The organism is Ciceribacter azotifigens, assembly GCF_048159625.1.
Classification (GTDB): Bacteria; Pseudomonadota; Alphaproteobacteria; order Rhizobiales; family Rhizobiaceae; genus Allorhizobium; species Allorhizobium azotifigens.
Map to the genome: position 1 here is coordinate 112,079 of NZ_JBLQTA010000009.1, position 56,595 is coordinate 168,673.

The 56,595-nt window shown below is 63.4% G+C and carries 51 protein-coding genes (1 of these 51 running past the window's edge); 30 read left to right on the forward strand and 21 right to left on the reverse strand.

Annotation, left to right across the window (positions count from 1 at the left end; translation table 11 throughout):
* Positions 1-89 precede the first annotated feature (89 nt).
* Entirely contained in the window at positions 90-770 is a 681-nt protein-coding gene (locus tag ACM6UT_RS14435) for a phosphoribosyltransferase (protein ID WP_416798038.1), read from the forward strand.
* 12 nt (positions 771-782) lie between these two features.
* Here ACM6UT_RS14435 and ACM6UT_RS14440 read toward each other — a convergent pair whose 3' ends face one another.
* On the reverse strand, positions 783-2,273 hold the full coding sequence (locus ACM6UT_RS14440; protein ID WP_416798039.1) for a ribose-phosphate diphosphokinase: 1,491 nt from the start codon (positions 2,271-2,273) through the stop codon (positions 783-785).
* 186 nt (positions 2,274-2,459) lie between these two features.
* Here ACM6UT_RS14440 and ACM6UT_RS14445 point away from each other — a divergent pair, with 186 nt between their 5' ends.
* From ACM6UT_RS14445 to ACM6UT_RS14460, 4 genes are read left to right on the forward strand one after another with little or no spacing between them, the layout of a single operon-like run.
* On the forward strand, positions 2,460-3,494 hold the full coding sequence (locus ACM6UT_RS14445; RefSeq protein WP_416798040.1) for a hypothetical protein: 1,035 nt from the start codon (positions 2,460-2,462) through the stop codon (positions 3,492-3,494).
* A 45-nt stretch (positions 3,495-3,539) separates the two neighbouring features.
* Positions 3,540-4,196 carry an ABC transporter ATP-binding protein gene (locus ACM6UT_RS14450; RefSeq protein WP_416798041.1) on the forward strand — a complete coding sequence of 219 codons (657 nt, stop codon included), beginning with the start codon at positions 3,540-3,542 and terminating at the stop codon, positions 4,194-4,196.
* Entirely contained in the window at positions 4,196-6,604 is a 2,409-nt protein-coding gene (locus ACM6UT_RS14455) for an ABC transporter permease (protein WP_416798087.1), read from the forward strand. Before ACM6UT_RS14450 ends, ACM6UT_RS14455 begins: the two co-directional genes overlap by 1 nt.
* Complete coding sequence (locus ACM6UT_RS14460) at positions 6,594-7,682, forward strand: lipocalin-like domain-containing protein (RefSeq protein ID WP_416798042.1); 1,089 nt, start codon at positions 6,594-6,596, stop codon at positions 7,680-7,682. The genes ACM6UT_RS14455 and ACM6UT_RS14460 overlap by 11 nt, the downstream gene beginning before the upstream one ends.
* 13 nt (positions 7,683-7,695) lie before the next feature.
* Here the strand turns inward: ACM6UT_RS14460 and ACM6UT_RS14465 are convergent, their stop codons facing one another.
* The 3 genes from ACM6UT_RS14465 to ACM6UT_RS14475 all read right to left on the reverse strand — a co-directional run bounded on the left by ACM6UT_RS14465 (position 7,696) and on the right by ACM6UT_RS14475 (position 10,848).
* Entirely contained in the window at positions 7,696-8,331 is a 636-nt protein-coding gene (locus tag ACM6UT_RS14465; RefSeq protein ID WP_416798043.1) for a response regulator transcription factor, read from the reverse strand.
* Entirely contained in the window at positions 8,328-10,307 is a 1,980-nt protein-coding gene (locus tag ACM6UT_RS14470) for a two-component system sensor histidine kinase NtrB (RefSeq protein WP_416798044.1), read from the reverse strand. The genes ACM6UT_RS14465 and ACM6UT_RS14470 overlap by 4 nt, the downstream gene beginning before the upstream one ends.
* A 178-nt stretch (positions 10,308-10,485) precedes the next feature.
* Positions 10,486-10,848 carry an SHOCT domain-containing protein gene (locus ACM6UT_RS14475; protein WP_416798045.1) on the reverse strand — a complete coding sequence of 121 codons (363 nt, stop codon included), beginning with the start codon at positions 10,846-10,848 and terminating at the stop codon, positions 10,486-10,488.
* Between the two features lie 329 nt (positions 10,849-11,177).
* On the opposite strand from ACM6UT_RS14475, the gene ACM6UT_RS14480 reads away from it, so the two are divergent.
* The 3 genes from ACM6UT_RS14480 to ACM6UT_RS14490 all read left to right on the forward strand — a co-directional run bounded on the left by ACM6UT_RS14480 (position 11,178) and on the right by ACM6UT_RS14490 (position 14,395).
* Positions 11,178-12,200, forward strand: a complete 1,023-nt coding sequence (locus tag ACM6UT_RS14480; RefSeq protein ID WP_416798046.1) for a TRAP transporter substrate-binding protein — start codon at positions 11,178-11,180, stop codon at positions 12,198-12,200.
* Positions 12,201-12,427: 227 nt separating this feature from the next.
* Positions 12,428-13,069, forward strand: a complete 642-nt coding sequence (locus ACM6UT_RS14485; RefSeq protein WP_416798047.1) for a TRAP transporter small permease — start codon at positions 12,428-12,430, stop codon at positions 13,067-13,069.
* 3 nt (positions 13,070-13,072) lie between these two features.
* A complete protein-coding gene (locus ACM6UT_RS14490) occupies positions 13,073-14,395 on the forward strand; it encodes a TRAP transporter large permease (protein ID WP_416798048.1) in 1,323 nt (440 codons plus the stop codon).
* A gap of 69 nt (positions 14,396-14,464) precedes the next feature.
* Here the strand turns inward: ACM6UT_RS14490 and ACM6UT_RS14495 are convergent, their stop codons facing one another.
* Genes ACM6UT_RS14495 through ubiT form a run of 4 tightly spaced genes read right to left on the reverse strand, consistent with a single transcriptional unit; the run spans position 14,465 to position 17,304 of the window.
* Positions 14,465-14,881: a hypothetical protein gene (locus ACM6UT_RS14495; protein ID WP_416798049.1), complete on the reverse strand. Its 417-nt coding sequence runs from the start codon at positions 14,879-14,881 to the stop codon at positions 14,465-14,467.
* A complete protein-coding gene (gene ubiV, locus ACM6UT_RS14500; protein WP_416798088.1) occupies positions 14,878-15,813 on the reverse strand; it encodes a ubiquinone anaerobic biosynthesis protein UbiV in 936 nt (311 codons plus the stop codon). Before ubiV ends, ACM6UT_RS14495 begins: the two co-directional genes overlap by 4 nt.
* A 13-nt stretch (positions 15,814-15,826) precedes the next feature.
* Positions 15,827-16,804, reverse strand: coding sequence for a ubiquinone anaerobic biosynthesis protein UbiU (ubiU, locus tag ACM6UT_RS14505; RefSeq protein WP_416798050.1), 978 nt, complete (start codon positions 16,802-16,804; stop codon positions 15,827-15,829).
* Positions 16,795-17,304 (reverse strand): ubiquinone anaerobic biosynthesis accessory factor UbiT, encoded by a 510-nt coding sequence (gene ubiT, locus ACM6UT_RS14510; protein ID WP_416798089.1) that lies wholly within the window; start codon positions 17,302-17,304, stop codon positions 16,795-16,797. The genes ubiU and ubiT overlap by 10 nt, the downstream gene beginning before the upstream one ends.
* A 105-nt stretch (positions 17,305-17,409) precedes the next feature.
* On the opposite strand from ubiT, the gene ACM6UT_RS14515 reads away from it, so the two are divergent.
* Complete coding sequence (locus ACM6UT_RS14515; RefSeq protein ID WP_416798051.1) at positions 17,410-18,918, forward strand: UbiD family decarboxylase; 1,509 nt, start codon at positions 17,410-17,412, stop codon at positions 18,916-18,918.
* Complete coding sequence (locus ACM6UT_RS14520) at positions 18,915-19,487, forward strand: UbiX family flavin prenyltransferase (RefSeq protein WP_416798052.1); 573 nt, start codon at positions 18,915-18,917, stop codon at positions 19,485-19,487. The genes ACM6UT_RS14515 and ACM6UT_RS14520 overlap by 4 nt, the downstream gene beginning before the upstream one ends.
* A gap of 3 nt (positions 19,488-19,490) precedes the next feature.
* Here ACM6UT_RS14520 and ACM6UT_RS14525 read toward each other — a convergent pair whose 3' ends face one another.
* The 3 genes from ACM6UT_RS14525 to ACM6UT_RS14535 are packed head-to-tail and all read right to left on the reverse strand — an operon-like array spanning position 19,491 to position 20,800.
* Positions 19,491-20,177 carry an NnrU family protein gene (locus tag ACM6UT_RS14525; protein ID WP_416798053.1) on the reverse strand — a complete coding sequence of 229 codons (687 nt, stop codon included), beginning with the start codon at positions 20,175-20,177 and terminating at the stop codon, positions 19,491-19,493.
* A 10-nt stretch (positions 20,178-20,187) separates the two neighbouring features.
* Positions 20,188-20,634, reverse strand: coding sequence for a hemerythrin domain-containing protein (locus ACM6UT_RS14530; protein WP_416798054.1), 447 nt, complete (start codon positions 20,632-20,634; stop codon positions 20,188-20,190).
* A 10-nt stretch (positions 20,635-20,644) separates the two neighbouring features.
* Positions 20,645-20,800, reverse strand: a complete 156-nt coding sequence (locus tag ACM6UT_RS14535; RefSeq protein ID WP_112689107.1) for a hypothetical protein — start codon at positions 20,798-20,800, stop codon at positions 20,645-20,647.
* Positions 20,801-20,925: 125 nt separating this feature from the next.
* On the opposite strand from ACM6UT_RS14535, the gene ACM6UT_RS14540 reads away from it, so the two are divergent.
* The 6 genes from ACM6UT_RS14540 to ACM6UT_RS14565 all read left to right on the forward strand — a co-directional run bounded on the left by ACM6UT_RS14540 (position 20,926) and on the right by ACM6UT_RS14565 (position 26,555).
* The gene (locus ACM6UT_RS14540; RefSeq protein ID WP_416798055.1) at positions 20,926-21,477 is read left to right on the forward strand and encodes a cytochrome c oxidase subunit 3; all 552 of its coding nucleotides are present in this window, start codon (positions 20,926-20,928) and stop codon (positions 21,475-21,477) included.
* Positions 21,478-21,481: 4 nt separating this feature from the next.
* Positions 21,482-21,760 (forward strand): cytochrome C oxidase subunit IV family protein, encoded by a 279-nt coding sequence (locus ACM6UT_RS14545; RefSeq protein ID WP_416798056.1) that lies wholly within the window; start codon positions 21,482-21,484, stop codon positions 21,758-21,760.
* 168 nt (positions 21,761-21,928) lie between these two features.
* A complete protein-coding gene (locus ACM6UT_RS14550) occupies positions 21,929-22,381 on the forward strand; it encodes a c-type cytochrome (RefSeq protein ID WP_416798057.1) in 453 nt (150 codons plus the stop codon).
* A gap of 25 nt (positions 22,382-22,406) precedes the next feature.
* The gene (locus ACM6UT_RS14555) at positions 22,407-23,753 is read left to right on the forward strand and encodes a cbb3-type cytochrome c oxidase subunit I (RefSeq protein ID WP_416798058.1); all 1,347 of its coding nucleotides are present in this window, start codon (positions 22,407-22,409) and stop codon (positions 23,751-23,753) included.
* An 81-nt stretch (positions 23,754-23,834) separates the two neighbouring features.
* Positions 23,835-24,644, forward strand: coding sequence for a CbbQ/NirQ/NorQ/GpvN family protein (locus ACM6UT_RS14560; protein WP_416798059.1), 810 nt, complete (start codon positions 23,835-23,837; stop codon positions 24,642-24,644).
* 12 nt (positions 24,645-24,656) lie between these two features.
* Positions 24,657-26,555: a nitric oxide reductase activation protein NorD gene (locus ACM6UT_RS14565; protein WP_416798060.1), complete on the forward strand. Its 1,899-nt coding sequence runs from the start codon at positions 24,657-24,659 to the stop codon at positions 26,553-26,555.
* A 76-nt stretch (positions 26,556-26,631) separates the two neighbouring features.
* Here ACM6UT_RS14565 and ACM6UT_RS14570 read toward each other — a convergent pair whose 3' ends face one another.
* The 3 genes from ACM6UT_RS14570 to ACM6UT_RS14580 all read right to left on the reverse strand — a co-directional run bounded on the left by ACM6UT_RS14570 (position 26,632) and on the right by ACM6UT_RS14580 (position 29,174).
* Positions 26,632-26,862 (reverse strand): DUF2798 domain-containing protein, encoded by a 231-nt coding sequence (locus ACM6UT_RS14570; protein WP_416798061.1) that lies wholly within the window; start codon positions 26,860-26,862, stop codon positions 26,632-26,634.
* Between the two features lie 214 nt (positions 26,863-27,076).
* On the reverse strand, positions 27,077-28,429 hold the full coding sequence (gene hemN, locus ACM6UT_RS14575; RefSeq protein WP_416798062.1) for an oxygen-independent coproporphyrinogen III oxidase: 1,353 nt from the start codon (positions 28,427-28,429) through the stop codon (positions 27,077-27,079).
* Between the two features lie 109 nt (positions 28,430-28,538).
* Entirely contained in the window at positions 28,539-29,174 is a 636-nt protein-coding gene (locus ACM6UT_RS14580; protein WP_416798063.1) for a HupE/UreJ family protein, read from the reverse strand.
* 146 nt (positions 29,175-29,320) lie between these two features.
* On the opposite strand from ACM6UT_RS14580, the gene ACM6UT_RS14585 reads away from it, so the two are divergent.
* From ACM6UT_RS14585 to ACM6UT_RS14595, 3 genes are read left to right on the forward strand one after another with little or no spacing between them, the layout of a single operon-like run.
* Complete coding sequence (locus ACM6UT_RS14585; RefSeq protein ID WP_416798064.1) at positions 29,321-29,923, forward strand: HupE/UreJ family protein; 603 nt, start codon at positions 29,321-29,323, stop codon at positions 29,921-29,923.
* Positions 29,923-30,669, forward strand: coding sequence for a hypothetical protein (locus ACM6UT_RS14590; protein WP_416798065.1), 747 nt, complete (start codon positions 29,923-29,925; stop codon positions 30,667-30,669). The genes ACM6UT_RS14585 and ACM6UT_RS14590 overlap by 1 nt, the downstream gene beginning before the upstream one ends.
* Positions 30,666-31,262, forward strand: a complete 597-nt coding sequence (locus ACM6UT_RS14595) for a DUF1007 family protein (protein ID WP_416798066.1) — start codon at positions 30,666-30,668, stop codon at positions 31,260-31,262. The genes ACM6UT_RS14590 and ACM6UT_RS14595 overlap by 4 nt, the downstream gene beginning before the upstream one ends.
* Positions 31,263-31,265: 3 nt before the next feature.
* On the opposite strand, the gene ACM6UT_RS14600 is transcribed toward ACM6UT_RS14595, so the two are convergent.
* On the reverse strand, positions 31,266-32,147 hold the full coding sequence (locus tag ACM6UT_RS14600; RefSeq protein ID WP_416798067.1) for a LysR family transcriptional regulator: 882 nt from the start codon (positions 32,145-32,147) through the stop codon (positions 31,266-31,268).
* A 118-nt stretch (positions 32,148-32,265) separates the two neighbouring features.
* On the opposite strand from ACM6UT_RS14600, the gene ACM6UT_RS14605 reads away from it, so the two are divergent.
* A complete protein-coding gene (locus ACM6UT_RS14605) occupies positions 32,266-33,762 on the forward strand; it encodes a CoA-acylating methylmalonate-semialdehyde dehydrogenase (protein WP_416798068.1) in 1,497 nt (498 codons plus the stop codon).
* A gap of 100 nt (positions 33,763-33,862) precedes the next feature.
* On the opposite strand, the gene ACM6UT_RS14610 is transcribed toward ACM6UT_RS14605, so the two are convergent.
* A complete protein-coding gene (locus ACM6UT_RS14610; RefSeq protein WP_416798090.1) occupies positions 33,863-34,891 on the reverse strand; it encodes a Fe(3+) ABC transporter substrate-binding protein in 1,029 nt (342 codons plus the stop codon).
* Positions 34,892-35,086: 195 nt separating this feature from the next.
* On the opposite strand from ACM6UT_RS14610, the gene rirA reads away from it, so the two are divergent.
* From rirA to ACM6UT_RS14625, 3 genes are all read left to right on the forward strand, one after another.
* Positions 35,087-35,560, forward strand: a complete 474-nt coding sequence (gene rirA / locus ACM6UT_RS14615) for an iron-responsive transcriptional regulator RirA (protein ID WP_416798069.1) — start codon at positions 35,087-35,089, stop codon at positions 35,558-35,560.
* Positions 35,561-35,748: 188 nt separating this feature from the next.
* Positions 35,749-37,350 (forward strand): GMC family oxidoreductase, encoded by a 1,602-nt coding sequence (locus ACM6UT_RS14620; RefSeq protein WP_416798070.1) that lies wholly within the window; start codon positions 35,749-35,751, stop codon positions 37,348-37,350.
* Between the two features lie 129 nt (positions 37,351-37,479).
* Positions 37,480-37,965, forward strand: coding sequence for a gluconokinase (locus ACM6UT_RS14625; RefSeq protein ID WP_416798091.1), 486 nt, complete (start codon positions 37,480-37,482; stop codon positions 37,963-37,965).
* Between the two features lie 38 nt (positions 37,966-38,003).
* On the opposite strand, the gene ACM6UT_RS14630 is transcribed toward ACM6UT_RS14625, so the two are convergent.
* The 5 genes from ACM6UT_RS14630 to ACM6UT_RS14650 form a co-directional block, all read right to left on the reverse strand.
* Entirely contained in the window at positions 38,004-39,299 is a 1,296-nt protein-coding gene (locus ACM6UT_RS14630; RefSeq protein ID WP_416798071.1) for an NAD(P)/FAD-dependent oxidoreductase, read from the reverse strand.
* Positions 39,300-39,312: 13 nt separating this feature from the next.
* Entirely contained in the window at positions 39,313-40,671 is a 1,359-nt protein-coding gene (locus ACM6UT_RS14635) for a glutamine synthetase family protein (RefSeq protein WP_416798072.1), read from the reverse strand.
* Positions 40,672-40,966: 295 nt separating this feature from the next.
* Positions 40,967-41,938, reverse strand: coding sequence for an NAD(P)/FAD-dependent oxidoreductase (locus tag ACM6UT_RS14640; protein ID WP_416798073.1), 972 nt, complete (start codon positions 41,936-41,938; stop codon positions 40,967-40,969).
* Complete coding sequence (locus tag ACM6UT_RS14645) at positions 41,851-42,219, reverse strand: NAD(P)/FAD-dependent oxidoreductase (RefSeq protein ID WP_416798074.1); 369 nt, start codon at positions 42,217-42,219, stop codon at positions 41,851-41,853. Before ACM6UT_RS14645 ends, ACM6UT_RS14640 begins: the two co-directional genes overlap by 88 nt.
* A 208-nt stretch (positions 42,220-42,427) precedes the next feature.
* Complete coding sequence (locus ACM6UT_RS14650; RefSeq protein WP_416798075.1) at positions 42,428-43,132, reverse strand: SDR family oxidoreductase; 705 nt, start codon at positions 43,130-43,132, stop codon at positions 42,428-42,430.
* Positions 43,133-43,499: 367 nt separating this feature from the next.
* On the opposite strand from ACM6UT_RS14650, the gene ACM6UT_RS14655 reads away from it, so the two are divergent.
* From ACM6UT_RS14655 to ACM6UT_RS14685, 7 genes are all read left to right on the forward strand, one after another.
* Positions 43,500-45,299: a DUF6538 domain-containing protein gene (locus ACM6UT_RS14655; RefSeq protein WP_416798076.1), complete on the forward strand. Its 1,800-nt coding sequence runs from the start codon at positions 43,500-43,502 to the stop codon at positions 45,297-45,299.
* Between the two features lie 220 nt (positions 45,300-45,519).
* Positions 45,520-48,792, forward strand: coding sequence for a helicase-related protein (locus ACM6UT_RS14660; protein WP_416798077.1), 3,273 nt, complete (start codon positions 45,520-45,522; stop codon positions 48,790-48,792).
* Entirely contained in the window at positions 48,792-49,550 is a 759-nt protein-coding gene (locus tag ACM6UT_RS14665; protein WP_416798078.1) for a DUF4391 domain-containing protein, read from the forward strand. The genes ACM6UT_RS14660 and ACM6UT_RS14665 overlap by 1 nt, the downstream gene beginning before the upstream one ends.
* Before the next feature lie 10 nt (positions 49,551-49,560).
* Positions 49,561-51,534, forward strand: a complete 1,974-nt coding sequence (locus ACM6UT_RS14670; RefSeq protein WP_416798079.1) for a site-specific DNA-methyltransferase — start codon at positions 49,561-49,563, stop codon at positions 51,532-51,534.
* 9 nt (positions 51,535-51,543) lie between these two features.
* A complete protein-coding gene (locus tag ACM6UT_RS14675) occupies positions 51,544-53,199 on the forward strand; it encodes an RNA-binding domain-containing protein (RefSeq protein WP_416798080.1) in 1,656 nt (551 codons plus the stop codon).
* A 64-nt stretch (positions 53,200-53,263) separates the two neighbouring features.
* A complete protein-coding gene (locus tag ACM6UT_RS14680) occupies positions 53,264-56,365 on the forward strand; it encodes a type III restriction-modification system endonuclease (protein WP_416798081.1) in 3,102 nt (1,033 codons plus the stop codon).
* A 58-nt stretch (positions 56,366-56,423) separates the two neighbouring features.
* Positions 56,424-56,595: the beginning of a restriction endonuclease gene (locus tag ACM6UT_RS14685; protein WP_416798082.1), read on the forward strand. The gene runs 728 nt beyond the window's last position; 172 of the gene's 900 nt are visible here — the first part of the coding sequence; the start codon lies at positions 56,424-56,426; its stop codon lies beyond the right edge, outside the window.

The window sequence follows — 56,595 nt, forward strand, 5'->3', positions numbered from 1 at the left end:
CGCGACGATCGCGCAATTGCGGTGAGCCCGCCGGCGGCGTTATGGTTGCGCAGGAACCTGCAAGCTGCTCTTCGAAGGGAGATGGCCTCATGTCCTTTGCCGATCGGGAAGAGGCGGGCGAACGGCTCGCCACAGTGCTCGCCGCCTATCGCGGTACGGACGCCGTGGTGCTCGCGCTGCCGCGGGGCGGCGTCGAGGTAGCTCTGCCCGTCGCACGGGCGCTCGGCCTGCCACTTGATCTTCTCCTGGTGCGCAAGATCGGTGTTCCATTCCAGCCGGAAGTCGCCATGGGCGCGATCGTCGACGGCGACAGGCCCGAGATCGTGCGCAACGAGGACGTGATCCGCTATGCGGGGGTGTCGGACAAGGATTTCGACGCCGCCTGCCGCAAGCAGCTCGAAGAGATCGAACGCCGCCGCGGTGTTTACCTGAAGGGTCGCGAGCCTGTGCCGGTCGGGGGCAGGACCGCGATCGTGGTTGACGATGGCGTGGCGACGGGAGCGACGCTGAAGGCGGCCCTGAAGGGCCTCGCGGCGAAGAACCCGCGCCATATCGTCGTCGCCATGCCGGTGATCCCCGCAAGTCTTCTTCCCGAACTCGAGGAACTTGCCGAAAAGGTCATTTGCCTCGAAGATCTCGGTCCGATCGGCGCGGTCGGCGCCCACTATCGCCATTTCCCGCAGCTCGAGGACGCCGATGTCGTCGCCTGCCTGGATGCTGTGGCAAAGCCAACGGCCGCGAGTCCAGGCGGGGGCCTTCCGCCGACCTGAGATCGCGGGCGATCAGTTGCCGGAAGACACCTGGCAGCGGGTGATGGCCGCCGCGAAAGTCTCCGCGACCGAAACGGTTTCCAGCCGTTCGCCAAGCGGCGAGGCGGCGGCATCGACCTGCACGGTGTCGGTGATCAGCAGTTCCGCGATCGGCGCTCTGGCGAGACGTTCTTCCGCTCCTTGTGAAAACAGCGCATGCGTCGCGATCAGCCGAACTTCCTTCGCACCACGCGCCATGCAGGCCTCGGCCACCCTGACCATCGTTCCGCCGGAACTGATGAGATCGTCGATGATGATCGCCACCCGATCCTTCACGTCGCCCGCGAAGAGGTCGCCGGAAACGACGCCGGCGCTCCGCTGTTTTTCCATGAAAGCCTTGCCGACCGGTCGTCCGAGCTGCTTTTCCAGCCGTTCGCGGAAGCTGTCGGCGCGCTTGCCGCCGCCGAGATCGGGCGAGACGACAGTGACCTCGGCGGAGCCGACCTTCTCTACCGTGTGGCGGGCGAAAGCGTCATAGGCGTCGAGATGCAGCGTCGGAATGCGGAAGGACGACTGGTAGGCCGCGACATTGTGAGCTTCCATCGTGATCACGCGGTCGGCGCCCATGGCCTCGATGAGTTCGGCGACGTAGCGGCCGGTCAGCGGATCACGCGACTTGGTCTGGCGGTCCTTCCGGAGGTAGCAGAGATAGGGTGTGACGGCGGTCACGCTCCTCGCGCCGTTGGTCTTCAGCGTCGCGATGAAGAAGAGCAGCCGGCAGAGCCTGTCATTGGTCGAATGGCCGCCGCCACCGTTGAGGCTCGCGATGACGAAGGCGTCACGGCCGCGCACGCTTTCGAGCGGCCGCGCCTTGTGCTCGCCGTCCTCGAATTCCCGCTCTTCGAGCAGGCTCAATTCAAGTCCCATTGCGCGGGCGACCCGGCCGCCGAACTCGATGTCGCGGGCGAAGGAGAACAGCAGGGGCGCGGTTGCGGCGACAGACTTGGCCGGGCCCGCAGCGGCCGCGGCGACCGGGCGCAGCAGGACGCCGCCGAAGACCGCATCGATCGATCGACCGTCCCCGGAGAGTGGCGCGACGACGATTTCCGCGACAATGCGGCCGCCGTCCGCGGCGTGCGTCGTGAAGGTGGCTGAGATCGGCTCTCCCGTCCGGCAGACGAATTCGAAGAGCATGCGCAGCCGGACGCTGCCGCGTGGGAAGGCCGCATCCGACAGCAACCGCGTGTCGCCTTCGTCGCCGATCAGGGGGCGGACGGCATCGGCGCCTGCATGGAGCACGTAGTCGCGCTCGGCCGTCTTTGCCCGGCGAAAGATGAAGGCCGCCCGGGGGCTGGCCTGTGCCGCGGGCTCGAGCGCCGCGACCGTTGGGGCGATCAGGTCGGCGCGCTTGTCTTTCCACACATCAAGAAGCGTCGCGAGCACCTCGTCGCGCGGACTGGGCGCGCTGTCGATGCGGTTGAAGAACTGCTTCAGGCCGGGGTCGAGTTGGGCAAGCACCGTCATGATAACCTCGCATTGCATGCGTGAGCGTCGGCCTTGAGCCTTGTCACGTCTGCAGGGCCTCCGTCTTGATCGGCATCAAAGGACAGTAGGCGGCCTTCCGCAAGACGCACGTTGACACGCGTCAAGGCATCCCTGTCTAATCCTTCGCATATTATGATGCCTTCATGAACGGAAGCCATAGGCCTCATGCCGGTTACGATCGAAGAAAAGCTCGACGCGCTCAAGAATCCCGCGACCTACGGCGACGCGGCGGGCGAGGTGAAGGCCGTAGAAACCCATATGTCCTGGGTCTTTCTCGTCGGCAGCGAGGTCTACAAGATCAAGAAGCCGGTGCATTTTCCCTTCGTCGACTTTACGGCGCTCGAGGCGCGCGAGCACAATTGCCGCGAGGAAGTGCGCCTGAACCGCCGGCTGGCGCCGGATGTCTATCTCGGCGTCGTCGCGCTGGTTCGCCGGGTGGACGGTCTCCTTGCGCTCGGAGGACCCGGCGAGACGGTCGACTGGCTTGTCCGGATGCGCCGTCTGCCGGCCGAAAACATGCTGAGCGCGGTGCTCGCTGCCGGCGGTGCCAACGGGATAACCGCCGACCGGCTGACGCGGGTGCTTGCGGACTTCTATCGCAAGGCGGAGCGCTCGCCGCTTTCCCCGCAGGAGCATGTGCAGTGTTTCGAGAGCCAGCAGGCGCAGAACCGGCAGGTGCTCTGTCATCGGGAATTCGATGTCGACGCAGAGGCGATCCGGCATGTGCTGAGCCGCCTCGATGAATGCCTGCATGTGCTCAGGCCGCTCATCGAGGCGCGGGTGGCCGATGGCCGCTTCGTCGAGGGGCACGGTGACCTTCGCCCGGAACATGTCTGCCTGACTGAGCCGATCGTCATCATCGACTGCCTGGAGTTCAGCTATCAGCTCCGCCTTGTCGATCCTTTCGACGAGATCGCCTTCCTCGGCATGGAGTGCGCCTTCCTCGGCGTACCGGAGATCGGTGAGGAGCTTTCGGCGCGTCTCGGAGCAGCCTTGAACGACTCGGTCGCGCCGGAGCTCTACCAGTTCTATTCGGCCTTCCGAGCGACGATGCGCGCCCGCATGGCGCTCGGCCACCTCGTCTATGGATCTGCGACGAACCGCTCCGCCTGGGAACGCAAGACCGACCGCTACATCGCGCTTGCAGGGCATTTTCTTGCCAAACCGGAACTGGCGGCCGTCTCCGTCCGCGGTATGTAATTGACGCCGCGCCGGACCTGCTCCGCGCGGAACAGGGGAGACGTGATGCTGCTTCGACTGCGCAAGGTCAGCAAATCCTACATGACGGCCGAGGGGCCGCTCGAAATCCTGCACGAAGTCGATCTCGCGCTCGATGCCGGGAGCACGCTGGCGCTCACCGGGGAATCGGGAAGCGGCAAGTCGACCCTCCTTCATCTCGCCGCCGGCCTCGACAAGGCCGATTCCGGTGTGGTCGAGGTCGCAGGTCAGGAGATCGCGACGCTCGATGACGGGGGAAGGGCCGCTTTGCGACGCGGCACCGTCGGTCTCGTATTTCAGCAGTTCAACCTCATTCCCTCGCTCGATGTGGCGGCGAACCTTGCCTTTCATTCGCGTCTCGCCGGTCGGCATGATCCCCACTGGCAGGCCGAACTGACCGAGAGGCTCGGGCTGACCGGTCTCGCGCGGCGCTATCCCGAGCAGCTTTCCGGAGGCCAACAGCAGCGGGTCGCGATCGGCCGGACACTTGCCGCGCGCCCGAAGCTGGTGCTGGCCGACGAGCCGACCGGAAATCTCGATGAGCCGACGGGCGACGCCGTGCTGGCCCTGATGCTGACGCTGGTCGCCGAAACCGGGGCCGCTCTCCTGATGGTCACCCATTCTGAGCGGCTCGCCGCGCAGCTTGATCGCCGCGTGCATCTCAAGGCCGGGCGGATCGCATGATGTGGCTCGCGGGACTGGGCGCACTCCTTTCCCACTGGCGGCGCCAGCCGCTCCAATTCGCCATGCTCTTCGCCGGGCTGGCACTTGCAACCGCACTCTGGTCCGGCGTGCAGGCGATCAATGCCGAGGCGCGGGCGAGCTATGGCCGGGCTGCCGCCATGCTCGGGCAGAACCGGCTCGAACAGTTGGTGTCGAAGGACGGAGGATCGATCGCCGGCGATCGTTTCGCGACGCTGCGCCGCGGCGGCTGGCTCGTCTCGCCGCTTGTCGAGGGCGAGTTGCGGGTGGGCACCTTGCGCCTGCGGTTGATCGGCATTGATCCCCTGACGCTCCCCGCCGAGGCGCGACAGGTGGAGGTGACCGGCGGCGACGCACTGCGTCGCTTCCTGACGCCGCCGGGCCTCCTCTTTGCAAATCCCGAGACGGCAGGGCAACTTGCCGGTGACGGGCTGCCTCCCGTCGAGATCTCGGAGGATCTGCCGGCCGGAACCGTTATCACCGATATCGGTGTCGCCCGACGGCTTCTCGGGCAGACGGATTCCATATCGCGCTTCGTCGTCGCTCCGGAACAGCCTCTGGGGCGAACGCCGCTTGCCGATATCGCACCGGATCTGGAGCTGCGAAAGCCCGACGCGCAGGGCGATCTCGCCCGCCTCACCGACAGCTTTCACCTGAATCTTACCGCCTTCGGCATGCTCGCTTTCGTCGTCGGTCTCTTCATCGTCTACTCGGCGATCGGTCTCGCCTTCGAGCAGCGGCGACCGACCCTGCGCACGCTTCGCTCACTGGGTCTGCCGGCGAGCGCCTTGACCATCCTGCTCGTCACCGAACTGGCGATCTTTTCGCTGGTTGCCGGGCTCGTCGGCGTGGCGCTCGGCTATCTCGTCGCCTCGGTGCTGCTGCCGGACGTCGCAGCGACCCTCCGTGGCCTCTATGGTGCCGACGTGCCGGGCACGCTGCAGCTGCGGCCGGAGTGGTGGGCGACGGGGCTCGCGATCGCTGTTGCCGGAACGCTTGCCGCCGCCGGCCAGAACCTCTGGCGTGCCGCCCGCATGCCGCTTCTCGCCCCCGCCCAGCCACGCGCCTGGGCGCGCGCCTCGGAGGCGGGGTTGCGGGTACAGGCCGCCGCCGCCGTTTCTCTGTTTGCCGTGGCACTCGCTCTTGCCCTCTGGGGAAAGGGCCTCCTCGCCGGATTCGCCTTGCTCGGCGCCTTGCTGCTCGGCGCGGCGCTCCTGCTGCCGGTGCTACTGATGGTGCTGCTTGCGCTGTTCGAGAGGCTCTCGTCGGGACCGGTCTCGGCCTGGTTCTGGGCCGACACCCGCCAGCAGCTGCCACGGCTCTCGCTGGCACTCATGGCGCTCTTATTGGCCCTTGCCGCCAATGTTGGGGTCGGCACCATGGTTGCGAGCTTCCGGCTCACCTTCACCGGCTGGCTCGACCAGCGGCTGGCCTCCGAGCTCTACGTGACCGCGCGAACGGAGGCCGAGGCGCGTGCGCTGCGCAGCTGGCTCGAACCGCGCGTCGACGCCGTGCTGCCGATCTGGCATGCCGAAGGCGAGGTACTCGGCGAGCCGGCGGAAATCTACGGCGTTGTCGATCATGCGACCTACCGGGAGAAATGGCCGCTCATCGAGTCCGTGCAGGGCGTCTGGGACGCCGTTGCTCGCGGAGACGCAGCGGTGGTCAACGAGCAGCTCGCCCGCCGCCACGGTATCGCGCCCGGCGACCGGCTGGCCCTGCCGGGAGGCTGGACGGTCACGATCGCCGGCGTCTATTCCGACTACGGCAACCCGATCGGCCAGGTGATCGTCGGCATCGATGCGCTCACCATGCATTACCCGGTGGTGCCGCGGCTGCGCTTCGGCCTCAGGCTTCCGCCGGCCGAAGCGCCGGCGCTTGCCGAGGCTTTGCGGACGGAATTCGGTCTGCCGCCGCAGAATGTGCTCGATCAGGCGACGATCAAGCAGCGCTCGCTGCAGGTGTTCGAGCGCACCTTCGCGGTGACGGCTGCGCTCAACGTGCTGACTCTCGGGGTTGCCGGCGTGGCGATGTTTGCGAGCCTCACCACGCTTTCCGGCATCCGCCTCGCGCAGATCGCGCCGGTCTGGGCGATGGGGCTCACGCGAAAGCGTTTGGTGCTGCTCGAACTCCTGAGGACCATGCTGCTTTCGGCCTTCACGCTGGTTGCGGCGCTTCCCGCCGGCATCGGCCTCGCCTGGGTGCTGCTTTCGGTCGTCAACGTTGCCGCTTTCGGCTGGCGGCTGCCGATGTACCTCTTCCCGGCCGACTGGCTGCGCCTTGCCTTCTTCGCCGGACTTGCGGCACTCGTCTCGGTTGCGCTACCATTGCGCCGGCTCGCAAGGGTGACACCCGCCGATCTTCTCAAGGTCTTCGCCAATGAACGTTAGACCATACCTCGTCCGCCTTCTTTTCCTCGTCCTTTCAGCGCTTGCGGTGCCCCCCGCATCACCATGGGCGCAGGGCTTTGCCGGCCTCGGCACGGAGGCCGAGGGCTTCGCCGTGCCGGAGCGGGGCGTGCCTCTCGTTTTCCCGCGCGATCATGCCGCTCATCCCGACTATCGCATCGAATGGTGGTACCTGACGGCGAACCTGAAATCGGCCGACGGGCGGAGCTTCGGGCTGCAATGGACGCTGTTCCGCTCCGCGTTGGAGCCCGGCGGCAAGGAAGCTTCCCAGATCTGGATGGGACATGCGGCGGCAACATCGGCCGAACGGCATTTGGTCGCCGAACGCCTCGCCCGCGGCGGCACCGGGCAGGCGGGTGTGGCATTAACGCCTTTTTCGGCATGGATCGATGACTGGAAGATGGAAAGCCGCGTGAGCAAGGACGTGCTTGCCACCGGTGCCGACCCGTTGTCGCAGCTTGCGCTCGGCGCCTCGGGCAAGGATTTCCGTTACTCCATGGATCTGCAGGCGAAGGGACCACTCGTGCCGCAGGGGGACCGCGGCTATTCGGTCAAATCGGCCGAGGGGCAGGCGAGCTACTATTATTCGCAGCCGTTCTACACGATTGTCGGCACGCTGATCCTGCCGGAGGGGGAGGTGGCCGTCACGGGCGAGGCCTGGCTCGACCGGGAATGGTCGTCGCAGCCGCTCTCCGCCGGCCAGACCGGCTGGGACTGGTTCTCCCTGCATCTCGGCGGCGGCGAGAAACTGATGGCCTTCCGGCTGCGCGGGAATGGCGAGGGCTACATGTCCGGCACGTGGATTTCCGCCGACGGGCGGCCGACGCCGCTCGGTCCCTCCGACCTCATGGTCACGCCCCTCGATACCACAAGGGTCGCCGGTCACGTCCTGCCGGTTCGCTGGCGGGTGCAGGTTCCCGGCCACGGCGTCGACGTGACGACCGAAGCACTGAACGACGATGCCTGGATGGCCGTTTCATTTCCCTACTGGGAAGGGCCGATCCGCTTCTCAGGCTCGCACGAGGGACAGGGCTATCTGGAAATGACGGGATACAAGTAGGCGCCGGCCCGGTTCAGGCGAGCTCGATGCCGTGCGAGGCGAGGTTGGCGGCCAGTTCGACGGCATTCCGGGCCTGCATCTTGGCGAGGATACGGGCGCGGTGGACCTCGACGGTGCGCATGGAAATGGAAAGCGCATCCGCGATCTGCTTGTTCAGCATGCCTGCCATCAACAGCTTCAGCACGTCGAGCTCGCGGGTCGAAAGCTGCTGCAGTTGCTGTTCGATGATGGCTCGCTGGCGGCTTTCCGCCATCTTGCCAAAGCGCTTTTCGAGACAGGCGATGACGGTGTTGACGAGTTGGTTGTCGTTGAAGGGCTTCTCGATGAAATCGGCAGCGCCGGTCTTCAGCGCCTCGACGGCCACCGGCACGTCGCCGTGCCCGGTGAGGAATACGACGGGCGCCTCGGAGCCGGCGGCCTTCAGCCGGTTGAAGGTCTCGAGCCCTGACAGCCCGCCCATGCGCATGTCGAGGATGATGCAGGAAAAGGGCTCGAGCGGCAGGGCGCCGAGCAGCGCTTCACCGCTCTCGAACGGAATGGCGCGCATCTGCCTGGACATCAGGAGGAAGGCGAGGGAATCGCGGATCGCCGGATCGTCGTCGACGAGATAGACGGCGGCGTCCTTCAGGAAGGGCTTCGCTGTGATCATTCGGCCGCCGCCCTTTCGGGTTGGGGCACCGGCAGAACGATCGAAAAGATCGTGCCGCCAGTCGGGCCCGGCCGGTGTTCCAGCCGCCCGTGGTGGAGTTCTACGATCGTCCGGCAGATGTTGAGGCCCATGCCCATGCCGTCGTGCTTGCTTGTGACGAAGGGCTCGAAAAGACGGCCGGCCACCGTCGGCGAAATGCCCGACCCGCTGTCACGAACCTCGATTATCTGCTGGTCACCCTCCTGGCGGAGTTCCACCTCCAGCCGCACGCGCCGCGTCGACGGTCCCCCCATCGCCTCGATGCCGTTGCGCATCAGGTTGATCATCACCTGCTCCATCAGGATGCGGTCGGCCCGCACCGGCGCCAGGCCCTTCGGCGTCACGACCTTGATCGTCGCATTGTGGTTGCTGGCATCGGCTTCGAGAAAGGACGCCGTCTCGACGATGACGGAGGCGAGCTCGACGTCCTGGAACTGCGGGTCGCGCTTGCGCACGAAATCCTGTATGCGGCGGATGATCTGGCCGGCGCGCTCGGTCTGGAGCGAAAGCTTCTCGAGTGCCCCGGCCACCTGCCGGTGATCGCAATCGGGCGACTGCAAGAGGTTCAGCGAGCCCGCCGCATAGCTCGCGATCGCCGCCAGCGGCTGGTTGAGTTCATGGGCGAGCGAGGAAGCCATCTCGCCGAGCGTGACGAGGCGGCCGGTGCGCTGCAGGTTCTGCGACTGGATGCGGGCGATCTCGGCGGCCCGCTTCTGGTCGGAAATATCGATGATCGAGCCCATCCAGCCGCGATGCCGGCCATGGGCATCGACGAGCGGCGCCTCGAAGACCTGCACTTCGAGGTCGGAGCCGTCGCTGCGGCGAAAGCAGGTCTCGAAGCTTTGCATCTGGAGCCCGCCCTTGTTCAGCGCCTCGTGGCGCGCGAGCGTCTCGGCGATGCGGTCCTCGCGCCAATATGGCATCGGCGGCTTGCGCCCGGTCAGGTCCTCGGAGGTGAAGCCGGTCATCTGGCAGAAGGCGTTGTTGACGTAGAGGACCTTGCCGTCGTGGTCGCGGGCGCGCAGGCCGACGGTCAGGCTTTCCTCCATCGATCGCCGGAAGGCCATCTCCGACCGCAGCCGCATTTCAGCAGCCTGGCGTTTGAGGCCGTTGCGGTAGAGGACGAGGAGTGAGAAGACGGCGAAGAGCGACAGCCCCAGAATACCGGCGACGAGCAGGTTGTTCGAGAGGTTGCCGCCGACGCGGTAGCTCGATATGGCGAGCCACGCGCCGGCGAGCGGCGGATCGAAACTGATCTTGTGGGTGAGGCTCGTGTCGGTCGGCTCGACACGAGTCTTTTCCGCGAGCACGACATTGTCGATGTCGACGAGTTGTACGGCATATTTCTCGGTGATCCACCAGGGGATCTGGCGTGCGATCAGCGAGCGGATCGATATGATCGCGGACACACTGCCGCCATCCCCGAGCGCAGTCGAGATGCTGGTCACGAGATCGCCGTCGGCCGTCTTGGTGAGCGGCCCGTAGATCGGCCTGACGCTCGCAGCCGCGGCAGCCTGCTGGGGCAGCGGCGGGGTCCGGTCGACCTCGGCAGCACCTTCCGGAACGGAGAAGACCGGCCGGCCCTCGGCGTCGAAGAGGGCGATGCTCAGGACTTCCGGATTGTTCTGCAGGTGGATACGGGCGCGGTCGCCGAACTGCGGCAGCCCGATCTGGTGATGAGCATGATCGAGCGCCAGCCGCGCGATGGCATCCTCGTCCACGGAGAGCTGGAAGCGCAGCGTCTGTTCGACCCAGAGCGCGTCCGAGATGAGCGTGGTGCGCAGCCGCTCGTTTTCATTGTAGTTGATGGCCCAGAGGAGCAGCGAAATCATCGCCGTGAGCACGACGATGGTCACGAGCGGGATCACCTGCAGCAGGTCGTGCCTGCCGCCGTCACCGGAATCGGGTCCGTCACTGCTGGATCTGAAGATCGTCAAGCCGCTTTTGGTGCCTCCCCGCGCGACTTCTACGCCAAAAGCGGCGGGATTTCGACAAAAAAGCGCACCGGCGTCCAGCCGCCGGAGCCGGCATCAGGAGGCGGTGCGGCGGTCATGACCGGTGTTCGGCTCCGGCGACGGGCCGGAGCACGGTTCGGCAGAAAACAGGCCGCGGGGCTCAGTCCATCAGCCGCTTCTTGCGCTCGTCAAATTCCTGGTGGTCGATCTCGCCGCGCGCATAGCGGTCCTTGAGAAGGTCGAGCGCCTTGCCGCTGCCGGACGCGTTCGAAGGCAGGTTGATCGCGCCCATGTACTTGAGAGCGTAGATGATCCCGACGACGATCGCCACCAGGATGAGAATCATGAAGATCGGCCCGAATATCATACCAACGCCTCCCCACTGATCGCCCCACATCATTCCGTGGCCATAGTAATACGGTCTGTCCCGAGGGTCGGATCCGGCCTGGGCGAGAACCGGAATTGCCGATGCTGCGAAGATTGCGGCTGTGGCCGCCGTGCGGGCGAAAGTCTTGCTGTACATCTGAGACTCCCAAGCTGGTGAAAATCACGATAAGCTTAATTAGTAATCCTGAAAGCGGCCTCCGGCAATGCCGGATCGCTGCTGCCAACGTGCGAAGTAATTGACAGAACGCGAAAATCAGGACGTCCGAATGAAACGGTCGCCCGTCGAGAGGCGCTGGCTTCACGCTGATCCGCGTGTCTGTCGCCGGCGGGCGGACGGGCATGGCCATGTGGAAATCCACAATAGCGCCACATTTCACGAGGGCCTAAGAGAGCGACAGTCCGGGTGGTGGAACGCGGGGGGACAGTTCTCGCGTGGGCCCGGAGCATATCAGGAGGAGATATCCCATGTTCGACCGCCGCACTTTCCTTAGGACTGCCGCTGCAGTCTCGTTCTCCGTTTCCGCCTTCGCGCTCGCCGCATCCGGCGCCGTCGCTGCCGATCCGATCGTGATCCGCTTCTCGCACGTCGTCGCACCCGATACGCCGAAGGGCAAGGGCGCGGACAAGTTCAAGGAACTCGCCGAGAAGTACACGAACGGCGCCGTGAAGATCGAGGTCTACCCGAACTCGCAGCTCTACAAGGACAAGGAAGAACTCGAGGCCCTGCAGCTCGGCGCCGTCCAGATGCTCGCGCCGTCGCTCGCCAAGTTCGGCCCGCTGGGTCTCAAGGAATTCGAGGTCTTCGACCTTCCTTACATCTTCTCCGGCTATGACAGCCTGCACAAGGTGACCTACGGCCCCGTCGGCAAAGGCCTGCTCGACTTGCTCGGTTCCAAGGGCATCCAGGGTCTCGCCTTCTGGGACAACGGCTTCAAGATCATGAGCGCCAACAGCCCGCTGAAGACGCCTGACGACTTCCTCGGCCTGAAGATGCGCATCCAGTCCTCCAAGGTTCTGGAAGCCGAGATGAACGCGCTCGGCGCAGTTCCGCAGGTCATGGCCTTCTCGGAAGTCTATCAGGCGCTGCAGACCGGCGTCGTCGACGGCACCGAGAACCCGCCGTCCAACATGTATACGCAGAAGATGCACGAGGTGCAGAAGCACGCGACACTCTCCAACCACGGCTACCTCGGCTATGCGGTGATCGTGAACAAGAAGTTCTGGGACGAACTGCCGGCCGACGTCCGCGGCAACCTCGAAAAGGCGATGACCGAAGCGACGGAATACGCCAACGGCATCGCCAAGGAAGAGAACGATAAGGCGCTGGAAGCGATGAAGGCCGCCGGCACCACCGAGTTCCACGAGCTCACCGCCGACGAACTCGCCGCCTGGCACAAGGCGCTGCTGCCGGTTCACGACGAGATGGCCGACCGTATTGGCGCCGACCTCGTCAAGCAGGTGCAGCAGGAAGCCGGCGTCGCCAAGTAAGGCGCGCCTCAGCGACAATCGGCGCCGCATTGTCCGCCCCTCGATGCGGAACGGTGCGGCGCCTTTTCTGGACAATCGGCCCGCGCGGGTCCGGCCTTTCGGGGTATCGGCAAGCGGGCGTGACCGGCACGGCCCGGCAGCTCGCCAGACAGATCGATGTTCCGGCCTTTCCGGATCCGACGAGCGGGCGCATGAGGTCGGTCGATGCGACCGAGGAGGTCCCTTTCATGCTTCGCATCCTTGACAGGCTCGAGGAGATCCTGATCGCCACTCTGATCGCGGTGGCGACGGGGATCATCTTCGTCGCTGTGGTTCACCGATACTCCCTCGGACTGCTCGCTGACGCGGTCAGTCTGTCCCGAAGCCTGGATATGCCCTGGCTGATGGGATTTTCGCGCACGCTCTATTTCGGCCTGCGTTCCGTCAATCTCGTCTGGGCGCAGGAGCTCTGCATTATCCTCTTCGTGTGGATGGCCAAGTTCGGCGCCGCCTACGGTGTGCGTACCGGTATCCATGTCGGCATCGACGTCGTGATCAACCGCATGCAACCCAGGAATCGTGGCCGCATGATCCTGTTTGGCCTCCTCGCGGGCGCCTTCTTCACCGGCGTCATCGCGACACTCGGTGCGAACTTCGTCTTCCACATGTATCACACGGATGCGATTTCGCCGGACCTCGAAGTACCCATGTGGCTCGTCTATCTGGCAATTCCGCTCGGCTCCGCGCTCATGTGCTTCCGCTTTCTGCAGGTCGCCTGGAACTTCAGCCGTACAGGAGAACTGCCCCACCACGACCACGGACACGTGGACGGGATGGATGAAGAGGCCGAGGCGATTGCCGCAAGCCCGCTGACTGCGAAGGATCACTGAGCCATGAACGCGACACTCATTTTCGGAGGGCTCATCGCCCTCATGCTGACCGGCATGCCGATCTCGATCGCGCTCGGCCTTACCGTTCTCGCCTTCCTGTTCACGATGACGGCGGTGCCGATCGACACCGTGGCGCTGAAGCTCTTCACCGGCATCGAGAAGTTCGAGATCATGGCGATCCCGTTCTTCATCCTCGCCGGCAACTTCCTGACCCATGGCGGCGTCGCCCGCCGCATGATCAACTTCGCGACGTCGATGGTGGGGCATTGGCACGGCGGGCTCGGGCTTGCGGGCGTCATGGCCTGCGCGCTGTTCGCGGCCGTGTCCGGCTCCTCGCCCGCGACCGTCGTGGCGATCGGTTCGGTGATCCTGCCGGCGATGACCCGCCAGGGCTTCCCGAAACAGTTCGGCGCAGGCGTCATCACAACGTCCGGCGCGCTCGGCATCCTGATCCCGCCGTCGATCGTCATGGTCATGTATTCGGTCGCCACCTCGGGCATGCAGGCGACCGGCCCCGACGGTCAGGTCGTTTCGTCGGCATCGGTCGGCGAGCTCTTCATGGCCGGCGTGATCCCGGGTCTCATCCTCGCCTCGCTGCTTGCGGCCACCACCTGGTACCGCGCCTACAAGAACGACTACCCGCGGCTGCCGAAGGCGACCTGGCTCCAACGCTGGCAGACCTTCCGCAAGGCCGTGTGGGGTCTGCTGCTGATCATCATCGTCATCGGTGGCATCTACACCGGCGTCTTCACGCCGACCGAAGCCGCGGCGATGAGCGCCGTCTATGCCTTCTTCATTGCCGTCTTCGTCTACAAGGACCTGACGCTCTCGGATATTCCGCGGGTGCTGCTGTCCTCCGCCAACATGTCGGCGATGCTGCTCTACATTATCACCAACGCCGTCCTGTTCTCCTTCTTGATGACGCACGAGAACATTCCGCAGGCGCTCGGCGAATGGATGGTGAACTCGGGCCTGAACTGGTGGATGTTCCTGATCGCCGTCAACATCCTGCTGCTCGCCGCCGGCAACTTCATGGAGCCGTCGTCGATCGTGCTGATCATGGCGCCGATCCTTTTCCCGGTCGCCGTGCGTCTCGGCATCGATCCGGTGCATTTCGGCATCATGATCGTCGTCAACATGGAGGTCGGCATGTGCCACCCGCCGGTCGGCCTCAATCTCTACGTGGCCTCAGGCATCACCAAGATGGGGATCACCGAGCTGACGGTCGCCGTCATGCCCTGGCTGCTCACCATGCTGGCCTTCCTGCTCGCGGTGACCTACATCCCGGAAATCTCGCTCTTCCTGCCGCGGTTCCTCGGCATGTAAGACCGACTTCGGGGACGCCGGGCGGACGCGCGTTCGCCCGGTGAAGCGTCCTGGAGATGGAGATCCCTGTTACGCCTCGCCGCTCGCCGGTGGGGCGACGCCGTTTTCGAGGTTCAGCAGCTCGCGCAGCTGGGCCGAGCCGTCCGCGGCAGCCGCCGCGATGTCGTCGAAGAGCAGGCTCGCTTCGGCAAGCAGGCTCGGATCCGGATCGACGCTGGTGATCGTGTCGAAATCGTAGAGCAGGCCGAGCAGTGCCGCGATCTTGTGCTGCTGGTCATGGGCGGCGGCGAGCAGGCGTTTCTGCTCCTTCCGCTGCTCCATCTGTTCCATCCGCGTCAGCGCCCTTTCCACCTTCTCGCGGCAGGCGCAATCGAGCGCCGTGTTCATCACCACCGTGCGCACCTGGCCGATCGCCTCGCGAAGGCCGCGCCGGTGCACCGGGGCAGGCGAGGCATTGTCGATGACCGTCAAAGTGTCGCGCGTCATGTCTGCGCTCCGTGGGCTGTGTTGCGGGCCCTTGCGACCCAGGCGGCCCCCTCCCGCGCATGATGGAAGCCGTTCGAGAGCGGCACGTCGGGATAGATTGCCCCGATCCGGGCGACCGCCTCGTCCGCGTCGATCCGTTCGGCAAGCGCGTCCTCATAGACCTGCGCAATCGCCGCCATGTCGCAGTCCTGCGGCGACAAGCGGAAGCGCGAGACGCCGGCGGTGACGAGATCCGGCAGTTCGCCGACCAGCGCCTGGCAGGTGTGGGAAACCGTCTGAACGCCATTGAGCGCGAGGAAGGACTGCCGGTCGAGCGTGCGGACCGGCATTCCGTCCGGTTCCTCGCCGCAGACGAACTGGCAGTTGTCCTTGATCTGGCCCTTGGCGCGGGCGTGCGCGCAGCGTGCGGAAATCGCCAGCGGAATGCGGCCGAAGGCGAAGACCTCGAAGGCGATGCCGGGGGCGCCCGCCGCGATCTCGGCTACGGAAGCCATCGAAAGCTCCGGCGGCAGGCAGATCGAACTCGCCCCGCGGGCGGCGAGAAGCTTCGCAGTCGCGGCGTTGTAGACGTTGATCAGTGGCCCGACCGTGTGCCGCTTGCCGGCCAGAAGTCCGAGCGCGGAAAGGTCGTTCGCCTCGACGATATGGGCGCTGTCGCGGATGAGGTTGCGGACGTGCTGGGCCTCGCGCTCGATCGTCACCAGCGCCAGCGTCGAAAGCCGCACGGACTTGCTCGCCGCCTCGAGCCGCTCCACCACCTCGGCGAGATGCGGCTCTGTAAAATGCAGGCGCTTGGAGCAGACCGTCTCTCCGATAACCACCTCGCCGACGGGTGCCTCGTCGGCGATGCGGAAATAGAAGTCGCGCCATTTCGGGCCGTCCCAGAGATAGAGAACGGGCCCGAGTACCAGTGCCGGATTGGCTGAAACCATGGTCATGTCCTTGTTATCTCCAGCGCTTTTCGTAGGCGCCGGACGTCGTCTTCTGGCCTTCGCTGAGGAGCCGGAGACGAGAGAGCAATGCCGGTCGCGCCGCCGCATCGGCGGCAAGCGCCTGCCGCAGCGTCGATACCACCTCGGCCACATAGGCCTTGCCGCGTTGCCGCCCCTCGACCTTGAGCGCGCAGACGCCCGCCGCGCGAAGTGCGTCGAGGTGATCCATGACGTCGAGCGAGACCGGGTCCTCGAAGGCGTAGCCGCTGTCGCCGCCGGTTTCGAAACGCCCCTTGCAGAGCGTCGGATAGCCGGCGGCCTCGCCGGCCGGGAAGCGGTTGATCGTGTATTCGCCGAGCTCGGAGACGAGTTCGGCGCCGTCCTGCCGGTAGCGCACGTGACTTGCCGGCGAGCACACGCCGTTCATGTTCGGCGACTTGCCGGTGGCATAGGAGGAGAGCGAGCACCGCCCTTCGGCCATGACGCAGAGCCCGCCGAAGACGAAGACCTCGATCTCGCAGCGGATCTGCGGCGCCAGCCGGGCGATGTCGGCAATCGTCAGCGTGCGCGGCAGCACCACGCGCTTCGCATTGAAGGCGTCGACCAGAAAGTTGATCGCGTCGGCATTGGAGGCGGAGGCCTGCACCGAGACATGCAGGCGCTGGTCGGGATGCTTTTCCGCGACATAGGCCATGAGGCCAAAGTCGGCGAGGATCAGCGCATCTGCACCGAGCCGCACGGCCTCGTCGGCCGCCTTGTACCAGATGTCTTCGGCGCCGGCGCGCATGAAGGTATTGAGCGCGACGAAGGTCATGACGCCCTTGCGCTTGGCGAAGGCGATCGCCTCGCCGAGTTCGGCCGGCGTGAAATTGAGGCCGGGGAAGTTGCGGGCATTGGTCTCGTCGCGGAAGCCGCAATAGACGGCGTCCGCGCCGGCATTGACGGCCTCGCGGAAGGCGGCGGGCGTTCCCGCCGGGCAGATCAGTTCCATTGGCCGGCCTCCCCGGTCAGCGCGCGGTCGCGGACATAGGTGAGCGCCCTGCTGACGAGCGGCGCAAGGGGGCCGGAGGCCTGGCCGAGATCCTTCGGCAGGTCGATATTGCTGTCGTCGAGAGCGTTCCTCAGTGCCAGCATCGCCTCCATGTCGCCGGTGACGGTCAGGTCGCGCGAGAAGAACAGGGCGTCGGCGTCGCAGCGACCTTCGAGCAGCGCCAGAAGCAGGAAGAGCGGCCCCTGCACGGCGGCATCGGCCTCCGGCCGCTTCGGCTTGCGGACGACGGTGAGCGAGAGGCGGGAGGGCTCGACGAGGAAGCCGATCGGCAGGTCGTCCGGCACGAAGCCATAGCGCTTCTGGCGATACTCGCCCAGCCGTTCGAACAGGCCGGGATGGGCCTTCAGGACCCGGGTGAAGGCCAGCCTCGCCGCACGTTCGATCATGAAGACCGGAATGACGCCAAGGGGGTCGGCGAGGGCAGGCGGAACACGCATCAGGAGCACCTTTCGAAAGGGGAGGTCGCGCCATGCTAACGGCATCGAGGATGCGGTCATTTGAGCCAGCGCAAAGACATGCAGGTTTTCCTCCGCCACAGAGGCGGGATGACCCAAGCTCCCCCAGCCATCCGCCGTTTCTCCGATCTCCAGCATTTCATGGGCGAACTCGAGCGGCGCGGCCGTCTGAAGCGGGTGGAAAAGCCCGTCTCGCTCGTCCACGAGATCACCGAAATCCACCGGCGGACGCTTGAGGCCGGTGGTCCGGCGCTGCTCTTCGAAAAACCGGTCGATGCCGCGGGCAAGGTTTGCGGCGTCCCGCTTCTCGCCAATCTCTTCGGCACGCGCGAACGCATCGAGTGGGGCTTCGGGCTCGAGAACGGTGGCCTGCCGCGGCTGGCCGCCATGCTCGCCGACCTGCGCGATCCGCGGCCGCCGAAATCCATGCGCGATGCGTGGGGCAAGCTGCCGCTCCTGAGGGCTGCACTGTCCATGCGTCCGCGAAACGTCACCCGTCCGCCGGTGCAGGACATTGTCTGGCGCGACGAGGAGATCGATCTCGGGCGCCTGCCGATCCAGTGGTGCTGGCCGGGCGAACCGGCGCCGCTGGTCACCTGGCCGCTCGTCATCACCCGGGCGCCGGACGATCCGACCGACGTCAATGTCGGCATCTACCGCATGCAGGTCCTCGACGGAAAGCGCCTGATCATGCGCTGGCTCGCCCATCGCGGCGGCGCCCGCCACCACCGGATGTGGCAGAAGCTCGGGCAGGACATGCCGGTGACGGTCGCGATCGGTGCCGATCCGGCGACGATCCTCGCCGCTGTCATGCCGCTGCCGGAGGGTATGAGCGAGATGAATTTCGCCGGACTTCTGAAGGGCAGGCGTTCCGAGCTTGCCCCGGCGCTCACCGTCCCGCTTTGCGTGCCGGCCAATGCCGAGATCGTGCTCGAAGGCACGGTGTCCGCAAGCGAGACGGCGGAGGAGGGACCTTACGGCGACCATACCGGCTACTACAACAGCGTCGAGCGCTTCCCGGTGATGACACTTTCGGCGATCACCACGCGTCGCAACCCGGTCTATCTCTCGACCTATACGGGCCGACCGCCCGACGAGCCGTCCGTGCTCGGCGATGCGATGAGCGAGATCTTCCTGCCGCTCGTCAAGCGGCAGTATCCGGAGATTGCCGATCTCTGGCTGCCGCCGGAGGCATGCTCCTACCGCGCCATGGTGGTCGCAATCGACAAGCGCTATCCCGGACAGGCGCGGCGGGTGATGATGGGATTGTGGTCGATGTTGCCGCAGTTCAGCTACACGAAGCTCATCATCGCCGTCGACCCGGATATCAATGTGCGCAGCTGGCCCGACATCGCCTGGGCGCTGTCTACCCGCTTTGACGCGAGCCGCGACGTCACCGTGATCGCCGACACGCCGATCGACTATCTCGATTTCGCCTCGCCGAAACCCGGCCTCGGCGGCAAGCTCGGCCTCGACGCCACGACCAAGATCACGCCGGAAAGCGAACGCGAGTGGGGCCGGGTGCTGAAGATGTCGCCGGAGGTCACGGCGAAGGTCGATGCGATCTGGGCGGACCTCGGGATCGGAGAGACGCCATGAGCCGGACGCGGATCGTACTCGGTGTCTCCGGTGCTTCGGGCGCCGCCATTCCGCTCCGCATCCTGGAGCGGTTGCAGGAAATCGAGGATGTCGAAACCCATCTCGTCGTTTCCGAGGCGGCGCGGCGGACCCTGTCCCACGAATGCGGTCCCGGCGCCTTGGGGCGCCTGCTGGCGATGGCAACCGAGAACCATCCGATCCGCGACGTAGGCGCCGCGATCGCCAGCGGCTCGTTCCGCACGGCAGGCATGATCGTCGCGCCGTGCTCGATGCGCACGCTTGCGGCGATCGCGACCGGCATCGCCGACAACCTTCTCGTCCGTGCCGCCGATGTCCATCTCAAGGAGCGCCGCCGGCTGATCCTGCTTGCGCGGGAAACGCCGCTTCATCTCGGCCACCTGCGCAACATGTGCTCCGTCGCCGAGATGGGCGCGATCGTCATGCCGCCGGTTCCGGCCTTTTATCACAGGCCCGAAAGCGTGGAGGCGATCGTCGATCATATCGCCGCCCGCGCGATCGATCTCCTCGGCCTGCCGATCCCGCCGCTTGCACGCGAATGGGAAGGCTGAGCGTCAGGAGCCGGCGAGCAGAAGAGGATCGGCGCCGAAGAGGAAAAGATGGCCGCCGGCGAGCAGCCAGAGGGTGATGAGGGCCGTCAGCACGAAGGCTGCGATGATCTCCCGGTCGATCCGGAAGGAGACCCGTCCGGTAAGGATCGCCGCAAAGGGAATGAGCGGGGTAGGGGCCGTCTCGGTCGTCCAGTCGCCGGTGAGCCGCCGGCGGGCGCGACGGTCGAGCATGAAGAAGCCGCCGAAGGAAAAGAGTGCCAGTCCGCCGAAGAGCAGAAGCGAACGCAGGTCGCCGTTCGGCACGAGGTGCCCGAGCGCCCAGAAGCTGAAGCCCCACAAAACGGGATGGCGGGTGACGGCGACGATCGCGCCCGTCGGCGCCTCGGAACTGCGCAGCGTGATCGAGAACGGATTGCCGGAGAAGAGCCCGGCCAGCACGAAGAACACGCCGACCGGCGCGGCGACCAGCGTCACCATCGCCTGCCAGGGCGCGGGCTCCCATAGCTCGACATAATCCATCCGGAGTGCCGCATAGAACAGCCAGGCGATAGCGGCGACCGAAGCGAGCGAATAGAGGCCGAGATAAAGCCGCCGGCCGAGCGTGGCGATCAGCCGCCCTCGGATGGCCGGGATCGCCGGAACCGAATGCAGCGCGAGGAACACGGCGAAGGCGATCACGAATTCGGTCATGGCGGCGAGCTTACATGACGCTGTCGGGCGTGCCAAACATTTCGATCAGGCTCTTTTCCGCCGCGACATGGCGGCGCAGGCATTCGAAGAAGCCGCGCAGCATATAACCGACCGTGTCGAAGGAAAGGCCGCAGTGATTGTCGAGCATCGCATCCAGCGTCAGGGCCACCTCTTCGGCGGCAATCCTGTCGCACATGTGCTCGCCTTTCAGCCGGTCGATCGTCATCGCCGAGAAGCAGGAACCGGCGCTTTCCTCAAGAAAGGGATAGAGGACCAGCTCCTCCACGGTCTGCGTGCGGGTGAGCACGGGAACGATCTCCGTGGCGACCTGCTGGCAGAGGTCGTAGTCGAGGCTGAAGGGAAGCGAATCGGCGATTGTCTCCAGGCGGTCGCAGAGGCTCAGAAGTTCCTCGTGGTTGTGCCGGATCGCCTCGGTCTTGGTGCTGGGGGGCATCATTGCGAGGGTCCTAGCGGTCGATGAAGAGCACGGCGGCGATCGCCACCGAGGCAAGTACGGCCGAGATCGTCCCGGTGCGTTGCAGGACGCCCATGCGATAGAGCATGAGCGCGAACGCGATGATGACGGGGGTGGCCACGGAAAGGCCGATATGGGCGTCGGTCACGGGGAATTCTCCTGTTCTGCCGCAATCCTAGGCCGCCTGCCGTGCCGTTCTTTGTGATTTCGCAAAGAAGCATGCGGCCCATCCACTAAAGAGAGGCGACCGAAACGGAACGGGGTGCCCTTGCCATGGCCGATATGACCGTAACGACTTTCGCGGAGAGCGAGGAGGGCGACACACTCCTCCTGTGGATTCTGGCCTGGAGCGAACTCGTCGCCTTCGGCATCCTGATCGGTGCCTTTCTGATCGCGTCAGTCATCGATCCGCTGGCCTTTTCCACCGCGCAGATGCATCTGCGGCCGGGGCTTGCCGCAATCAACACGCTCGTCCTCCTGACGAGCGGCTGGCAGGCGGCGCTCGCCGCCCGTCCCGGCGCGTCGCTTGCCGAGACCCGCCGCGGGCTTTTGCTGGCGGCATTGTTCGGCCTCGTCTTCCTCGCGGTGAAACTCTTCGAGTACAGCGGCGAGATCGGTGTGGCCGGCGACGAGAGCTTCGGAGTCTTCTTCGAACTCTATTTCCTGGTGACCGGCTTTCATCTGCTCCACGTCGTCTTCGGCTCCGCGGTGCTTGCGCTGGTCGCCTGGCGGCCGACGCGCAGCAACGTCGCGCTCATCACCACGCTCTGGCACGTGATCGACCTCGTCTGGATCGTCCTGTTCCCGCTTTTCTATCTGGTCTGACGCCATGGCCCACGGAACCACAAGACAGCTCAACCTCGCCTACGCGATCCTGATCGCGCTGGCACTTTCCGGCGTGGTGCTCGCGGCATGGGGTGCCGCGCTTCCTGCGGCAGGGGCGGGAATCCTCGTGCTTGCGGTCCTGAAGGCGCGCTTCGTCATCATCGATTTCATGGGGCTCGGCGCGGCGCCGCCGGCCCTGCGCATCGGCCTCATCGCCTGGCCGGTCGCCTTCGCGCTCGCCGGCCTCGGCAAGATCGTGCTCTCGGCGGTACTCGCCGGCTGAGCCTCCGTTCTGATCTTTGCCAAAACGCAAAGAACAGATCGGGGGAAGCTCTAGAAGAGGCTCGTCCCGCCCAGTGTGCGTACTCCCAGCGACGCCTGGCACGGGACACGGGGGACAACCCACGCTGGCGCGCCGACGCGCCCGCCTGGACTAGGAAAGGACCATGGGATGGCAGAGCGCCTAACCAAGACCGGGGCCCGCAACGTCTTTTATGGCGGCTCCATCTTCTTCTTCACGATCTTCGTGGGCCTCACGGCCCACAGCCACTATTACATGAGAACGACCTCCACGGACGAGACGACGCTGACCGACGGCGTCGCCCGCGGCAAGCACGTCTGGGAAAAGAATTCCTGCATCAACTGCCATACGCTGCTCGGCGAGGGCGCCTATTTCGCGCCGGAACTCGGAAACGTCTGGAAGCGCTGGGGTGGCGACACCGATCCCGCCGCCGCGCGCGACACCCTCAAGGCCTGGATGGCCGCCCAGCCCTCCGGCGTCGAGGGACGCCGCCAGATGCCGCAGTTCAACCTGACGGAACAGGAGCTCAACGATCTCGCCGACTTCCTTGAATGGACGAGCAAGATCAAGACGCAGAACTGGCCGCCGAACGACGCCGGTTGAGAGCGAGCGACAAGGAGAAAAGACGATGAAATATCAAACCCAAAAGGTCGCGATGCTGTACTTCTACGGCGCGCTCGGCCTCTTCCTCGCCCAGGTTCTCTTCGGCGTCCTCGCCGGCACGATCTACGTGCTGCCGAACACGCTTTCCGAGCTTGTGCCCTTCAACATCGTGCGCATGATCCACACCAATGCGCTGATCGTCTGGTTGCTTATGGGCTTCATGGGCGCCACCTACTACCTGATCCCCGAGGAGACCGAGACTGAGCTCTTCAGCACGAAGATCGCCATCGCCCAGTTCTGGATCTTCCTCGGCGCCGCAGCGGTCGCAGTGGTCGGCTATCTGTTCCACATCCACGAGGGCCGCGAGTTCCTCGAACAGCCCTTCGCGATCAAGGTCGGCATCGTGATCGTCGCGCTGATGTTCCTCTTCAACATCACGCTGACGGTGCTGAAGGGTCGCAAGACCGTCGTCACCAACATCCTGATCTTCGGTCTCTGGGGCGTCGCGATCTTCTTCCTCTTCGCCTTCTACAATCCGGCGAACCTCGCGCTCGACAAGATGTACTGGTGGTACGTCGTCCATCTCTGGGTCGAGGGCGTATGGGAACTGATCATGGCGTCCGTGCTCGCCTTCCTGATGATCAAGCTCAACGGCATCGACCGCGAGGTCGTCGAGAAGTGGCTCTACGTCATCGTCGGCCTGGCGCTCTTCTCCGGCATCCTCGGCACCGGCCACCACTTCTACTGGATCGGCGCCCCGGGCTACTGGCAGTGGATCGGCTCGCTCTTCTCGACCCTCGAAGTGGCGCCCTTCTTCACCATGGTGATCTTCACCTTCGTGATGACCTGGAGGGCTGGCCGCAAGCATCCGAACCGCGCCGCGCTCCTCTGGTCGATCGGCTGCTCGGTGATGGCGTTCTTCGGCGCCGGCGTCTGGGGTTTCCTGCACACGCTGTCCTCGGTGAACTACTACACCCACGGCACGCAGGTCACCGCCGCCCACGGTCACCTCGCCTTCTTCGGCGCCTATGTGATGCTGAACCTCGCGATGATGGCCTATGCCGTGCCGGAAATCCGCGGACGTGCACCGTATAACCAGTGGCTCTCCATGGTCAGCTTCTGGGCGATGTGCACGGCGATGTCGGTGATGACCTTCGCGCTCACCTTCGCAGGCGTCCTCCAGGTGCATCTGCAGCGCGTTCTCGGCGAAAGCTACATGGACGTGCAGGACCAGCTCGCCCTCTTCTACTGGATCCGCCTGGGTTCGGGGGCGGTGGTGCTGGTTTCGGCGCTGATGTTCATCTGGGCGATCCTGGTGCCGGGCAAGAAGCGCGAGCCGACCTACACGGGCCTCACACAGCCGGCGGAGTGATCTCTCCGCGACCGCTACGCTACCTCCCCGGTGAGGGGAGGTAGCAGGCCCCATAAAATTCCAGCACAAGGAACACCCCCAATGAACCTGATGCTCAAGACCGCGTCCGCATCCGCCGACATCCCGTCCTATACGCCGGCCGGCAACGAGTGCGCTCTTTTCGAAACGGCCTGGACCCGGCAGCTGCCGCTGCTCCTCAAGGGGCCGACGGGCTGCGGCAAGACCCGCTTCGTGAGCCACATGGCGGCGAAGCTCGGCGTCCCGCTGTCTACCGTTTCCTGCCATGACGACCTCGCTGCCGCGGATCTCACCGGCCGCTACCTGCTGAAGGGTGGAGACACGGTCTGGGTCGACGGGCCGCTCACCCGGGCGGTGCGCGAAGGGGGCATCTGCTATCTCGACGAGGTAGTCGAGGCCCGCAAGGACGTTGCCGTCGTATTGCATCCGCTGACCGACGACCGCCGCATCCTGCCGCTTGAACGGACCGGCGAGGAGCTCGAAGCCCCGCCCGGCTTCATGCTCGTCGTTTCCTACAACCCCGGCTATCAGAATCTCCTGAAGACGCTGAAGCCTTCGACGCGGCAGCGCTTCGTGGCAATCGAGTTCGACTTCCTGCCGAAGGAGCAGGAGATCGCCGTCGTCTCCGCCGAAAGCGGCCTGCCCGAAGGCCGGGTCGCCATGCTCGTCGAGCTTGCCCGAAAGCTCCGGGCGCTGAAGGGCCACGACCTCGAGGAAGGCGTCTCGACCCGCCTGCTCGTCTACTGCGCGAGCCTGGTCGACGCGGGACTGTCGATCCGCGAAGCGGTGCGCTCGGCGATGATCGAGCCCCTGACCGACGAACCGGACGTGCGCGCCGGACTTCTCGAAGTCGCCGATGCGGTGATCCGCTGAGAGGACCGGACCATGCTGGATTTCCTCGAACTCGAAGAGACGGTCGGACGTGCCTGGCATCGTCTGGCGGGCAACACCCGCACGTGGCCGTGCTATCCCGAGGATGCGGTAAGCCTCGATGAAATCCAGCCCGTGCTCGCCGTCTGTTTCCGTGGGTTCGGCGGTGAGCACGCCGTGCAGGTTGCACCCGCCCGCGGACGGACCTCCGGCCACCGGCTGAAGCTCCGCCAGAGACTCGGATTGGGCGAGGAGAAGCTGGTCCAGCCCGGCCGTGACCACGCGACGTTGATGTTGCCGCCGGCGATCGACCTTTTCCCGGACAAGGCGCTCAATCGCGACCTCTATATCTGGCTCGCCGCGGCCATGGCGGTGATGCCGCTCGAAGCGCTGGACGCGCGTGACCCGCTCATCCGCGACCTCGAGGCTCTCGCCCGTGCAGAGGCGACGGTCGCGACCGTCCTGTCTGCCTTTCCGGGGCTCGAACCGCGCTATCGCAGGCTCTGCGCCGCGGTGCTGAAGGAGCGTCGGCGCGGTGCCCTGCCGACCGTCGAGCAGCATGTCGAGGACCGCATACGCGACCTCCTGCTGAAGGGTGTCGGCCGGCTTGCCGAGCCCGAGCCGCATCGGTTTCCGGAACGTGCGCCGCCTGGCTACCTGCCGATGCTGCCGGTGCCGCTCTGGCCGGACGCATTGATCCGCGAGGAGAGCGACGCCCGGACGGACGAGGATTCGCCCGCCTCCGCCGCAGACCGTCAGGCCGGTAATGCCGGCCGTCACGTCGCGACCCGCGAAAAGAAGGACAGACGCGAGCAGTCCCGCAGCCCCTTCATTCTCAACCGCTTCGAAAAGATCCTCGCCATGGCCGAGATGGTCAATGTCGACCGCCCCGGCGACGACAGCGACGACCACGACGCCGCAGCGGCCGAGGAACTGGACGACATGACGCTCGGCGAGCGCAAGGGCAGGCCCTCGGCGCGCTTCCGTTTCGACCTCGACCTGCCGCCGGAGGCGCTGGACCGCACGCCGCTCACCGCGGAACTCAGCTATCCGGAATGGGACTACCGGTCAAACGCCTACCTGAAGAACCATTGCCGCGTGCTCGCGAGCCCCGCCCCGGTGGAGGGCGAGACACTGGAGGCCCGCGACGAGATGCGCAGCCTCATCCGACGGGTGAAGCGGCAGTTCGAAGTGCTGCGGCCGCGCCACGAGGTGCTGCGGGCACAGATCGACGGGTCGGATCTCGACCTCGACGCGGTGGTGCGGGCGAGGACCGACCTTGCCGCCGGCGGGCAGGGCAGCGACCGTGTCCACCTGATGAGCCGCCCGCGGGCCCACGATCTCGCCGTCTCGATCCTCGTCGACGTCTCGCTCTCGACGGATGCGTGGTTCGACGACCGCCGGGTGCTCGATGTCGAGAAGGAGGCTCTGCTGGTGCTCGCGCACGGGCTTTCGGCCTGCGGCGACAACCACTCGATCCTGACCTTCACCTCGCGCCGGCGCTCCTGGGTGCGGGTTGAGACGGTCAAGGATTTCGGCGAGCCGATGAATGCCACGGTGGAGCGTCGTATCGCGGCGCTGAAGCCCGGCTATTACACCCGCATCGGGGCGGCGATCCGTCACGCCACCGCGGGGCTCAAGGAACAGCCGAACCGGCGGCGCCTGCTTCTGGTGCTGACCGACGGCAAGCCGAATGATGTCGATCACTACGAAGGACGTTTCGCGCTCGAAGACAGCCGTCGTGCGGTCATCGAGGCGCGCCGGTCGGGTGTGCAGGTGTTCGGCGTGACGGTGGACAGGGAGGCACAAGCCTACGTGCCGGCGATCTTCGGACAGAACGGCTATGCGATCGTTTCGCACATCGCCCGGCTGCCCTCGGCGCTGCCGGCGATTTACCGCGGCCTGGCCGGATAGGGCGGAAAGCCGGCTGCGGGAAGGCCCGGCGAGGTGGGGATCGCCGGGCCTTACATTTTTTGAGGGGAAGCCGAACTCAGCGCGCGCTGAGTTTTCTCAGCCGGTGGGCGAGATAGAAGCCGAGACGGCTGACGAACAGCGTCAGCACGAAGGCGATCGGCCAAGCGATGATGAACTGGCGCGGCCATATCCTGAGCCACTCGGCGGTCGGCCCGAGCGCAATCAGCGACATGATGCCTGACATCGAAAGAGCCATCATCAGCGTTATCAGGAGTTGGGCAAGCAGGAGCGTAGGTCGGTCGATCATGGTTTTTCCGTTGTTGCGGAGGTGCCATGGCGGACCTTGCGATCCGTGCGGCACCTACCTGGAAGAGGTTGGTGCCGTGGGTTCGCGTGTCGCGACTATATCCCGTGCTCGACGGGGACCGGAATAACCACACCGGTCTTGAATTTTTTCGGCATCCGTCGGGTACGTCGCGACGGATGCGTTGTCAATGCCGCCGCCCGGCGCGCGTCCGTCCTCACGCCACCTTGGAATAGGTACGGCCTGCCTCCGCCAGATAGGCATCGAAGCACGCGGCGACGGAACGGATGAGGAAGCGGTGGTCGGGCTTCACCGTGAGCACGCCGTCATCGAGATCCACGACGCCGTCGCCGTTCAGCCGTTCGAGCATCGTGTTTGCATCGAGCAGCACTTCCGGATCAAAGCCATGCTCGCCCGCAATCCCGTGAAGATCGGCGCGGAAATCGCACATCAGCCGCTCGATCACCGCCGCCCGCAGCCGGTCCTCGGCCGTCAGCCGATAGCCCTTCGCGGTCGCGAGCCGGCCCGAGGCGACGTGCTGGGCATATTGCCCGATCGCCACCTCGTTCTGGGCATAGCCTACCGCAGTGCGCCCGATCGCCGAGGCGCCGAGGCCGATCAGGGTCTTGCAGGCATCTGTCGTGTAGCCCTGGAAATTCCGGTGCAGCCGCCCCTGCCGCTGGGCAAGCGAGAGCTCGTCCTCGGGCAGCGCGAAATGATCGAGCCCGATGCGCTGGTATCCGGCGGCGACAAGCGTCTCGGCGATGGCCTCGGCCTGTGCATTGCGTTCGGAGGCACCCGGAAGCGCCGCCTCGTCGATCATCCGCTGGTGCTTCTTGAACGCCGGGATATGCGCGTAGCCGAAGACGGCGAACCGGTCTGGCCGCATGGCGATCGCCGTTTCGGCCGTCTCGACGCAGGAGCGGACCGTCTGGTGCGGCAGGCCGTAGATGAGATCGAAATTGATGCTGTCGACACCCGTCCGGCGCAGTCCCGTTGCCGCGTCCTCCGTCTGTTCTGCCGTCTGGATGCGGTTGATCGCCTTCTGCACCACCGGATCGAAGCTCTGCACGCCGAGGCTTGCACGGTTGACGCCGGCCTGTCCGAGGGCGGCGATCATTTCTGCCTTCAGCGTTCGCGGATCGATCTCGACGGCGACCTCGGCTGCAGGCGAGAAATCGAAGTTCTGCTGCAGGAAAGCCATGAGATCGAGGAACTCGGCGGCTTCCATGATCGTCGGCGTGCCGCCGCCGAAATGCACGTTACCGACGCGCAGCTGCCGTTTCGCAGCGGCACCGACGGCGCGGACCTCGCGCTTCAGCACCTCAAGATAGTCGAGGATCGGCTGGTCCTTCTGGGTGATGGAGGTATGGCAGCCGCAATACCAGCACATCGACCGGCAGAAGGGGATATGCAGATAGAGGGAAACGGCTTCGTGCGCCGGGACCGCCGCAAGCCAGTCGCCATAGGTTCCGGCGCCGATCGCGGCAGAGAAGCGGGGTGCGGTCGGATAGCTGGTATAGCGCGGCAGGCGCGCGTCGCCATAGGTTTCGATGAAGTTCTTGTCCATGTCGCTTCAACCCTCGTTCGGTGATGAAGCGCACGCTAGTGCGGGGACGGGACTTGTTCTTTGTTAAATCCCAAGGAGCGGCACGATTGCCTCTCTGGCGAAAACTAACCTAGACGAGCAGGTAATAGACGCCGCTTGCGGCAATCAGACCGCCGAGTGCGCGCACGACGTAGCCCTGATAAAGCCGGCCGAGCGCGAAGCCGATGCCGATCCCGAGGATGTGGATGAGGCCGGTCGAGACGACGAAGCCGACGGTGAAGGCTGCGGGATCGGTCGCCCTCAGCGTCAGCTGCCCATGCGGATAGCCGTGGAAGATCGCGAAGAAGGCGACGATGACGAGCGCCGCCCATTCCGGCGCCACCCAGCGGGCGGCGATCACGCCGCCGAGCACCAGCAGCGAGACGGCAATCGCGATCCGGATAAGCTCGTCGGGAAAGAGCCCGAGCATGCCGGCGAAGCCGCCGACGCACATGATGAGCGGGAAGGTGGCCGGAAGCGCCCACACAGACCGGCCTCCCATCTGCGCGCCCCAGAGCCCGACCGCCAGCATCGCGAGAAAGTGATCGAAGCCGGCGAGCGGATGGCCGAAGCCGCTGCCGAAGCCGCCCATGACGCCGCCGAGCGCATGGGCAGAGGCTTCCGCGGGCACGGCCGCCATTGCGACCGCCCCGAGAACGGCTGGCAGGAAAGATGGGCCGCGGCGGCGGGTTCTTGGCCGGCGGGGAGACTTCGGCGGGCGGATCATGGCATTTCTCCAGGCTACATGACGGCGGAGAACAACCGCCTCCGACACGATCCATCTACAATCTCCGGTGATTCGGATATAGTCGAGGCCCGACTCGCCAGCTATCTGCCGGCGGCCTGCGACACGTCGAACGGGAGATCGCACCCATGCTGTTTTCGAATGCACCGCGTCGTTTGGCGGCAGTCCTGCTTTCCGGCCTTGCACTGGCGACGGTGCCGGCCGTGGCACAGGCCCACATCCTGCAGGGGCAGGCCGGCGGCTTCCTCCACGGCTTCGAGCATCCCCTTTCGGGCGTCGACCACATGCTGGCGATGTTTTGCGTCGGCCTCTGGGGCGCGCAGATGGGCGGCCGCGCCGTCTGGAGCCTGCCGATCGCCTTCCCGCTGATCATGGTCGCCGGCGGCATGATGGGAATTGCCGGCGTTCCGCTACCGGCCGTCGAAAGCGGCATTGCCCTTTCGATCATCGTCCTCGGCGCCTCGATCGCCCTGCTGTGGCGTCCGCCGGAATGGCTCGCGCTCGCGGTGATCGGCATCTTTGCGATCTTCCACGGCTATGCCCACGGCGCCGAACTGCCGAACGCCACCGACCCGGCCGACTATGCGATCGGTTTCGTGGTCGCGACGGGTCTCATCCATATCGCCGGCGTCGCGGTCGGGCTTCTCTTCCAGCGCGTGCGTGCGGGCGAGCTGTCGCGTGCGCTCGGCGGGCTGATCGGCCTCGGCGGCCTCTACTTCCTCGTTTCCTGATGTCGCTGCAAATGCCGGTGGCGGCGCCGTCGCGTCGAAGTCTTCGTCTGGCGGCGTGTGCGCTTGCACTCGCCGGCGCCGTGGCACTTGCTGCCTCCGCCTACCAGTCCGGCTGGCAGGGCAATTGGCTTCTTGCTTCCGTCTTCACCTCCGAACGCATCCTGCCGCTTGTCGGCCTCGGCCTTCTTCTCGGCCAGTTGCCGCGGCGGGCGTTGCCGTTCGCCCTGGCATCCCTCGTGTTGGGAGCGGCCGCCGGCATCCTCCTGCGCGAGCCCTTCTTCGCGCTGATGGCGCAAGTGCCGGGCGCTGCGGCGCACTTATTCCTCACCGGCCCAATCGCCTGCGTGCTCATCGGCCTGCCACTCGTGCTGCCGCGTGGCGCGCGGGTGTGGATCGCTCTGCCGCTGCTGGCGCCGACGGGCCCGGCTCTTGCGATTGCGACGCTTCTCGGCGACCCGACCCTGCACGAGTGGAGCTACCGGCCGCTGGCCTTTGCCGCTGAAATCTGGCTCTCGGCCACCGCGGCGCTCGCCGCGGCCGCCTTCGACCGGGCCTGGCTCACCGTTGCCGCCCGCATCTTCGCGAGCTGGCTGATCGCCATCGGCTTTCTCTACGGCGGGGCGTATATGGCGACCAGGCGCACCGCGCTCGAGCCTCCGCCGTTTCCGGCGCTGCCGGCCGACGGTGCGTTCCCGGGCTTCGGGCGCGTCCTGCAGGAGCTCGACGGAAAGGAGCCTGCCGGATGATCCGCCGTTCTTTGCCGGTTCGGGCGTTCGTCGCCTCTCTCTTCTGGCTGACGTCTGCGGGTCTCGCGGCGAGCCATCCGGATATCGCCGTGACCGCGCGCGTGCTGTTCGATGTAAAGGCCGGCCGGCTGGTCGCGGTCGCCGAGAACCTCGCAGTCGACGAAGCCTCGAGCCGCCGCATTATCGGCCGGTTCGATGCGGATGGTGACGGTACCTTCGATCCGGCCGAACGCGTCGCGATGCACCATGCGCTGACCGGCGACCTCGGCGGGTTCGGCTTCTTCGCGGAGCTCTCGGCAGACGGAGAGCGGGTGGCTCTCGATATACCGGACGTCTTCGACGCGACCATCTCCGATGGCGTCGTGACCGTCGTCTTCGGCTTCCGGCTCAAGGAGCCCGTCGCGCTCGCCGGCCGCAAGATCGAACTCATGTTGCGGGATCGCGACTATATCGCCGCCGTGGCCTTCGCCGTGGATCGGCCTGCGCTCGTCCGGGGCGGCGAGGGCTGCACCGTCGGGCGGGAGACGCGCCCCGCCGATGCCTATTTCGGCGGCCTGGTCGTGCCGGAAGCGGTCGTCCTCGCCTGCCGCTGAGCGTCAGAGGAAAATCTTGCGTTCCTCGTTCACCAGCTCCTGCAGGTATTGGACGACGGTGCGCACACGGGTTAGATCGCGGGCGCTTTCGTGGAAGATCGTCCAGTAGGCGCGCCGGATCGCCACGTCCGGCAGCACGCGGCAGAGCTCCGGATACTGCCGGGCGATATAGGTGTGAAGGATGCCGATTCCGGCTCCGGAACGCACCGCCTCGGTCTGCCCGATCGCGCTCGATATCTCGAAGGCGGAATCCCAGCTGCGCGAAATTTCGCCGGTGTAATTCAGCGAGGCGGAGTAGATGAGGTCTTCCACGTAGCCGATCAGGTTGTGTTCTTTCAGCGCCTCGACATTCGCCGGACCTCCTGCTTCCGAGAGATAGTCGCGCGAGGCATAGAGGCCGAGCGCATATTCCGTGAGCTTGGAGGAGACGAGCCGACCGGTCTCCGGGCGCTCGACGGTGATCGCAATATCGGCCTCGCGGCTCGACAGCGAGAACGCCCGCGGCACCGGCACGAGCTGGATCTTGAGCTGCGGGTGGCGGTCGATCAGCCGTCCCAGCCGCGGCGCGAGGAAGGCGACGCCGAACCCGTCCGGCGCGCCGATCCGGACCGTTCCGGCGACCGCCGTGTCGGTGCGTCCGAGCCGGGCCTGGGCGGCGAGCATCTCGGTTTCGATACGCTCGGCGGAGACGAGAAAGCCTTCGCCTTCGGCGGTGAGCTCGCAGCCGTTGGTGCGCCGGACGAAGAGCCGGGTCTGCAGTGCCTCCTCAAGCGCGGTCAGCCGTCGTGACAGGGTCGCATGATTGACTCCGAGCCGCCGGGATGCAGCAAGGATCTGGCCGGCCCGCGCCACCGCAAGGAAGATGCGAACGTCATCCCAGTTCACGCGCGACTGCCTCCTCGAAGCATTAGTTTCTGCACAACAGATGCGTATATCATCGCGTTGTGTTGTGCAAATTAAAGTGGGATGCTGAACCCAGCGAAAAACCTGAGGAGGCACATCCATGTATGAGATCGGGCACTTTATCGACGGCAAGCGCGTCGCCGGCACCAGCGGCCGCACCGCTCCCGTCTACAATCCGGCGACCGGCGAAGTGCAGGCGCAGGTGGCGCTTGCAAGCGCCGCAGAACTGAACGCCGCCGTCCAGTCCGCCAAGGCTGCCCAGCCGAAATGGGCTGCCACCAACCCGCAGCGCCGCGCCCGCGTATTCATGAAGTTCGTTCAGCTTCTGAACGACCACATGGACGAGCTTGCCGAAATGCTGTCGCGTGAGCACGGCAAGACCATCGAAGACGCCAAGGGCGACGTCGTCCGCGGCCTCGAGGTCTGCGAGTTCGTGATCGGCATTCCGCATCTTTCCAAGAGCGAGTTCACCGAAGGCGCCGGCCCGAACATCGATATGTATTCGATCCGCCAGCCGGTCGGCATCGGCGCCGGCATCACGCCCTTCAACTTCCCCGGCATGATCCCGATGTGGATGTTCGCGCCGGCCATCGCCTGCGGCAACGCTTTCATCCTGAAGCCGTCCGAGCGTGACCCGTCCGTGCCGATGCGCCTTGCCGAACTGATGATCGAGGCTGGCCTTCCTGCCGGCATCCTCAACGTCGTCAACGGCGACAAGGAAGCCGTCGACGGCATCCTCAACCACCCGGAAATCGGCGCCGTCTCCTTCGTCGGCTCGACACCGATCGCCCGTTACGTCTACGGCACGGCCGCGATGAACGGCAAGCGCGCCCAGTGCTTCGGCGGCGCCAAGAACCACATGATCATCATGCCCGATGCCGACATGGACCAGGCCGCCAACGCCCTGATAGGCGCCGGCTACGGTTCGGCCGGCGAGCGCTGCATGGCGATTTCGGTCGCCGTTCCGGTCGGCGAGGAAACCGCCAACCGCCTCATCGACAAGCTTACCCCGATGGTCGAGTCCCTGCGCATCGGCCCCTACACCGACGAAAAGGCCGACATGGGCCCGCTCGTCACCAAGGAAGCACGCGAGCGCGTTCTCGGCCTCATCAACCGTGGTGTGGAGCAGGGTGCGAAGCTCGTCGTCGACGGCCGCGATTTCAAGCTGCAGGGCTATGAGAACGGCAACTTCGTCGGCGGCTTCCTGTTCGACAATGTCACCCCGGACATGGATATCTACAAGACCGAGATCTTCGGACCGGTTCTCTCGGTGGTCCGCGCCAAGAACTATGAAGATGCGCTCTCCCTGCCGATGAAGCACGAATACGGCAATGGCGTCGCGATCTTCACCCGTGACGGCGATGCTGCCCGCGACTTCGCGAGCCGCATCAATATCGGCATGGTCGGCGTCAACGTTCCGATCCCGGTTCCGCTCGCCTACCACTCTTTCGGCGGCTGGAAGGCTTCGTCCTTCGGCGACCTGAACCAGCACGGCACGGACTCGATCAAGTTCTGGACCCGCACCAAGACGGTCACGAGCCGCTGGCCGTCCGGCATTAAGGATGGCGCCGAGTTCTCCATTCCGACGATGAAGTAAGATAATTGCCGTACCCCCCGGCTTTTCCGGTCGAGAGGGCGCCGCAAAGCAAAACGGGCCCGAAAGGGCCCGTTCGTATTTCATGGGAAGCGTTCGCCGATTACATCGACGGGCCGTCGTTGAGGCCGACCTTGTCGACGAGCTCCGAGGCCTTCTTGCGGTTTGAGGCGACTTCGGCGAGCGGCAGCGTGTCGGGCTTGATCTCGCCGAAGGACGCGACGACGTCGGAGACCTTGGCGCCCGGCATGACCGGATATTCGAAGACCTGCTCAGCATAGATTTCCTGTGCCTCCTTCGAGGCGAGGAATTCCATGAACTTCACGGCATTGTCCTTGTTCGGCGCGTATTTGGCGAGCGCCATGCCGGAAATGTTGACATGGGTGCCACGGTCGGCCGCGTTCGGGAAGAGAACCTTGATGGCGGCCGCCCATTCCTTCTCTTCCGGCTCCTTGTCGTTGGTGATCATCAGGCCGACGTAATAGGTATTACCGAGCGCGATGTCGCATTCGCCGGACATGATCGCCTTGGCTTGGCTGCGGTCGTTGCCGTCCGGCTTGCGGGCGAGGTTTTCCTTGAGGCCGCGCAGCCATTTCTCGGTGTATTCCTCGCCGTGGTGGGCGACCATCGAGGCGAAGAGGCCGATATTGTAGGAGTGCTGGCCGTCACGCATGCAGATCTTGCCCTTCCACTTGGGATCGGCGAGTTCCTCGTAGGTGATGGCGTCGTCCTTCACGCGCTCCTTCGAGGCATAGACGACGCGGCCACGGGTGGTGAGGCCGAACCAGTCGCCCGCCGGATCGCGGTACTGGGCGGGAATCTGCTTGTTGATCGCCTCGTCGGAAAGCGGCTGGGTGACACCGCCGGCCTTCGCCTCGACCAGGCGGCCGATGTCGACCGTCAGGATCACGTCGGCCGGGGAATTGACGCCTTCGGCACTGATGCGTTCGACGAGGCCCTTGTCGAGGAAGAGCACATTCGCCTCGATGCCGGTTTCCTTGGTGAAGGCATCGATCAGCGGCTGGATGAGTTCCGGCTGGCGATAGGAGTAGATGTTGACCTCGCCGTCGGCCAGCGCCATCTCGCCTGCTGCAAAAAATGTCGCCGAAGCGAGAAGACCCGTACGCAGCATCCGTGAAAACGTCATGAAGGTGTCCCTTCCTGTCTCGTGTTGCATATTCTTGAGCGTAATAGTCATGAATATGGAGAGGTGTCAACGGACTCTTCGTCGCAGAGGCGGTGTGGAAATGTTAACTTGACTATTTTGGAATTGTTCAAAAGTACAAAAGGTCCTATATAGGGGAAACCCAAGCACGAGGAGTCATGCATGCGTTTGACGAAGCAGACCAATTATGCCGTGCGCATGCTGATGTACTGCGCGGCGAACAAGGGCCGTCTGAGCCGCATCCCGGAGATCGCCAAGGCTTACGGCGTTTCGGAACTGTTCCTGTTCAAGATCCTGCAGCCGCTCAACAAGGCGGGTCTGGTGGAAACCGTCCGCGGCCGCAACGGCGGCGTGCGGCTCGGCCGGCCGTCCGACAAGATTACCTTGTTCGACGTGGTGAAGGTCACCGAAGACAGTTTTGCGATGGCCGAGTGTTTCGAGGATGACGGCGAGATCGATTGCCCTCTCGTCGACAGCTGCGGGCTGAATGCGGCCCTGCGCCGCGCGCTCGGCGCCTTCTTCGAGGTCCTGTCGGAGTACACGATCGAGGACCTCGTCAAGGCGCGTCCGCACATCAACTTCCTGCTCGGCCTGCCCGAGGCGCCGGCAAAGGCAGTCTCCGCCCCGGCGGCCTGATCGCGACCGTCATCGTCCTATCGAAGCCCGCCGGTCCGAGAGACCGGCGGGTTTCGTTTGTCGGCCGCTCCGAAATCGTCGGTTGAGCGAACGAGCCCTCTTGAGCGGTCGCTCCGGTCCGTTTACGTATACGTAAACGGAAAAGCGACGCCACGGAACGTCGCGCGCCGGGGCCTTGGGAGGGGACCATGTTCGACTATGTGATCGCTGGCGGCGGCTCGGCGGGTGCGGTTCTGGCTGCGAGACTGAGCGAGGACCCCGACGTCAAGGTTTGCCTATTGGAGGCGGGCGGCATGGGGCGCGAACTGCTGCTGCGTGTGCCGTCGGGTGCGGCCGCCGTCGTGCCGGGGCGGTTGCCCTTTGCCAACTGGGCCTTCGAGACCGAGCCGCAGGCAGGCCTGAACGGCAGGCGCGGCTACCAGCCGCGCGGACGCGGTCTCGGCGGCTCGAGCCTCATCAACGCCATGCTCTACGTTCGCGGCCATGCCGGCGACTACGACGACTGGGCCGCGGCCGGCTGCACCGGCTGGTCCTTTTCCGACGTGCTGCCCTGGTTCCTCAAGGCAGAGGACAATATCCGCGGAGCCGGTCCGCTTCACGGCGCCGGCGGGCCGCTGCAGGTCAGCGATGCCGACTGGGCGCGGCCGGTGAACCAGGCCTTCATCGCCGCCGGCGAGGAACGCGGCTTTCGCCGCAACGACGATTTCAACGGTCCGGACCAGGAGGGGATCGGTCTCTACCAGGCGACGCAGTTCTGGCGCGGTCCGCGCAAGGGCGAGCGTTGCTCGGCCTCCGCCGCTTACCTCTCCGACCATCTCGGCCGGACGAACCTGACGATCATAACCGGCGCGCGGGCGAGCCGCGTGCTTGTCGAGCACGGCCGCGCCCACGCCGTCGCCTACCGCCTCGGCCGCCGCGAACTGGTCGCCCGTGCGGCGCGCGAGGTGATCGTCGCCTGCGGTGCGCTGCAGTCGCCGCAGCTGCTGATGCTCTCCGGCATCGGTCCCGCGGACGAGTTGCGCCGCCACGGCATTGCGGTCGTCGCCGACAGTCCGGAGGTCGGGCGCAACCTGCAGGACCATCTCGATTTCACCATGATCTACCGCTCGCGTGACCGCGACATGATCGGCATCGGCCTTCATGGCACGGCCGACATCGCCCGGTCGTCGCGGGAATGGCGGCGTGAGGGCACCGGGCATCTGCGTTCGACGTTCGCCGAGTCGGGCGCCTTCCTGAAGACCGATCCGGCACTCGACCGGCCCGACATCCAGCTCCACTTCGTCGTCGCCATGGTCGACGATCACGCCCGTCGGCTGCATATGGGCTACGGCTATTCCTGCCATGTCTGTCTGCTCAGGCCGCATTCGCGCGGGGCAGTGACGTTGAGGAGCGCCGATCCGCTGGCGGCTCCCCGCATCGACCCAGCCTATCTCTCCGACCCGCGTGACATGGCGGGCATGCTCGCCGGCACGAAGGTGATGCGCGACATCATGGAGGCAGGCGCGCTCGCCGGCTATCGCAAGCGCGAACTCTACGCCGAGGCCGGCGGCTCGGATGCGGCACTCACCGAGCGTATTCGCGCTCGCGCCGACACGATCTACCATCCCGTCGGCACCTGCCGCATGGGGTCCGACGACCGCGCCGTCGTCGATCCGGCACTCCGGGTCCGCGGCGTCGAGGGACTTCGCGTCGTCGACGCCTCGGTGATGCCGACGTTGATCGGCGGCAACACGAATGCGCCGGTCATCATGATGGCCGAGAAGATCGCCGCCGAGATGCTTGAGGACTGACTGCAGATCACGTTCACGGCGGGTGGACTTGGACGCGCCGATCGCTATCTTCCGCTTCGTCGCAACGAGCACGGCGGGAGTGGACAGGTGGAGCGGACGGAAACGGGAGCGCCGGGGGCGATCATCGTGATGGGGGTCTGCGGCTGCGGCAAGTCGTCCGTCGGTGCCGCGATCGCGGAACGCCTCGGCCTGCCCTTCATCGAAGGCGATGTCCTGCATCCGAAATCGAATGTCGAGAAGATGTCGCGCGGCGAACCCTTGAATGACGAAGACCGCTGGCCGTGGCTCGAAATCATCGGCCGGAGGATGGCGGACGCGCTGGGACGAGGCGAGGGGATCGTCGTCTCCTGCTCGGCGCTGAAGAAGGTCTATCGCGACCGGCTGCGCGCTACGGTGGGCGGCCGGCTCTCCTTCGTCTATCTCGAAGGCACGCACGAACTGCTGAGCGAGCGGATGGGGTCGCGCACCGGCCATTTCATGCCGACCTCTCTCCTCGACAGCCAGCTTGCAACGCTCGAAGTGCCAACCGGCGAGCCGTGCGTCGTGACGGTCGATATCGACCGGGAGATCGACGAGGTCGCCGACATTGCCGTTGCGGGGCTTTCGATTCGTTGAGAAAATGAGCGGGCTGTTCGGTGCCCGCTCGATGCTCCTCAGACGCCGAGCTTGTCGCGCAGGCCGTACCACCACGCGCCGAGAACGGTGAGGGGCACGCGGAAGGTCCTACCGCCGGGGAAGGGAAGTGCCGGCAGCGAGGCCCAGACGTCGAAGCGACCGGCATGGCCGCGGACGGCCTCGCCAAGGATCTTGCCGAGGAGATGGGTCGTCGTCACCCCGTGGCCGGAATCGCCGTGGGAGAAATAGACGTTCTCCGAAAGCCGGCCGATATGCGGGATGCGTGTCAGCGTCAGCGCGAAATTGCCGCTCCAGGCGAAGTCGATCCGGGCACCCTTCAGCTGCGGGAAGGTCTTCAGCATGTTCGGGCGGATGACACCGGTGAGGTTTGCCGGGTCGTGCCCGCCATAGCCGATGCCGCCGCCGTAGAGCAGCCGGTTGTCGGCGGTGCGGCGGTAGTAGTCGAGCACGTAGTTGGCGTCCTCGACGCAGTAGTTGGCCGGAAGAAGATCCTCGATCAGCTTCGCGTCGAGCGGCTCCGTCGCCATCACCTGACTGGAGACCGGCATCATCCGGTCGGTGATCTTCGGCAGCATGGAGCCGAGATAGGCGTTGCCGCAGACGAGCACGTATTTCGCCTTCACCCGGCCCCTGGCCGTCTTCACGACGGGGCTCGCGCCCATGTCAAGGCCGGTGACCCGCGACTTCTCGAAGATCCGCACGCCGAGCCCTTCGGCGGCGGCGGCCTCGCCGAGCACGAGATTGAGCGGATGAATGTGGCCGCCGAGGCGGTCGATCATACCGCCGACATAGCGGTCGGTCTTCGCGTAGCGGCCGACCTCGGATTTCGAGACCATCTCAAGCCCGGTATGCCCGTGCTTCTCCCAGTTCGCCTTCACATGCGCCATTTCCTTGACCTGCTTGTCGGTGAAGGCGGCGAAGAAGCCGCCGTCGACGAGGTCGCAGCGAATGCCGTATGTCGCGACGCGGCGGCGGATGATCTCGCCACCCTCGAGCGACATCTCGCCGAGCTTCACGGCCTTCTCCGGGCCGTAGCGCTTGGCGATCACGTCGAGGTCACGGCTGTAGCCGTTGACGATCTGACCGCCGTTGCGGCCGGAGGCGCCGAAGCCGATCCGCTCGCCTTCGAGCACCACCACCGAGAAACCGTTTTCGGCAAGTTCCAGCGCCGCGGAAATACCGGTGAAGCCGGCGCCGATCACGCAGACGTCGGCCTCCGTCTCGCCTTCGAGTTCGGGCCGGACGCGCTTGTCGTTGGCACTTGCCGCATACCAGGAATTGGCGTGGCCGGGATTGGTCGGGGAAGTTTGCATCGTCCTGTTCCTCTCAAACGGTCCGGATGTAGGCGTCGTATTCCACGTCGGTGACGCGGAGCGAGAATTCCGAGATTTCCTGCTGTTTGCAGGCGGTATAGAGCCCGCGGTACTTCGGGCCGAGCGCCGCATAGGCAAAGCTCGACTTCGAAAAACGCTGCAGCGACTGGTCCCAGTTGGTCGGGAGCGGCTCGTGATTGATCGCATGCTCGTCGCCGCTGATCGCGCCACCGGGCTGCGTCTTTTCCTTCATGCCGGCGAGCGCGGCGCTCAGGATCATCGCGACGACGAGATAGGGGTTCGTGTCGGCGCCGGCGACGCGATGCTCGATGCGGGTCGCGGGCCGGCTTGCGGTGATGACGCGCACGGCCGCCGAGCGGTTGTCGAAGCCCCAGGAGGCATAGGTCGGCGCGTGCTCCGACGGCCGCAGCCGGCGATAGGAATTCTGGTGGGGCGCGAAGACCGCCATGCTCTCGCCCATGGACTCCAGAAGCCCGCCGACCGAATGGAAGAGCGCCTCCGTCGGCCCGTCTTCACCGGCATAGATGTTGGCACCGGCCTCGTCGAGCACCGAGAAATGGACATGCATGCCGCTGCCGGCCTGCATGCCGTAGGGCTTCGCCATGAAGGTGGCGTCGAGATCGTGGCAGCGGGCAACGCCCTTGACGATGCGTTTCAGGAGCACCGCATAGTCGGCGGCTGCAAGCGCGTCCGGCACGTGGTTCAGGTTGATCTCGTACTGGCCGGGGCCGTTTTCGCGCAGCGTCGTGTCGGCCGGCACTTTCTGCGCGCGCGCGGCGGTGGAGATCGCGTAAAAAACCTCTTCGAAGTCCTGCAGTTCGGCGATCGACAGCACCTGCGTCTGGCCGGTATGCCAGCGGCCCTCGCGGGTCTTCGGCGGGCGCACCGGATCGAGCGCCGAGCGGACCGGATCGATAAGGTAGAATTCGAGCTCGGTCGCAACGACCGGCGTCAGACCGAGCTTGCGGTAGCGCTCGACCACGCTTGCCAGCACGTTGCGCGGATTGGCGTAGAAGCCGCTGCCGTCCGGATTGCGCATCTCGAGCAGCACCTGCGCCGTCGGCCGCGACAGCCAGGTGACGCGCGACAGCGTGCCGGGAACCGGAAAGCAGAGCCCATCGGGGTCGCCCGTGCCTTCCGCGAGGCCGGCGGCATTGACGTCGCGTCCCCAGACGTCGAGCGCATAGACCGAGCGCGGCATCGCCATGCCTTTGGTCAGGACGTCGAGGGCGCGCTCGCGCGGGATCCACTTGCCCCGCGGCACGCCGTTGACGTCGATGACGAAGGCTTCCAGCACTTCGATGTCGGGGTTTGCTTCGAAAAAGGTTTTGGCTTGGCTTTCAATATCCATAAGGCACCGGCAATGGTTTCAACGATCTGACCCGCGCATGCGGAAAATGCACGCGCAAACGGTATCGAGCGACGCTAACGGTCGCCGAAATCTCCGTGGTAGTTCAGAAAGCGAAACATGCCTCAGCCTCTACAGTCTCCCGCCGGGATGCATCGGAAGGTGCGAAGACAAGGATAAGCCCGGCGGTTTCCGCGACCGCGCGGAAACTTGGTCTTTCGACCGAAGACACCGCTATCACGAAATTGCCGCATTTGCCAGCCCCGCCGCGAGGTGCGCGGCAGGGCGGCAGATTCCGTTATGGTTTGAACCGCTCCGGCCGCCAGGCGCTCATGTCGAGGAACGGCTTCTCGCCGGTGACGGCCTCGGCGATCAGCCGGCCGGTAACGGGACCGAGTGTGAGCCCGTGATGGGCGTGCCCGAAGGCGAACCAGAGGCCGTCGTGGCGCGGTGCCTTGCCGATGATGGGCATCATGTCCGGCGTGCAGGGCCGCGCTCCCATCCAAGGTTCGGGATCGAGCCGTTCGCCGAGCGGGAAGATCGTGCGCGCCACCTTTTCGGCGCGCTCGAGTTGCACGGGCGATTTCGGCGCGTCGCGATCGGCGAATTCGGCGCCCGTGGTCAGGCGGATGCCTTTGTCCATCGGCGCGAGGAAATAGCCGCGCTCCTTGTCCATGGTCCAGTTGTTGAGCACGGCATTGCCCGCCGGCGCATAATGCATGTGGTAGCCGCGCTTGACGCCGACGATGAAGCTGTAGCCGAGCGTGCGGGTCACGTCCTCCGACCAGGGGCCGAGTGCCAGAACGACATCCTTGCCTTCCACCATGCCGTCGGCGGTCTTGACCTGCCAGCCCTTCCCGGAGGCGGTGGGCTTGAGCGTCGTGGCGTCACCCCTGACGAACTTGCCGCCGAGGCTTTCGAAATAGGCGAGATAGGCCATGGTGAGCCCGTGTGGATTGGTGACCGACCAGGGGTCGTTCCATTTCAGCGCGCCGACGAACTTGCCCTTCAGGTGCGGCTCCACGCGCGCGAGATCGTCCGCCGTCAGCGCCGTGAAGTTGATGGCCGCGACCTTCGCCAGCCGCTCGGCCTCGGCAACTTCCTTGTCCATCGCCGCCCGGGTGCGGAAGGCCTCCATCCAGCCGTTCTTGCGGATCAGGCGCTCGGCACCGGCCGCCTTGATCAGATCTGCATGTTCGGAGCCGAATTCTCGATGAGCGGCGCGTAGGCGTTGGCGATCGCCTGATGGCGCACCTCGTTCGAATGCCACCAGTAGCGCGACAGGAACGGCACCAGCTTCGGCATCGCCTTCAGGTGGTAGTGCGCATCGATACGGTTGTTGAGGCCGTAGCGCACCAGCATGCCGACTTCCTGCGGGAAGCCGTAGGGCACGATGCCCTCACGCTGGATCAGGCCGGCATTGCCGAACGAGGTTTCCTCGCCGGCACCCCGCCGGTCGACCAGCACCACCGAGCGGCCGCGGCGGGCGAGATGGATGGCGGTAGAAACGCCGACGATACCGGCGCCGAGCACGATCGAATCTGCAGACATTCTTTTCAGGATTCCGTTGCTGTCACGTCTTTCGCCGAACATGCAATTGTCAATGCCGTCGCGCAAATGGAAAAATGCAAAGACCTGCCGATTGCCGAAAAGCGTTGCAAAAATGCGCGAAATCTTCGCAGACCCTTCGACGATGAACCGTGAAAATGGCCACGATCCGTCGTCGAAGCGTCTCCCGATCGCAGATTTCGTCAGGCCGTCATACCGCGCGTGTCAGCCCGCCGTCGACGCGGATGTTCTGTCCGGTGATGTAGGCGGCGCCATCGGAGGCGAGGAAGGCGACGGTCGCAGCGATTTCCGCGCTGGTGCCGTAGCGCTTCATCGGCACGGCCGAGCGGCGTTCCTCGGTGCCGGGCAGGCTGTCGATCCAGCCGGGCAGGACGTTGTTCATGCGGATATTGTCCGCCGCGTAGGTGTCCGCGAAGATCTTGGTGAAGGCGGCAAGGCCCGCGCGGGCGACGGCGGAGGTGGGGAACATCGACGACGGCTCGAAGGCCCAGGCGGTCGATATGTTGATGACGACGCCGGATTTCTGCTTCTGCATGATCGGCGTGACGAGACGCGTCGGGCGCACGGCGTTGAGGAAATAGACCTCCATGCCCATGTGCCAGTCCTCGTCGGTCAGGTCGAGGACCGGCTTGCGCGGTCCGTGGCCGGCGCTGTTTACCAGCACGTCGACCCGCCCCCATTTCTCGACCGTCGCATCCACGAGCCGTTGGAGATCGTCATTCGACTGATTGGAGCCGGTGATCCCGATGCCGCCCAGTTCCTCGGCCAGCGCCTCGCCCTTTCCGGACGAGGAGAGGATCGCGACGTTGAACCCGTCCGCCGCCAGGCGCCGGGCGCTTTCCGCGCCCATGCCGCTGCCGCCCGCCGTGACGATGGCTACCTTCTTTACCGACATTGCAAGAACCTCTCTTCCACGATGGGGCGCCCTGTCGTTCGCCCGCTGCGCCCTGACCTAGGGCCGTCACGCGGTAACGAAAGGGGTCCTCGCCCTTTTGGCAAGCAAAAAAGAGATTGTAGCGTTACGCTCGGAAAGGCGCCGCCGCTCGACGGGGCATCACGTCGCCAATGACGCCAAAACGGGATCCGGCGCGACTGGAAAACCAAGGAAATAAGGGGATTTAGCGAGATTTGGCTGGGGAACCTGGAAAGTAATCCAACTTTCATCAAGGCCTTGATGCGAAACAACCTATTGCAAATAAACAGCTTATTTTCTACCGCTGTTCCGGTTGGGTGTTCCGGAATAGTGCTACGGATGGACGGAATTGGCAAGGGTTACATATCTCGAACGACGGGGCGCAACCTACTACGCGAGACTGGATGTCCCGCTTGACCTTGTGGGGCACTATGGCACCACGACACGCAAGAAGTCCCTCCGAACCAAGGACGAGAATGAGGCGAAGAAGCTGCTCTGGCCTGTCATCGAGAGCTGGCGCGCTGAGTTCGAGGAGGTTCGCGCCCGTCGGGAGATCACAGACGATGACAAGGCGCTTGCCGTCTGGCAGCACTACGAGGCGACGATTGGCGGCTACGACCGCAAGCAGCGGGCCATGCCGACGCCCGACGACGCGGCCGCGGAATTGCAGCGCCTCTATCGGCGGATCGACATGGGGGAAATCAGCTCCGACGATTTCGTCGGCATGATCAACGCCTATACCGACTATGAGCTGATGCTTCGGGCCAGGACCGATGACGCGAATCTGCGTGGGCGCCGTCTGCATGCCCTCAAGGGCGCGCTTACGTCCGGCGATGCGAATCTGATCGAACCGGCCGTGAAGGACTTCATTTCGCGACACCGGCTCCTTGTCGATGCCGGTTCCGACGAATACCGCGAACTTTGCGTGCTGATGATGCGGGCGGAGATCGAGGGACTGCAGCGCACTATTGAACGTGACAAGGGCGACTTCACCGGAACCCCGAAAGATCCGATCGTCAAGCCCGCGAGCGGTAGAGTCCGTGAGGCCGCGGCCCCTGGTGAGACGATCATGGAGCTCTTCGATATCTATGCCCGCGAGAACCCGAACCAGGTCAAGCCCGACACACTGGCGCAAGCGCGCCGGGACGTTGGCCTGTTCGTGGAATACGTCGGCAGCACATTTCCGGTCCACAGGATCGACAAGAAGGCTGTCCGCGAATGGAAGGCACTTCTGCTTCAGTATCCGATTAAGGCGAGCGAGACGAATGCCTTTGATGGCATGTCTCTGTCGCAGATCGTCAAGCACAACGAAACGGTGAAGAAGCCGACGATCAGCACGACCACTGTCAACCGCTACCTGTCCGGCTTCAGCGCCTTCTGCACCTGGCTGACAAATCATGGCTATCTCACGATGAACCCGGCCGTGGATATGTTCCTCAAAAAGTCCAAGGAGAAGACGACGAAGCCCTTCACGGTTGAGGAAATGAATACCTTGTTCAAGTCGCCGTTCTTCACTGGATGTCAGGACGATGGCTCGCCCCGCTTCTGGAGCAAGCAGGGCAATGTCCTGATCCGCGATCACCGCTACTGGGTGCCACTCGTCATGCTGTATTCTGGTGCACGCCCGGCCGAGATTGCCCAGCTTGGCATAGGCGACGTTCGTGAAGATCGCGGTTATTGGATCATGCACATCACGACGGAAGGCGAGGGCGACAAGAGCGTGAAAACCGACGGCTCCATGCGCGTCCTGCCGGTGCATCCCGAATTGGTGAGGCTGGGTTTCCTGGCCTATCATGCGAGGACCAAGGAAAAGGGCGAGAAGCGCCTCTTCCCACTCGCCGAGCGAAATGAACGAGGGCAGATGATGGCCGACTTCAGTCGGGATTTCCCGCGCTACCTGACCAAGATCGGTCTGAAGGACGGGCGCGGACTCTCGCTCTACAGCTTCCGCCATGGTGCGGCTGACGCCCTCCGTCGTGCCGGCTTCCTTGATGAGCAATTCGGCTTCCTGTTAGGGCATACAACCGGCACGATGACGCAGCGATACGGCACCCTGCCGCAAGGTATGCTTGAACAGCGGGTGGAGCTGGTGAACTCGATTTCCTATCCAGGCCTTTCTCTTGATCACCTCAAAACAGGTAGCGCGTAGCGGAACAGTTTGGGGGTGTCCGCCCACGACAGTGCATCTGGCGCATGACAAGTCTCTTTTGATTGCGGGAAGGCTCGGCTTTCCCGCGTAGAACGAGGCGGTTCAATATTGGCAATTACAGTACTCAGAGCTTGTCTGGCGACTCTACTCAAGGCATATCGGTAGCTATGAATTTGCTCGTTGAACGGGTGGTTCGCTTTTCGCAAGGCTCGCTTGGTTAATGAAAATCATAGACAACACTTCTCAGCTCCTTGGTGACGATCTGAAGGAAACCATCGGCCGAGGATCTCGCGTCAAGATCGCGGCATCATGCTTCTCGATTTACGCCTACGAGGCCCTGAAGGCTGAGCTATCCAAGGTTGAGAGCCTGCAGTTCATCTTCACGGCTCCAACCTTCGTGCCGACTGAAGCCACCGACAAATTGAGGAAAGAGAAACGCGAATTCTTTATTCCCAAGGCCGGGCGCGAAAGCAGCCTTTACGGCAGCGAATTTGAGATCAAGCTTCGCAACAAGCTGACCCAACGCGCGGTGGCTCGTGAATGCGCGGCGTGGATCCGAAAGAAGGCACGGTTTAAATCCAACGCGACCCAGGCGGCTATGCAGCCGTTCGCTCATGTCGAGAGCAATGGCGCCACAGTCGCTTACATGCCGATCAGCGGCTTTACCGCCGTGGATCTTGGCTACCAAAAGGGCAATGCGGTTTCCAACTTCGTGACGCGGATGGACGAGCCGGTCCACGCGAACGTCTACCTCCAGCTCTTCAACCAGATTTGGAACGACGCGGACAAACTCCGGGATGTGACCGACGCCGTCTGCGACCACATCGAGTCCGTCTACCAGGAGAATGCCCCAGAGCGCGTCTACTTCCTGATGCTGTACAACATCTTTCGGGAGTTCCTGGAGGATATCGATGAGGACGTTCTGCCGAATGATCTCACGGGCTATAGAGACAGCATCGTCTGGAACAAGCTGTTCAACTACCAGAGAGACGCGGCAACCGGGATCATCAACAAGCTTGAAACCTACAACGGCTGCATCTTGGCGGACTCTGTCGGTCTGGGCAAAACGTTCACCGCACTGGCTGTCGTCAAATACTACGAGCTCCGAAACAAGTCCGTGCTGGTGCTCTGCCCGAAGAAGCTCGCGGATAACTGGCGAAACTACAACACCAATCTTACCACGAACATCTTCGCCAAGGACCGATTCAACTATGATGTCCTGTGCCACACGGATCTGTCGCGCACATCGGGCGAATCCTTTGGCATACCGTTGAACCGGGTCAACTGGGGCAACTATGACCTGGTGGTGATCGACGAGTCCCATAACTTCCGTAACAATGACGTCTACAAGGACCGGGAGACGCGGTATCAGAAGCTGATGAACAAAGTCATCCGCGCCGGGGTCAAGACCAAGGTGCTGATGCTGTCCGCTACTCCGGTCAACAATCGATTCAATGATCTACGCAATCAACTCGCCCTGGCCTATGAGGGGCAGTCAGATGCGCTCAGCAAAAGCTTGAAGTCCCAGACCAGCATCGAGGAGATCTTTCGCCGCGCACAGAAAGCGTTCAACGAATGGTCCACCCTGCCACCCAATGAGCGGACGGCTGCGTCGATCCTGCGGACGCTCGATTTCGATTTCTTTGAGCTGCTCGATGCAGTCACCATAGCCCGGTCACGTAAGCACATCGAGACCTTCTACGACACAAAGGACATCGGCAAATTTCCTCAGCGCAGGAAGCCGCTCTCGTTCCATTGCCCCATTACGCAGCGACCGGACGTGATGGGTCTGAACGACATCTTTGGCCAATTGTCCCTGCTGAAGCTCGCGGTCTACGCGCCGATCAGCTACATCCTGTCCAGCCGCCTGGCGAAGTACGAGGCGATTTACGACACGCAGGTCGAGGGTGGACGCGGTAAGCTGCGGCAGGCCGATCGTGAACGAAGCCTTCAGGCGCTGATGACCACCAATCTGCTGAAGCGCCTGGAAAGCTCGGTAGAAGCCTTCCGTCTCACCCTGCGAGCGCTGGGCGGCAACATCACGCGGGCGCTCGATGCAATCGCTGAATATGAGCGGACCGGGCGCAGCGGCGGTATCAGCGATCATCTCGAAGACATGAGTGATTTCGATCCGGAGGACGAAGACCTCGCAGGCCTCGATGAGTTTACCGTCGGCAAGAAGGTTCAGATCAGCCTCGCCGACATGGACCTGCCTTCCTGGAAACATGATCTTGCGGCTGATCGAACCTTGATCGATGCACTGATTGCTTCAATGGATCAGGTGACACCCGCGGACGATGCAAAGCTGCAGCACTTGATCGGGATCCTGAAGCAGAAGGTTGCCGAGCCTCTTAATACGGGTAACCGCAAGGTCATCGTGTTCACTGCTTTCGCCGATACGGCCGATTATCTCTTCAAGAACCTGGCTCCCGTCGCGCAGCGGCTAGGGCTTCAAGTGGGGGAGGTGACCGGCTCCGGCTCGCCGAAAACCACGCTGAAGAAATCCTACGACTTCCAAAGCGTCCTGACCCTCTTCTCGCCACGCTCGAAAGAAAAGTCTGTCGTCCTGCCGGACGAGACGGCGGAGTTGGACATCCTCATCGGCACAGACTGTATATCCGAAGGCCAGAACCTGCAGGACTGCGACTTCCTGGTGAACTATGACATCCATTGGAACCCGGTGCGGATTATCCAGCGGTTTGGCCGTATCGATCGTATCGGCTCGCCCAACGACCAGATCCAGCTCGTCAACTACTGGCCGGACATCACGCTCGACGAATACATCAACCTGAAGGAACGCGTCGAGAACCGGATGGTGATCGCCGACGTGACAGCGACGGGCGACGATAACGTTCTGACCGCAAAGTCGAGCGATATCGCCTATCGCAAGGAGCAACTGAAGCGGTTGCAGGATGAGGTCATCGAGCTGGAGGACGTGAAGGCCGGCATCTCGATTACAGACCTTGGGCTGAACGACTTCAGGATGGACCTCTTGAACTACGTCAAGGATCATGGCGACCTCGAAAGCATGCCTTATGGCATGCATGCCGTTGTCCCGGCCGCTCCAGAACTGGGGCTGCGACCTGGCATGATCTTCGCGCTGAAGAACATTCACGACAGCGTCAACATCAACCAGCAAAACCGCCTGCATCCCTTCTATCTGGTGTACATCGATGACGACGGCGAAATCGTCGCCGATCATACCGAGGTGAAGCGGTTGCTCGACCTGATCCGTACGAGCTGCAAAGGGCGGTCGGAACCGGTCCCGGATGTCTGCCGGCTGTTCAATGAACGGACGGATGATGGGCGACAGATGGGGCGCTATTCCGATTTGCTCAGTCAGGCCATCAGGTCGATGATCGAGGTGAAGGAAGAGAAGGACATCGATAGCCTTTTCAGTGGTGGGCGCACGACCGCACTGATCCATACCATTCAGGGGCTGAATGACTTCGAACTCATCGCCTTCCTGCGGGTCGAGGAGGCAGTCGCCTGATGCTCTACGACTGGCCGCGGGCAACAGCCTTCGGGCGTGTGATCCCCAAGAGCAAGATTTATGAACACGCTGGCGCCAGCACTACGCTCAAAGATCTGTTCGTGCGCGAGGTCGATCAGATTGTCTGGGCGCACAAGCTTGCACCGGAAACGATCAACCTGCCAGCCTCGAAATCCGTCAGCGAGATCCAGGTCTTTCGGGTCAGTCAGCGGGAAAGCAGTCTCGATCTGGACGCCCTGCGCGCGATCGATCGCGCCATCCCTTTTCCCTTGCTGTTCGAGCTGACCCATAACGGCAAGATCAAATTCGTGGCGGCTTACAAGCGGCCGAGCGAGACGGATAGTTCCAGATGGGTCCTTGGCGATTACTTCGAGGACGAATGGCAGCCAGAGGAGACGGCGCGCGCGGCGCTCCCGGTGGCGCTGAACATGGGGGCGCTTTATGAACTGCTGCTCAGCCCGCTGGTCGAACAACAGGCGGCCAAGCTGATTTCCGGGCCTGCAGCGGGGTTCGCAGAAGACCCGCAAGCGCCCTTTGGTCCGGTGTCCTCCAACGAACCGATGTCGCTCGAAGTAAGGATCGCCCATGCTGAGGCAGTGAAGGCGAAGACGCGCGAGATCGAGCGGATCAAGACGCGCTTGGCGCGCGAGAAACAATTTAATAAACGTGTCGCCATTAACGCAGAGCTGCGCACCGCGAAGCAGGAGTTGGAGCGGCTGGTAGGCGAGCGCGCGGCAAGCGCACCGAGCACGGAATAAGAGGAAGAGCATGGACAAGCTGAAGATGCACAGCCCCGATCTGACCCAGGAGAACATAGCCCGGATCCGCGACCTGTTTCCCGGTTGCGTCACCGAGGCGCGTGATGAGGTGACCGGTAAACTGCGTTTGGCCGTGGACTTTGATCAGCTTCGTCAGGAATTGAGCGACAGTATCGTGGAGGGGCCGCAGGAACGCTATCGGCTGGATTGGCCGGGCAAGCGGCATGCATTGGCACTTGCGAATGCGCCAATCAACAAGTCGCTACGGCCCATTCCGGGTGAAAGCCTTCAATTCGATACAACGAAAAACCTGTTCATTGAGGGTGACAACCTTGAAGCGCTGAAGCTGATCCAAGACACCTATCTCGGACAGATCAAGCTGATCTACGTCGACCCGCCCTACAACACGGGCAAGGATTTCATTTATCGAGACAGTTTCGCCACGGATCAACTGACGCAGGAAATTGCGACGGGAGAACGGAGCGAGGAAGGCGCACGCCTTGTCGCGAACCCGGAGGGCAACGGTCGTTTCCACTCCAACTGGTTGACCATGATCGCCCCGCGCCTCCGGTTGGCGAAGAACCTGCTGACGCGTGACGGGGCCATCTTTGTGTCCTGCGATGAGGGCGAACAGCCGCGGCTGCGTTTGATCATGGACGAGATTTTCGGTCAGTCCAACTTCGTCGCCGACATGGTTTGGGCGGCCGGACGCAAGAACGACTCGCGGCTGGTTTCCGTGTCGCACGAATACATCGTCTGCTATGCGCGCGATTCCGAATACCTGCGAGAGAACGGGGTGACCTGGCGGCAGCGCAAGAAGGGGCTGGACGAAATCTATGCACAATATGAGCGGCTGAAACGTCAGCATGGTACTGACTATAAAGCTATGACTGAGGGAATGAAGGAATGGTATCGGTCGCTGGCCGATGGCGATCCGTCAAAAGCCCACAAGCATTATGCTCACGTTGATGCGCGGGGCCTCTATTTCCCCGACAACATTTCCTGGCCTGGGGGCGGCGGACCTAAATTTGAGGTGCTTCATCCAAGAACCAGGAAGCCTGTAAAAGTTCCCTCACGCGGCTGGATGACGAGCGATCCAAGGCGCATACAGGAGTGGATTGACGACGACCGCGTTCATTTCGGGGACGATGAAAATTCAGTGCCCTGCATCAAGAGCTACCTTGAAGACAAGGAGCTTCAGACCCCCTATAGTGTGTTCTATCAAGACGGCCGCGCCGCCTCGAAGCGTTTGCGGGCTCTTATGGGCGGCGACCTTTTCGAATTCCCAAAGGACGAACTGGTTCTCCAAGAAGTCATCGAGATGATGACGGAGGGCGATAACATCATCCTCGACTTCTTCGCGGGTTCGTCGACCACCGCGCATTCGGTCATGCTTCAGAATGCGAAAGACGGCGGGAACCGGAAATTCATCATGGTCCAGCTTGATGAAGCGGTGGACGAAAAGTCAGAAGCCTTCAAGGCCGGATTCAAGACCATCCCAGAAGTAAGTCGGGAGCGCATCCGCCGTGCTAGCAGACAAGTTCTTGACGGCGACTGCCACGCAAACTGGAACCGCGATGTCGGTTTCCGGGTGCTGAAGGTCGATACGTCCAACATGAAGGACGTCTACTACCGTCCCGATGAACTGAAGCAGGGCGACCTGCTGGATATGGTCGATAACGTCAAGGAAGACCGCACACCTGAGGACCTGCTGTTCCAGGTACTGGTGGATTGGGGCGTTGACCTGACACTACCGATCCGCCGCGAGACAGTGCAGGGCAAGACCGTGTTCTTTGTGGACGACAACGCCCTCGTCGCCTGCTTTGACAAGGGTGTGACCGAAGACCTGGTCAAGGAGCTGGCAAAGCGCGAACCGCTCCGCGTCGTCTTCCGCGACAATGGCTTCGTGTCCGATGCTGTCAAGATCAATGTCGAGCAGATTTTCCGCCAGCTCTCCCCGACCACCGATGTCAAGTCGATCTGAGGCCAAAGCATGGATCACGCCGCGCTTTCCGCCCTGTTGAACCAGCTCGTCTCCCATTGGGAGAGCGAGGTGGTCGAGTTCAAGCGCGGAAAGGATGGCTTTCCGAGCAGCGATCTTGGCAAATATGTGGCGGCACTGGCAAACGAGGCCAATCTCCGAGGCCGTGAGCGCGCCTGGCTGGTCTTCGGCGTCGACGACAAGACGCGAGTGATTGTGGGGACATCCTACAAGGAAAACCCGGCCCATCTTCAGGCTGACAAAAACTCCATTCTCAACGGCACCGGCAGTTTTACGGTCCGTGAAATTCATGTGCTGAACCATGCGGATGGCCGGGTGGTTCTGTTCGAAATTCCGGCCGCGCCGCGCGGCATGCCGATCAACTGGAACGGCCACTATTACGGTCGGGCAGGTGAGAGCCTTGTGGCCCTTGGTCAGGATAAGCTTGACGAGATCCGCGCACAGACCCTGGCAACGGATTGGACAGCGCAGCTTGTCGAGGGCGCGAGTATAGCAGACTTGGACGCCGAGGCGCTGAAGGTTGCGCGCCAACGGTTTGCCGCCAAGCATGCCAACCGTTTCAACGCCGAGGACATTGCTGGCTGGAACGATGGAGCCTTCCTGGACCGAGCCAAGCTGACTCAGAATGGCGCGATCACCCGCGCCGCTCTTCTGTTGCTCGGCAGGCCAGAATCCGTCTGGAGGCTCAGTCCGCATCCTGCCGAAATCACGTGGAAGCTTGAAGGTGAAGAGCGTGCCTACGAGCACTTTGCCCCGCCCTTCCTGCTGGCCACCTCCCAGATCTTCAGCCGTATTCGCAACATCCAAATGCGGTTGCTGCCGGAAAATGAGCTGCTTGCTCATGAGGTATCAAAATACGATCAGAGGGTCGTGCTCGAAGCGCTCCACAACTGCATAGCCCATCAGGACTACGCTCGCTCCGCCAGAATTGTTGTTACGGAACGGCTGGATCGGCTTGTCCTGGAGAATGAAGGAACCTTCTTTGAAGGGCAGCCGGATGATTATGTTTTAGGAGATCGGGTGCCTCGTCGGTATCGCAACCCCTTTCTGATCAATGCCATGACCGAACTGAATATGATCGATCACATGGGCTATGGCATTCAGGATATCTATCGCCGTCAGCGCGAGCGCTTCCTGCCTCTGCCCGACTATGATTTGACGGAACCGGAGGTGGTTCGTCTGACCATCCATGGCCGCGTGGTCGATGAGGCCTACAGTCAGTTGCTGATGCAGCAGACCGGACTGCCGCTCGCCGATGTTTTGGCGCTGGACCGGGTTCAGAAGCATCTGCCGATCACCGATGACGCCGTACGGCATCTCAAGCAGGCGCGCCTGATCGAGGGGCGCAAACCCAACTTCTTCATATCAGCCAGGGTCGCCGATGCGACCTCGCAGAAAGCCCAGTACATCAAGTCGCGGGCATTCGACGATTACCATTATGAAGAGATGGTCGTCGGATATTTACGAGAGTTCGGACACGCCTCACGTAAGGAGCTGGATGACCTTCTGAGGAAAAAGCTGAGCGATGTGCTGAACGAAACTCAGAAGACGCACAAAATCGGCAATCTTTTGAGTGCTTTACGCAGGAGGGGGCGGATTCGTAATTTCGGTTCGAACGCCTCTCCCGAATGGCGTCTCGTGGAATAAATCGCGAACATCCTACGAAAGCTCTACGAGAGTTACGAAAGAAATTTAAGAAAGCCGACGTCCCATGAAGCTCAAGTTCAAGGTCCAGCCATACCAGACCAATGCCGTCGAGGCCGTTGTCGATTGCTTCGAGGGGCAAATCAAATCCGACGCTTTGAGCTACCGTATCGACCCAGGTCGCAAGGCGCAAACGAGCGCATTCGAGGAAGGCTTCAAGAACGCCGACTTTTCAATCAGCGAGGCGCAGATCCTTGAGAATATCCGCAAGGTCCAGCGGCGCCAGAACCTACCGCTGTCTCAGTCACTGACCGACTTTACCACGTTCAACCCACGCGGCGAGCGCGTCGCCGTTGCCGCTGCGTACAAAAGGGATGCCGTTGCGGCAACGCGCGTGCATCTCGACGTCGAGATGGAAACCGGCACGGGCAAGACCTACTGCTACATCAAGACCATCTTCGAGATGAACAAGCGCTACGGCTGGTCGAAGTTCATCATCATCGTGCCTTCGATTGCCATCCGGGAGGGCGTGGCGAAGTCGCTGCAGATTACGGCAGATCACTTCACAGAAAGCTATGGCAAGAAGGCGCGGTTCTTCACCTACAACTCAAAGCGCCTGCATGAGCTTGAAAGCTTCTCGTCCGATGCCGGCATCAATGTGATGATCATCAACATCCAGGCGTTCAATGCGCGTGGAGCAGACAACCGCCGTATCTACGACGAGCTAGACGACTTCCAGTCGCGAAAGCCGATCGATGTCATCGCGTCGAACCGCCCGATCCTGATTCTCGACGAGCCTCAGAAGATGGAGGGGGCGGCAACCACCGAAGCCCTGCCGAAGTTCAAGCCGCTGATGATCCTGCGGTATTCTGCTACCCACAAGACGCAGCACAACCGCATCCATCGCCTCGACGCTCTCGATGCCTATAACCAGAAGCTGGTGAAGAAGATCGCTGTCCGCGGCATCCAGGCACGGGGCCTCGCAGGTACCAATGCCTACCTCTATCTCGAAGGGATCGAGATCTCGAAGAAGGCCCCGGTCGCACGGATTGAGCTGGAGCTGAAGCTGGCGTCGGGTGAAATCAAGCGCCAGCTTCGCCGCGTGGAGTTCAAGGACGACCTCTTTGCTTTGTCCGGCGAGCTCGATCAGTACCGGGGTTTCACGGTCAGCCAGATCGACGCGGTAAGTGAAACGGTCGAATTCACGAACGGGGTTATCCTCAAGGCTGGTGAGCCCAATGGCGACGTCTCCGAGCGAGATATTCGCCGCATTCAGATCCGCGAGACGATCAAGGCGCATATGGAAAAGGAGAAGCAGCTCCACTCCCGTGGGATCAAGGTGCTTTCCCTTTTCTTCATCGACGAGGTCGCAAAATATCGAGATTACAGCCAGGCTGACGAGCGCGGTGAATATGCTCGCGTTTTTGAGGAGGAATATGCCCTTCTAAAGGAGGAATATCTGTCCGAGCTTGCGATCGATAACGAGGCCTACCGCAAATATCTGGCCGGTATCGATCCTGCTAAGACTCACAACGGCTATTTCTCGATCGACAAGAAGACAAACCGTCTCAAGGATCCCGATGTCGCTAAGACTGGTGACAACAAGGGTCAGTCTGAGGATCCGGATGCCTATGACCTCATCCTGAAGGATAAGGAGCGGCTTCTCTCATTCGCGGAGCCGACACGTTTCATTTTTTCCCACTCGGCGCTGCGCGAGGGATGGGACAATCCGAATGTCTTCGTGATGTGCATGTTGAAGCACAGTGACAACCAGATTTCCCGCCGCCAGGAAGTCGGTCGTGGTCTGCGCCTGAGCGTGGATCAGAACGGCGACCGGATGGACAATCCCGTCATCGTCCACGACATCAATGTCCTGACTGTTGTTGCCAGCGAGGGCTATAAGAATTTCGTCGACGCTCTTCAGAAGGAAATGGTCGAAGCGCTGACGGCCCGGCCGCGCCAGGCGAACGAGGAGTATTTCAAGGGCAAGATCATCGAGGCGAACGGCACGTCGATCGAAGTGTCGCCCGATATGGCTGCTGGCATCGAGTTCTATCTCGTCCAGAACGGATACGTCGACAGACAGAAGAACATTACCGCGAAGTATCAGAGCGCCCGCGAAGACGGAACACTGGCGGAACTCCCGGAGGACTTGCAGCCTTATGCCGACCAGATCGTTGGGTTGATTGATGGCGTTTTCGACGAGCGGCAACTGCCGAAGATGCAGGACGACCGTCGCTCCAAGCGCAACCCGCTCAACGACAACTTCCACCGCAAGGAATTCCAGGAGCTTTGGAGCCGTATCAATCAGAAGGCAGTCTACAAGGTTGAGTTCGAGCCGGCGGAACTGATCCGGAAGAGCATCAGCGCACTCGACAGCCATCTTCGGGTGACGCCGCTACAGTATACGGTCACCGCAGGCATCCAGCGCGACGGGTTGACCTATGACGCCGTTGGTGATGGCAAGAGTTTTCGCGAAAACGAGCAGGAGACGTATCAGGCCGAAACGGTGGTCTCGCTCGTCAAGTACGATCTGCTGGCAAAGCTCTCAGAAGCGACGCAGCTCACCAGGCAGACCATCGCGGAGATCTTGTCCGGCATCCAACCGAGCGTTTTCGGCCAGTTCAAGCAGAATCCGGAGCACTTTATTAGCGAATCTGCTCGTCTGATCATTGAGCAAAAGGCGACGATGGTCATCGAACGCCTGACGTATGACGCCGTCGCCGAACGCTACGACGCCGACATCTTCACGGCCAGCCAAACCGTCCAGGATTTTTCGAGGGCCAGCGAAAAACTCAAGAAGCATGTCTACGACTATGCGCTCCTTGATTCCGATACCGAGCGTAAGTTCGTTGAGCAGTTGGACACCAGCAATGAAATCGTCGTGTACGCAAAGCTTCCCAAGGGTTTTGCGATCCCGACTCCTGTTGGAGACTACAATCCGGACTGGGCCATCTCGTTCAAGGAAGGGTCGGTTCGCCATATCTATTTCGTCGCCGAGACGAAGGGCACCTTATCGTCCTTGAAGCTTCGCGAGTTCGAAAGCACCAAGATTGAATGTGCCCGACGGTTCTTTGAGGAGATCGGACGCTCGGTGACTACGGACCAAGTGAAGTATGATGTAGTCACGGATTTCTCACGGCTCATGGATGTCGTGAGGAGCGCCTGACATTCGACCCCGATCGCGCTGCGGAGCTAAACCGATGATACCTGACTATCAGACGCTCATGCTGCCTGTCCTTCGCCTCGCCGCAGAGGGTGAGACCCGCGTGTCTGATGTAGCTGAACGAATTGCGGACGATCTGAGCCTGACGCAGGCAGAGCGTGAGCAGCTTCTGCCTAGCGGCCGCCAGCGTTTGCTGCACAATCGCATTCATTGGGCCAAGTTCTATATGAGCA

Coding starts and splice junctions, on each gene's coding strand:
- ACM6UT_RS14610 (WP_416798090.1), bottom strand. CDS start 34,891: ATGCTGCGTACGGGTCTTCTCGCTTCGGCGACATTTTTTGCAGCAGGC.
- ACM6UT_RS14530 (WP_416798054.1), bottom strand. CDS start 20,634: ATGATGCCCCCCAGCACCAAGACCGAGGCGATCCGGCACAACCACGAG.
- ubiU (WP_416798050.1), bottom strand. CDS start 16,804: ATGGAACTGATCTGCCCGGCGGGAACGCCCGCCGCCTTCCGCGAGGCC.
- ACM6UT_RS14625 (WP_416798091.1), top strand. CDS start 37,480: ATGGGGGTCTGCGGCTGCGGCAAGTCGTCCGTCGGTGCCGCGATCGCG.
- ACM6UT_RS14460 (WP_416798042.1), top strand. CDS start 6,594: ATGAACGTTAGACCATACCTCGTCCGCCTTCTTTTCCTCGTCCTTTCA.
- ACM6UT_RS14675 (WP_416798080.1), top strand. CDS start 51,544: ATGGATCACGCCGCGCTTTCCGCCCTGTTGAACCAGCTCGTCTCCCAT.
- ACM6UT_RS14560 (WP_416798059.1), top strand. CDS start 23,835: ATGAACCTGATGCTCAAGACCGCGTCCGCATCCGCCGACATCCCGTCC.
- ACM6UT_RS14595 (WP_416798066.1), top strand. CDS start 30,666: ATGATCCGCCGTTCTTTGCCGGTTCGGGCGTTCGTCGCCTCTCTCTTC.
- ACM6UT_RS14550 (WP_416798057.1), top strand. CDS start 21,929: ATGGCAGAGCGCCTAACCAAGACCGGGGCCCGCAACGTCTTTTATGGC.
- ACM6UT_RS14480 (WP_416798046.1), top strand. CDS start 11,178: ATGTTCGACCGCCGCACTTTCCTTAGGACTGCCGCTGCAGTCTCGTTC.
- ACM6UT_RS14620 (WP_416798070.1), top strand. CDS start 35,749: ATGTTCGACTATGTGATCGCTGGCGGCGGCTCGGCGGGTGCGGTTCTG.
- ACM6UT_RS14680 (WP_416798081.1), top strand. CDS start 53,264: ATGAAGCTCAAGTTCAAGGTCCAGCCATACCAGACCAATGCCGTCGAG.
- ACM6UT_RS14590 (WP_416798065.1), top strand. CDS start 29,923: ATGTCGCTGCAAATGCCGGTGGCGGCGCCGTCGCGTCGAAGTCTTCGT.
- rirA (WP_416798069.1), top strand. CDS start 35,087: ATGCGTTTGACGAAGCAGACCAATTATGCCGTGCGCATGCTGATGTAC.
- ACM6UT_RS14670 (WP_416798079.1), top strand. CDS start 49,561: ATGGACAAGCTGAAGATGCACAGCCCCGATCTGACCCAGGAGAACATA.
- ACM6UT_RS14465 (WP_416798043.1), bottom strand. CDS start 8,331: ATGATCACAGCGAAGCCCTTCCTGAAGGACGCCGCCGTCTATCTCGTC.
- ACM6UT_RS14650 (WP_416798075.1), bottom strand. CDS start 43,132: ATGTCGGTAAAGAAGGTAGCCATCGTCACGGCGGGCGGCAGCGGCATG.
- ACM6UT_RS14660 (WP_416798077.1), top strand. CDS start 45,520: ATGAAAATCATAGACAACACTTCTCAGCTCCTTGGTGACGATCTGAAG.
- ACM6UT_RS14665 (WP_416798078.1), top strand. CDS start 48,792: ATGCTCTACGACTGGCCGCGGGCAACAGCCTTCGGGCGTGTGATCCCC.
- ACM6UT_RS14570 (WP_416798061.1), bottom strand. CDS start 26,862: ATGATCGACCGACCTACGCTCCTGCTTGCCCAACTCCTGATAACGCTG.
- ubiV (WP_416798088.1), bottom strand. CDS start 15,813: ATGGTTTCAGCCAATCCGGCACTGGTACTCGGGCCCGTTCTCTATCTC.
- ACM6UT_RS14585 (WP_416798064.1), top strand. CDS start 29,321: ATGCTGTTTTCGAATGCACCGCGTCGTTTGGCGGCAGTCCTGCTTTCC.
- ACM6UT_RS14605 (WP_416798068.1), top strand. CDS start 32,266: ATGTATGAGATCGGGCACTTTATCGACGGCAAGCGCGTCGCCGGCACC.
- ACM6UT_RS14520 (WP_416798052.1), top strand. CDS start 18,915: ATGAGCCGGACGCGGATCGTACTCGGTGTCTCCGGTGCTTCGGGCGCC.
- ACM6UT_RS14540 (WP_416798055.1), top strand. CDS start 20,926: ATGGCCGATATGACCGTAACGACTTTCGCGGAGAGCGAGGAGGGCGAC.
- ACM6UT_RS14545 (WP_416798056.1), top strand. CDS start 21,482: ATGGCCCACGGAACCACAAGACAGCTCAACCTCGCCTACGCGATCCTG.
- ACM6UT_RS14565 (WP_416798060.1), top strand. CDS start 24,657: ATGCTGGATTTCCTCGAACTCGAAGAGACGGTCGGACGTGCCTGGCAT.
- ACM6UT_RS14485 (WP_416798047.1), top strand. CDS start 12,428: ATGCTTCGCATCCTTGACAGGCTCGAGGAGATCCTGATCGCCACTCTG.
- ACM6UT_RS14490 (WP_416798048.1), top strand. CDS start 13,073: ATGAACGCGACACTCATTTTCGGAGGGCTCATCGCCCTCATGCTGACC.
- ACM6UT_RS14440 (WP_416798039.1), bottom strand. CDS start 2,273: ATGACGGTGCTTGCCCAACTCGACCCCGGCCTGAAGCAGTTCTTCAAC.
- ACM6UT_RS14435 (WP_416798038.1), top strand. CDS start 90: ATGTCCTTTGCCGATCGGGAAGAGGCGGGCGAACGGCTCGCCACAGTG.
- hemN (WP_416798062.1), bottom strand. CDS start 28,429: ATGGACAAGAACTTCATCGAAACCTATGGCGACGCGCGCCTGCCGCGC.
- ACM6UT_RS14515 (WP_416798051.1), top strand. CDS start 17,410: ATGACCCAAGCTCCCCCAGCCATCCGCCGTTTCTCCGATCTCCAGCAT.
- ACM6UT_RS14525 (WP_416798053.1), bottom strand. CDS start 20,177: ATGACCGAATTCGTGATCGCCTTCGCCGTGTTCCTCGCGCTGCATTCG.
- ACM6UT_RS14455 (WP_416798087.1), top strand. CDS start 4,196: ATGTGGCTCGCGGGACTGGGCGCACTCCTTTCCCACTGGCGGCGCCAG.
- ACM6UT_RS14475 (WP_416798045.1), bottom strand. CDS start 10,848: ATGTACAGCAAGACTTTCGCCCGCACGGCGGCCACAGCCGCAATCTTC.
- ACM6UT_RS14450 (WP_416798041.1), top strand. CDS start 3,540: ATGCTGCTTCGACTGCGCAAGGTCAGCAAATCCTACATGACGGCCGAG.
- ACM6UT_RS14630 (WP_416798071.1), bottom strand. CDS start 39,299: ATGCAAACTTCCCCGACCAATCCCGGCCACGCCAATTCCTGGTATGCG.
- ACM6UT_RS14635 (WP_416798072.1), bottom strand. CDS start 40,671: ATGGATATTGAAAGCCAAGCCAAAACCTTTTTCGAAGCAAACCCCGAC.
- ACM6UT_RS14495 (WP_416798049.1), bottom strand. CDS start 14,881: ATGACGCGCGACACTTTGACGGTCATCGACAATGCCTCGCCTGCCCCG.
- ACM6UT_RS14445 (WP_416798040.1), top strand. CDS start 2,460: ATGCCGGTTACGATCGAAGAAAAGCTCGACGCGCTCAAGAATCCCGCG.
- ACM6UT_RS14555 (WP_416798058.1), top strand. CDS start 22,407: ATGAAATATCAAACCCAAAAGGTCGCGATGCTGTACTTCTACGGCGCG.
- ACM6UT_RS14645 (WP_416798074.1), bottom strand. CDS start 42,219: ATGTCTGCAGATTCGATCGTGCTCGGCGCCGGTATCGTCGGCGTTTCT.
- ACM6UT_RS14580 (WP_416798063.1), bottom strand. CDS start 29,174: ATGATCCGCCCGCCGAAGTCTCCCCGCCGGCCAAGAACCCGCCGCCGC.